This window comes from Streptomyces sp. NRRL F-5135 (genome assembly GCF_000719775.1).
In the GTDB taxonomy this organism is placed as follows: Bacteria; Actinomycetota; Actinomycetes; order Streptomycetales; family Streptomycetaceae; genus Streptomyces; species Streptomyces hebeiensis.
The window spans coordinates 115,344-171,649 of sequence record NZ_JOHR01000015.1; the positions used below are offsets into that span (position 1 = coordinate 115,344).

Sequence of the window (56,306 nt, forward strand, 5' to 3'; positions counted from 1 at the left end):
GGCGTTCGCCGAGCGCGGGTACCACGCCACCACCACCCGCGATATCGCGGGGCGCGCGGGGATGAGCCCGGCGGCCCTCTACATTCACTACAAGACCAAGGAGGAACTCCTCCACCGGATCAGCCGGGTGGGCCACGACAAGGCGCTGGAGATCCTCACGGCGGCGGCCGACGGCGGCGGCACGGCGGCCGACCGGCTGGCGTCCGCCGTCCGCTCCTTCGTCCGCTGGCACGCGGAGCAGCACACGACGGCGCGGGTGGTCCAGTACGAGCTGGACGCGCTCGGCCCGGAACACCGGGCGGAGATCATGGAACTGCGGCGCGGTATCGACGCGGCGGTACGGCGGATCATCGCGGACGGCGTGCGGGACGGCGAGTTCGACGTGCCCGACGTGCCGGGGACGACGCTGGCGGTGCTGTCGCTCTGCGTCGACGTGGCGCGCTGGTTCAGCGCCGCGGGGGCACGTACGCCCGACGAGGTCGGCGCGCTCTACGCCGGCCTCGTACTGCGCATGGTGTCGGCCGCCGACAGGTAGGCCGCCGACAGGCAGGTGGGGAGAGGCGGGCGCGTACGAAGTGGCGGGCGCGTACGAAGCGGCGGACGCGTCAGAAGTAGAAGCGCGAGACGGACTCCGCCACGCACACCGGCTTGTCGCCGCCCTCGCGCTCGACCGTGATCCGCGCGACCACCTGGACTCCGCCCTCGCCCCCGTCCGTGACCTCCGCCAGGACGCCGGAGGCGCGCAGCCGTGAGCCGACGGGGACGGGGGAGGGGAAACGCACCTTGTTGGTGCCGTAGTTGAGGGCCATCTTCACGTTCTCCACGCGCAGGATCTGCGGGACGAACACCGGCAGCAGCGACAGCGTCAGATAGCCGTGCGCGATGGTCGTGCCGAACGGGCCGGCCGCCGCGGCCTCCGGATCCACGTGGATCCATTGGTGATCACCGGTGGCCTCGGCGAAGAGGTCGATCCGCTTCTGGTCGACCTCCAGCCAGTCACTGTGTCCGAGCCGTGCGCCGGCCCCCGCGCACAGCTCCTCGGCGGAGGTGAAGACTTTCGGCTCGGCCATGTTCCCGGTCCCTGCCCTTCCCAGCCCGTGACGCCCCGGATCCCGCTGTCTCTCGCTGTCTCTCGTGTCGATCGGCGCGCTGAGCGGCACTCGCCACCCGCGACTCGGTATCCGCCGCTCGCTGAGCGCTTGCTCAGCATGCGGGGCGCTCGTGCCGCTGTCAACGAGAGCGGCGTGCGCGTTCGTGGGAGGCGGACAGTAGGCTCAGAGGGGTGCCACAGATTCCCGAAAAGGTCCATGAGCTCACCGTCGGCCAGCTCTCCGCGCGTAGCGGCGCCGCCGTGTCCGCCCTGCACTTCTACGAGGCGAAGGGCTTGATCAGCAGCCGCAGGACGAGTGGCAACCAGCGCCGCTACAGCCGTGACGCGCTGCGCCGCGTGGCGTTCGTACGGGCCGCGCAGCGCGTCGGCATACCGCTCGCCACGATCCGGGACGCGCTGGCCGAGCTGCCCGAGGAGCGTACGCCCAACCGCGACGACTGGGCCCGGCTCTCCCGCGCCTGGCGATCCGAGCTGGACGAGCGCATCCGGCAGCTCGGTCGTCTCCGGGACCACCTCACCGACTGCATCGGCTGTGGCTGCCTCTCCTTGGACACCTGTGTCCTGTCCAACCCGGACGACGTCTTCGGTGAGCGTATGACGGGCTCGCGCCTGTTCCCGGAACGGCCGGCGCGCGAACGTACGTCGGACCGCTGACACCGCGGGGGCGCACCGTCGCCGGCGTCGGCCCCCGCAGATCTCATGCCACCGACGCCAGTTCCCTCGACCGGACCCGCTTCGCCCGATTCAGCGCCTCGGACGTGAGAATGGGTTGCGGCACCACGATGCCGCAGCCCGTGCAGACCGGTCCTGACCACGGCTCGCACGACAGGTCCGGCCGCCAGACGATCCCCGGTGCCGCGCACACCGGGCAGGTCGCGCCGGGACCCTTCTCCAGACCCGCGATCAGCCGGCGCAGTACCACGGCGAGTGACGCCGACGGATGGACCGCCGGGTCGGCGCACCGGGCGACACCGTTCCCGCCCCAGGTCCGGCGGTGCCAGTCGTCGAAACTCCCGGGCCGCCGCAGCCCGTCGTGCTTCTCACGCCTGCGCCGCTCGGCGAACTCCCCTTCGTACGCGAGCCAGACGGCCCGCGCCTCCTCCAACTCCTCCAGCGCGGCGACCAGTCGCGCGGGCTCGGGGGCCCTGTCCTCGGGCTCGATGCCGTGCCGCGCGCACAGATGGTCCCAGGTCGCCCGATGCCCGTAGGGGGCGAATCGCTCCAGGCACTTGCGCAGTGAATACCGTCGCAAGGCCAGATCGCACCGCGGGTCACGCACCTGTCTCGCAAGACTCCGGAATCCGGCCATCGCATGCCACCTCCGTCGATACTTCGGCGTTGAGGAATGGACGTACGTCTGCCCCATTCGGATCCATCAAAAAGCAGATTGCTTCCGAGAGGCGGGCATTTGGGGCATAGCGACCAGAATTCGAAGGCGATTCTCAGGAAGGCGTCCGGTGTTCGCCATTCGTAGTTCACGATTCGGAAAAGCTGACCGATGTTCATCTTACTGACGAGTCATACCGGCGGTAACCTCCGGCGCACCGTCCTCCCCGAGGAGACCCATGGGAGCCCCCATGCGCCGACGTATCGCAAGACTCATCGGAACCAGAAAACCCTCCCGCACCGGCGTTCGCGCCGGCACCGGCGTCCGCACCGGGCGCCGTACCCGCGCCGCCACCACCACTGCCACCACCACCGTGGCCGCTGCCGCGGTGTTCGCGCTGGGCGCCGCCCTGCTGGCCGCCCCACCGCCGGCCGCCGCCGATCCGGCCGCCCGCGCCGGGACGACGAGCGCCACCGCCGTTTCCGCCGCCGACCCCGTCACCGACCACTGCCAGGGCCAGTGCTCGGACATCCTGCCGCCCGGCCAGAACGGCAACGCCACTCTCGCCGACATCCTCGGCAATCGCGGATTCGGCACCTTCCCCGCCCACGCCTCCGACCAGCTGTCCCGCTACGACGCACTCGTGGCGGGCCAGGACGGACTCACCGACGCCAAACTCACCGACTTCTTCAACGACTCCTCCTTCGGCGTCCCCGCCGGCCAGGTCGAGTCCGCCGTCTCCCCGCGCGCCGATGTCACGATCACCCGCGACAAGAAGACCGGCGTCCCGCACATCAAAGGCACCACCCGCTACGGAACCGAATTCGGCGCCGGCTACGCGGCCGCGCAGGACCGGCTGTGGATGATGGACCTCTTCCGTCACATAGGCCGCGGTCAGCTCACCTCCTTCGCCGGCGGCGCCCTCGCCAACCAGGGCCTGGAGCAGCAGTTCTGGCCCGCCGCCCCGTACACCGAGGCCGAGTACGAGGCGCAGGTGGAGCGGATCAGGACGGCCAACGGCGAGCGGGGCGAGCTGGCGATGGCCGACGCGCAGGCGTACGTCGACGGCATCAACGCCTACCGCCAGAAGTCCAAGGACGCCCGCAACTTCCCCGGCGAGTACGTCCTGACCGGCAAGATCGACGCGATCACCAACGTCGGGGAGATCCAGCCCTTCAAGATCACCGACCTGATCGCCATCGCGTCCGTCGTCGGCGGCCAGTTCGGCGGCGGGGGCGGCGGCGAGGTCAAGGCCGCGCTCTCGCTGCTCGCCGCGCAGAAGAAGTTCGGCGTGGTCGCGGGTACCGAGGTCTGGGAGTCGTTCCGCCAGCGCGACGACCCCGAGGCCGTCCTGACCCTGCACGACGGCAGCAGGTTCCCGTACGCGCGGAAGCCCGACAACCCGCGCGGCACGGCCCTGCCCGACGAGGGCTCGGTACGGACCGAGCAACTCGTGTACGACCGGACCGGCTCGGCGGTCACCCACGCCAAGGCCCCGGTCGACGCCCCCGAGCGCCTGGAACCCGCCCAGGGGATCTTCGACGACGGAGTCCTCCCGGCCGGTTCCCTCAACCCGAAGAAGGGCATGTCCAACGCCCTGCTCGTCTCCGGCCGGTACACCGTCAGTGGCCACCCCATCGCCGTCTTCGGGCCGCAAACCGGCTATTTCGCGCCACAGCTGCTGATGCTCCAGGAGCTCCAGGGCCCCGGAATCAGCGCGCGGGGGGCCTCCTTCGCGGGCGTCGGGATGTACGTACAGATGGGCCGGGGCCAGGACTACGCGTGGAGCGCCACATCGTCGCAACAGGACATCACCGACTCCTACGCGGTCGAACTGTGCGAACCCGACGGCTCGGCGCCGACATCGGCCTCCACGCACTACCGCTACCGCTCCGTGTGCACACCGATGGAGAAGCTGGAGCGCACCAACTCCTGGAAGCCCACCGTCGCCGACTCCACCGCCGCCGGCTCCTACCGGCTCCAGGTCTGGCGCACGGCGTACGGCATGGTCACGCACCGCGCGACCATCGGCGGCAAGCCCGTCGCGTACACCTCGCTGCGGTCCACCTACGGGCACGAGGCCGACTCGATCATCGGCTTCCAGATGCTCAACGACCCGTCGTACGTGACGGACGCGGCCTCCTTCCAGCAGGCGGCGCACCGCATCGGCTACTGCTTCAACTGGTTCTACGCGGACTCGCGCACCACCGCCTACTTCAACAGCGGCATGAACCCCGTACGCGCCGCCGGCGTCGACGCCTCGCTGCCGGTCGCGGCGGAACGGGCGTACGAGTGGCAGGGCTTCGACCCGGCCACCTACAAGGCCGCGTACACGCCCTTCGCCGAACACCCGCGGTCCGTCGGGCAGGACTACTACATCTCCTGGAACAACAAGCTGGCCAAGGACTACGACGCGGCCGGCTTCGGCTTCGGCGCCGTCCACCGCGGCAACCTGCTCGACGACCGGGTCAAGAAGCTCGTCGCGGCCGGCGGCGTCACCCGTGCCTCCCTCACCCGCGCGATGGCCGACGCGGCGCTCGCCGACCTGCGCGGGGAACAGGTGCTGCCCGAACTGCTGCGCGTGATCCGCTCGGCGCCCGTCACCGATCCCGCGCTGAACACCACCGTCCAGCAACTGGAGGCGTGGCGCTCCGCCCGCGCCCTGCGCAAGGAGACGGCCCAGGGCTCGCACACGTACGGTCACGCCACCGCCATCCGCGTCATGGACGCCTGGTGGCCACGGCTGGTGGAGCGGCTGTACGCACCGGTCCTGGGTGACGACCTGTACGAGGGTCTCGTCGCCTCGCTCCAGGTCGACGAGTCACCGGCGGCGACCCAGGGCCCGACCGGCGGTCACAGCGGCTCCGCGTTCCAGTACGGCTGGTGGGGATATGTCGACAAGGACCTCCGTCAGGTACTGGGCGACCCGGTCCAGTCCCCGACGGCCCGGACGTACTGCGGCGCGGGCGAGGGCCTGGACGCCTGCCGGGACACCCTGCTCGCCACGCTCAAGGCGGCGTCCGTGAAGCCCGCGAGCGAGGTCTACCCCGGGGACGACAACTGCTCGGCGGGGGACCAGTGGTGCACGGACTCGGTCATTCAGCGGCCGATGGGCGGGCTCACGCATCCCAAGATCAGCTGGCAGAACAGGCCGACGTACCAGCAGGTGGTGGAGTTCCCGAGCCACCGGTAGCCGAACGCGGTCGTACGGGCGGTGAGCCTGGGGGTCCGCCGCCCGTACGGCCGTGTCAGGCAGGCCCCGACGTCCGCGGCACTTGACTTGGAGCGCGCTTCAAGCTGAAGACTTCCGTTCGCCCGCACCGACCGCGGGCCTACGGGAGGAGCCCCATGAAGTACCGCACGATCGGCAGCACGGACGGCAGCCGCCGCGAGGTGAGCGTGCTCGCGCTGGGCGCGATGCTCTTCGGATCCCGGACGGACGAGGAGACGTCCTTCGCCGTCCTTGACCGCTACGTCGAGGCCGGCGGGAACTTCATCGACACGTCCGACAACTACGCCTTCTGGGTGGACGGAGGGCAGGGCGGCCAGAGCGAGGAACTGCTCGGCCGGTGGCGGCGCAGCCGCGGGGTCGGCGACGAGATCGTCATCGCCACCAAGCTCGGGGCGCGGCCCCTCGCTCCCGGCACGAGCTACACCGACAACCCGGAGGGCCTGTCGGCCAAGGTGATCCGCGAATCGGCCGAACGCAGCCGGGAACGGCTCGGCGTGGCCAAGCTGGACCTGCTGTACGCCCACATCGACGACCCCACCGTCCCCCAGAGCGAGACGGTCGAGGGCTTCGCCGCCCTGGTGGCCGAGGGCACCGTCGGCCTGCTCGGCGTGAGCAACCAGTCCGTGTGGCGGGTCGACCGGGCCCGCGCCCTGGCGTCGGCGTCCGGCCTGCCCGGCTACGAGGTGCTCCAGTACCAGCACAGCTACCTGCGGCCGCGCACCGACATCCCCAGCGACCTCTTCCCGGACGGCAGCCTCGGCGGGACGGACGCCCAGCTGATCAGCTACCTGAAGGCGGAACCCGGCCTGACCCTGGTCGCCTACTCACCGCTCCTGACCGGCGCCTACACCCGCGCGGACAAGCCGCTGCCGCCCGACTACGACCACCCGGGCACCCCGGCCCGCCTCGCCGCGCTGCGAGACGTCGCACGGGAGACCGGGGCCACCGCCAACCAGGTGGTCCTGGCCTGGCAACTGGGCGGCCCACTGCCGATCATTCCGCTGGCGGGCGCGTCGTCGGTGGCCCAACTGGAGGAGAACCTCGCGGCCGTGGATCTGGAACTGACCCCGGAGCAGAGGGCTCGGCTGGACGCGGCGCACTGAGTTTCGCGGGTGCGGGGGCGGCCTTCGCGGGCGGCGGCGGGGGCCCGGAGGACCGGCCCCCGCCGCCGGCCCGAATAACGCCCCCGCAGGCGCGCGATTGCCTCGACCGGAAGCCAGGCCCGGACAGTGCTACGCCCGGCGTGCCGCCCCGTCCGGCCAGATCACTTCCACGGGCAGGCCGGCCCCGCGTGCCTCGATCACCACGTCCGCCGTGCCCCCGCCCTTCCCGGAGGGCGGCTCACCGTTCCAGACCGCGACGAGCCGGTCCGCGCGCTCCAACAGGACGGCGTTCGCGGACTCGTACGCCTGCCGGTCGGCAGTATCGTGCGGCATGACGAGAACATCGGCGGCGGACTCCATCAAGCGGTCGAAGACTGGAGCGTGGTCAGGCTTCACCTTCGTCTCGCGGTAGTCCCGTGAAGGGATCACCACGACGAGCTTGCCGCCGAGCGCCACCACTTCCTCCGCGAACAAGCTGTCCGAGCCGGCGGCGATGCACGACACTCCGGTCAGGTCAGCCGCGTACGGCTCGAGCAACTCGCGCAAGGCGGCCCGTACGAGCGGCACGCTCTCCTCGGTCAGATCCATGTGCCCGGTCACGGCCAGCGTCGTCACGCCCGTGCTCCTCAGCTCGACAGCAAGTCGCGGATACTGTCTCGCGCCGCAGTGCGAGTTCGATGGTCACGACTGGATGGTGAGCCGGAGGGCGTCCGGGGCCGGGGCCGCCACCTACAGCCTGTCGTCGCGTACAGCTTCCTCGGCTGCCCTCAAGGCCCGCTCCCACGGGAACGCGCGTGGGGCACCTTGCTTCGGTGGGTGCGACTCGTATCCGTCTTCACCGTCGAGATACCGCACCCCTTGAGCGCGGAGATCCGCGATGCTCCGGGCCACCGCCGGCTGCGTGGCCTGCGCCTGGTTGAAGTACGGCATGGCCAGCACGGGTACGCCCATATTCACGGCTTCCGACACCAGGCCGAGAGCGAGCGTGTCCGCGATACCCGCGCCCCATTTGTTCAGACTCGTGCTGCTCAGCGGCGCCACCAGCATCGCGTCGGCCTTCGGCAGCGCGTCGCTCTGCCACGGCAGTTTGTACTGCGACCGCACCGGATGCCCGGTCAACTCCTCCAACTCGGTCATGCGCGGCTCCCACCACCGAGCCGCCGACGGCGTGAGGATCAGGCACACGTCCCAGCCGACGGCCTGCGCGGCCCGTACGCCGTCGTCCACGTACTGAGTGGGACCCGCCGCGCAACCGATCAAGTAGAGAACCCTCGTCATGCCCGGAGTCCACACCGCGCGGCCAGAGCACGCAACTCCCCGCTCGGCACCGCTGTTGCTCCCACGACATCCGCCACCAGGTCCACCGTGGGCTTCCTCCGCCGGACCTCCTCCGGAGCCGGCTCGTCAGCCCGCACCAGCGAGAAGCGGGTGCAGCACCCGGCCTACCATGCGTCCATGATTCGCACCGTGGTCTTCGACATCGGCGAGACACTCGTCCGCGACGATCGATACTGGGCCTCGTGGGCCGACTGGCTGGGGGTTCCTCACCATACGGTCGCCGCACTCGTCGGTGCTGTCGTCGCCGAGGGCCGGGACAACGCCGACGCGTTGCGCATGGTCCGCCCCGGCATCGACGTGGCAGCCGAGTACGAGGCTCGCGAGGCGGCCGGCCGTGGTGAGCACGTGGACGAGGCCGACCTCTACCCGGACGTGAGGCCCGCCCTGGCCCGCCTCCAGGGTCTTGGTGTGCGCGTTGTCATCGCGGGCAACCAGACCGTCAAGATCGGTGGAATGCTGCGCGGGCTCAGTCTGCCCGCGGACTTCGTGGCGACCTCCGGGGAGTGGGGAGTGGCCAAGCCGTCGCCGGAGTTCTTCACACGCGTCCTCGACGCGTCATGCGCCCCGGCGTACGAGACGGTGTACGTCGGCGACCACCCGGCCAACGACATCACCCCGGCTGCCGCCGCCGGTCTCCTCACCGCACACCTCCGCCGGGGCCCCTGGGGATATCTGTGGGCCGACCGGCCCGAGGCCGCAGCGGCCGACTGGCGCATCGACAGCCTCCTCGACCTCGTGAGCGTCGTGGAGGCCGATCGCTCAACCGAGTGAGAACCCCACCGGATCGACCGTGGCAGCGGTCTGTCGCCCGTACGGTGCGAGCGAGCATCCGGCACCCGGGAGACAGCCGATCAGTGCGGCTCATTCGCATCTCGCATCTGGTCGTCACGCTCGACCGCGGACTTCGTGCAGTAGTGGGGTGATGTCGCGCAGGTCGGGCAGCACCATGTCGGCACCGGCTCCGCGCAGCTCATCTTCGCTGCTCCTGCCGGTCGCAACGGCCACGACCCGGACTCCGCAGGCCCGGCCACCGGCTACGTCCGCAGGTGTGTCACCGATGAGGATGGCGTCGTCCCCGGCACAGTCAGCCCTTTGGAGGCAAAGGCGTACCAGGTCACCCCGTTCGTCGGCGTCTTCGCCGTACGCGCCCATGTCCCAGACGATGTGTTGGTCCAGGCCGAAGAGGCTCAACTTGATTTGCGCGACGGGCCGGATGTTGCCAGAGACGACGGTCTGTGTCACGTCCCACGAGGCGAGCGCTTCAAGAGCCGCTGTGGCGCCGGGGAGCGCCTGCCCTCTCTTGCGTAGGTCAGCCGAGCGTTTCAGATGCTCTTCTGCCAGGGCCTCGGCGAACTGCTCGAAGTCTGCGCGGTTGGTGGTGAGTGCGTGGAGCTTCGCGGTCTCTCTGAAAATGACCGGCTCGGTGACGCCGTCCACCTTCGCCTGCACGCGCATCGTCAGGCCCGTCGTCCGCTTGAACGCGGCTGCGGACAGCTCACGTCCGACCCCATGCGTCGAGATCAGTGTGTGGTCGATATCCCACAGCACCAACCGCACCATCTTGCCTCCGCTTCCCAGCTCCGAAGTACAACGTCCCACACGGCCAGGGCCGGAACGGTACCCCCAGGCTCAGAATTCCGACCTACCCTGACGTCATCCAGTCGGGAAGAGGTGTCATGGACGCAAGCCTTGGCGTCGGTAAGCGGGTTAAGCGTTACCGAGAAGCCGCCGGGCGCAGTCAGACGGTCGTAGCCGGACTCTGCGGTATCACCGAACGCTACTTGGCCATGATCGAGTCCGGTCAGAAGACACCTTCGCCCAAGGTCTTGTCGCTCTTGGCCGCCGAGCTTGGCGTTCCCGTCGCCTCGCTGCTCGGTGACTCTCCCGGGGCCGAACCGGCAGCGGCCGGCCGGGCAGCACCGGACGTGGTCCGCACGCTCACGGGGTACAGACGCCCGAGTCTCAACGAACCAGCCGTGTCCCCCGTCGACCTCCGGGAGCGGGTGGAGCAGGCATGGAGCTGTTGGCAGACGAGCAAGGACCGGTTCAGCCGGGCCGAGGAAACCCTTCCGGCGCTGATCGGTGATGTCGAGCACGCTTTAGCTGCTCGGCGTCGCGGTTCCGAAGCGGCCGCACGTCGGGACGTTCTGCGCATCGCTGCCGACCTGTACGGACTCCTGCGTTCCTACTGTCGTCGTGTCGGCCGTCTGGATCTCTCCCTCATGGCCGCCGACCGGTCAATTCGTGTGGCCGAGGAGGCCGACGACCCGGTTCGTCTGGCCGGCGCGCAGTGGAATCTCGGGCATGTGTTGTTGTCCGACACCCGCGACGGCGCGGCCGAAGAAGCCAAAGATGTTGCCCTACGCGCAGTTGACCGGATTCGAGGCGAGACGAACACGTTCGGTCTGACCGCCGTGAGAGGAGCCTTGGAACTCGTAGCCGTTGTCGCTGACGCCCGGCAGCGCAACTGGTGGAAGGCCAGGGAACGGCTCAAGACAGCCGCCTCCCTCGGCAAAGAGGCCGGAGAAGGCAATGTCCAGCGGACGGTTTTCGGCCCGACGAACGTGAACCTCCACGCCATGAGCGTCGAGATGCTGGCCGGCGAGGCCGCAGAGGCGCTTCGCATGGCGGATCAGTTGGACACCAGGGTGCTCCCTTCCCGCGAACGGCAGTTCACGTTCGGGCTGGAGGTGGCACGGTGCCACGCGCTTCGTCGCAAGGACGCCGCCGTGTACGTCCATCTCCTGGCCCTGGACGAACTGGCTCCCGAGGACTTGGCCCGCAGTTCACAGGGCCTGGCACTCGTGACGGATCTCGTTCAGCGAGTGCGTCCCACATACCGCCGACAGGTTTCGGAACTGGCCGATCGGCTGGGTGTCGTCTGAGGCATTCGGCCCCCGAACTGAGAGTTCGGGTGAACTCTCAGTTCGGGGCAGGAGCCGCTCATCTTCGTACGGTCGCAGGACTGTCAGCGATCGCTACGGAGACAAGTGCATGAAGACGTCAATCGGTGGCGTGGCCATAAAGCCATCGCCACGTTCGCCTCGCGCTGCGGCGGTGCTCGGGATGGAGCCAGAGCGGTGACCGTCGCGGGCAGCGCACGATCCACGGCTCATCTGGCCGACCCCATTTCGCGCTGGTTGGCCGACGTCTTGAGCGAGCCTGACACCGCGTGGGAGGACTGGGATCAGGGACGGCCGGCCATCCTGCGCACCGGTGTGCGCTTCGACGCCGTCCGCATGCATCCTGACCTCGTCCACGCCGCCGTCGGCCACACCTCTCCCGAAGCGGTGGCCGCTGTGCTGGCCGTTGCGTTGACCGGGCCGGTGATCTGCCACCCTGGCGTCTGGTATTACGCCCTCGTACCAGCGCAGACATCAGAGACCTGACGGTACCCGCACGCCACGGTACGAGGCCGCGGCTCCTGGCTCGGTGTTCCCCGCGTGGACCGTACGGAACCCCGCGCCACCCCGTACTGGGCCGTGCCGCCCGCGCGGGTCGGCCGCCTCTGCCTGCCGGATGCGGTGGCTGTGCTGCTGCAAGCCGGGCAAGCACGTCTTGAGGATCCCGGAGCGGAGCAGGCGGCGGCCTACCGTCACCTGCTGGAACATGCGTCCAGCTGCCTCCCCTGCCGGGACGGCGTCGCCTGCGCGTTCGGTAAGCGTCTGCGGCGAGCGGAGCGGGCGGCACGACGATGCCCCTCAGTCCCTGGCAAGAGCTCGTCTGCCGTGGCTGTCTCGGGCGTCTGATGCTCACGCACCACACGACGCACGCCGGCCCGGCCCGCCCGTACCTGGCCACCGGCCATCCCTGCTGATGGAAGCCTCGATGTTCTGCGACCACTGCGGGCAGCCGATCCTGCCGGGCCAGCGGTACACCACCCACCATGTCGAAACCGGCACCGGCACCGGTGCCGCTCCGTCCGTCCGCCGGCACGCGGCCCAGTGCCGTCCGCCTTCCATATCGCTGCCGCGACGGTCGCCGTCACGCGCCACCGACGTCGGCGCCGCGTAGACGGCTGTGACTCCCGCCCCCGGCCGGGCTCCCGGCCAGGAACAGCCGACCGGGGCGGGTGGGCCACCAGGGCCCAGCTCTGCACCACCCGGCATCCGGACGGACCGGGCGCCGGCTCACAGGTACAGGAGATCACCATGCGACACCTGCTCGGCCTGGTCAACGGCGGAGAGGACGACGGCGGAGAAGACGACGGCCAGGGCGGTAACCCGTCCGGCGGCTGCGGTGACGGTGACGGCTGCGGCCGTCAGTAACGGCGCGATACCTCGTTGAACCGTGCGGCCCCGCTCGCGTCGGGGCCGCACGGCCGATCGCAAGGAGAACCAATGGCACCTCGCCACCACCACGCGTACGTGTGGACGGGCCACGGTGACGTACTCGTGAAGCCCGGAGACGCACCCCGGCGCCCGACGAACGACGAGTTCCGCACCGCGCAGGTGATGCCTCTCGAAAGCGCGGACTGGCTGCTCAAGACCGCCTCCCGGATCGAAGCCACGTTCGCCGAGCCCAAGGAGGCGGCGGACTGGTACACGGAGACGGTCGCCGAGCACGCCCCCACATTCGCCGGCACCTATGGGGCACCTCCAGGGGCAGAAGAGATCGTCCGGCGGCTGAGGGACGGTGAAGACGTCGTGGGCGGCTGGTGGGTCGTCGGCGGCCGGTTCCTCTCGGTGAACCTGATCGCCTACCCCCACCGCATCCGAACGCAATACGCCTGCCCGGCCCCCTGATCTCCCGCATGCCTCGCACACGGCAGCGACGCGCGGGTCACGATTCCGCGCCCCGGGCCGGCCGTCGGCCACAGCACACTCCTACGGCTGGGCCTGTATGCCCGCGTCTCCTCGCCCGACCAGGAGACCGATCTGGAACGGCAGGTCGCCAGGTTGTCCTGGTGGGCGGCGCGGGCCGGCCACCGGGTGGTGCGCGTGGAGGCGGAGGTCGCATCCGGTCCGAACGGCGCGGAGGCGCTGGGGCGGTTGCTCGCGCTGCTGGGGTAGGGCGTGTTGCGAAAGTCCCGCCTGACCGCGAATTCGGATGCTCAGCCCTGCAGCGCGGTCCCGTGGACTCCGTACGTGTCCATCAGCGTGAGCTCCTCCTCCGTGAGCGGCGGGAAGTCCAGCGCCCGCACGTTGTGATCCAGCTGCCACGTCGAGCTCGCTCCGATCAGCGCGCTGGTGACCTGCGGCAGCCGCAGGACCCACTGCAGGGCGAGCTGGGCCAGTGACTGCCCACGTTCGCGGGCCAGTGCGTCGAGCGCCGTCGTCCGCTCCCGGTAGGTGTCGTCCATGACGTTCGGTGACAGGAATACGCTGTTCCGCGCCCGCGCACTCTCGGGGACGGTGCCGGTGAGATATTTGTCGGTGAGCAGTCCTTGGGCCAAGGGGCTGTAGACGACGAGCCCGAAGCCGTCCTGAGCGGCCAGTTCGATCAGCCCGTCGCGTTCCGGGCGCCGGTCGAAGAGGGAATAGCGCGGCTGATGGACCAGTAGTGGCACCCCCGCCTCGCGCAGCAGTACGGCGGCTTCGTGGGCTCGCTCGACGGGGTAGTTGGAGATGCCCGCATACAGCGCCTTCCCCGAGGTGACGGCGCTTGCCAGCGCGCCGACCGTCTCCTCCAGAGGCGTGGTGTGGTCGGGACTGTGGCTGTAGAAGATGTCGACGTAGTCGGTGCCGAGGTCGCGCAGACTGTGCTCGAGCGAGGTCAGTAGTGACTTGCGGGAGGCGCCGCGCTGGTAGGGGCTGGAACCGATCGGGTTGCCGGCCTTGGTCGAGAGGATCAACTCGTCCCGGTAGGGGGCGAGGTCCCTGCGCAGCACCTGCCCGAAGAACCTCTCGGCGGCGCGGTGCGGCGGGCCGTAGCGGTTGGCGTTGTCGAAGTGCGTGATCCCCAGATCGAAGGCGTGCAGCACGATGTCGCGCTGTGTCCCATAGGGGTGGTCGGTGCCGAACTTCTGCCACAGGCCGAACGAGAAGGCGGGCAGGTCGAGCCCGGAGGTCCCGGCGCGGCGGTAGGGCAGATGGTCGTAACGGTCGACCGCCGGCCGGTGAGGGCTTTCAGGGGTGGCGTCGGAGGGCATGCGGAGCTTCCCGTCGTGGTCGTGGTCCATTGCCGGTCAATTTCTTCAGGGTGTAATAAAAGATATGCAGAACAAAGCCTCTCGCGAGGTATCTTCATGGAAAAGATCAGCGAAGAGGAGAAGTGATGTGCCCGGCCCCCGTCAGGAAAGTCACCATCTCGGCGAGCGAACTCGATGCCGCGCTCCGCGAAAACACGTCGGTCGTCGTCCTCGAGGTGGGAAGAACAGCGGGGGAGGGCCCTGATCCCCGGCATTCCTACGCGGTTGGGCATATCCCCGGCGCTCATTACGTGCCGTTCGAATCGGACCTCGTCGGGCGGCCCACCAAAACCACCGGGCACGGTCCGCTCCCTCGCGCCGGCGACCTGCAGGAGCGGCTGCGCGCCTGGGGCGTGGACGGCGGCAGCACCGTCGTCGTCCACACCCGGCAGAATCCCGCCGTGGCCGCCCGGGCCTGGTGGATCCTGCGCTGGGCCGGGGTGGCGGACGTGCTCTGTCTGGACGGCGGCCTCGCCGCCTGGCAGGCCCTCGGCGGACCGCTCGACACCGGCATTCCGCCGAAGGCTGCGGGTGCGGCCGTCGTGCGGCCCGGTTCGCTCCCGGTCCTGACCGCCGAGGACGCCGGACGGCTCGCGGCCACGGGACACCTCATCGACGCGCGCGCCCCGCAGGCGTACGCCGGCGATCCACGGCGCACGGGCACCGGCCATATTCCCGGCGCGTACAGCATCCCCGGTGCGGACAACTTCGCCGGGGGCGAGCTGCGCACCGCCACGGAGCTGAAGACCCTGTACGCCGCCCACCTGGACGGACGCGTGGTCGGCGCGTACTGCGGCGGTGGGGTGTCGGCGACGACGACCGTGCTGGCACTCGCCTCCCTGGGGGTCGAGGCGGCCCTGTACCCCGGCTCGTGGTCCGCCTGGATCACCGATCCCGCGCGGCCGACCACGACCGGGACCGAGCCCGGCGCGCAGCCGTCCGCGGCGCCGTGACACCGGGGGCCGGGGTGCGGCGCCCCGGCCCCCCCCGGCACCCTCGGAGCGTCCGGCACCTCACCCGCGGTCGACCACACCGGGGCCGCCCGAGAGGTCGCCGGTGAACAGGCCGCGCAGCTCGGCCTCCTCGTCGGCAGTCGGGACCCACCGGGAGGCCTGGACGTTCTCGTCGAGCTGCGCGGGCACGGTCACCCCCGCGATCACGCTGGTGACCGTCGGCTGGGCGAGCAGCCAGCCCAGGGCCGCCGCGCTCGGGGTGATGTCCCGGTCGCGCGCGAACCGCTCGAACTTCGCCAGTGCCGCCCAGGGCGCCGAACGCAGCAGATAGCGTTTCAGATTGGTGATCTTCGCATTCTCCGGAGCCCGCCCCGCCGAATACTTTCCGGTCAGCAATCCGTTCTGCAGAGGAAAGTAGGGAATGAAACCCAGGTCATGGTGTCCCAGTGCCGGAATCAGTTCCTCCTCCGGTTTGCGCCACAGCAGACTGTATTCGTCGGTCGTCGACACGAACCGTGAAAGTCCCTGAGCGCGGGCGGTGTGTTCCGCGTCGACGATCTGCCAGGCCTTGAAATTGGATGCGCCGACGTACCGCACCTTTCCTGATTGTATGAGCGTGTCGAGTGCCGACAGGGTTTCGCCGATCGGCGTGAAGGGGTCCGGGAAGTGGATCTGGTACAGGTCGATGTAGTCCGTGCGCAGCCGGCGCAGCGACTCCTCCACCGCGGCGACGATGTACTTGCGGGAGCCGGGCCGGCTGTAGGCGGCGCCGCGCTCCCGGTTCAGGTTCAGTCCGAACTTGGTGCCGATGACAACCCGTTCGCGGCGACCTCCGAGTGCCGCGGCGAACAGTTCCTCGCTCTGGCCGGGCCGGTCGCCGTAGCCCTCGGCGAGGTCGAAGTACGTGACGCCGAGGTCGATGGCGCGGTCGACGATCGCGGTGACCGCCTCCTGGCCGGTCGCGCGCATGCCCGACCGGCCGAACGTGCTGGCGCCGATGCCGATCTCGGACAGGACGAGGCCCGACGAGCCGAGCCGGCGGTGTCCGTCGGGGAGTGGTGTGGCAGGGGGCACGGGTTTTCCTCGTTACTCGGTAGGTTCAGTAGGTGTCGTCGGTGTCCAGCAGGCCCTGGAGCGTCGAGGCCTCGTACTCGGTACGGAAGATGCCGCGGCGCTGCAGTTCCGGGACGACGAGGTCGACGAAGAGGTCGGCCGGTCCGCGGTGGTACGGGGGGAACAGCTGGACGCCGTCGAGCACCTCCTCCTCCAGGTTTTCCTCCAGCCAGTCGGCGATGGTGTTCGCGTCACCCACGACGGCCGGCTGCTGCGCGTGCCGGGCGCGCTGGACGTAGTGGTACAGCTCGCGCAGGGTGGCGTCCTCGCCGATCTGGTCGCCGAGTATCCGCCGCAGCAGTTCCCGGTCGTTCTTGGTGTCGCGCGCACGGTCGGTGAGCAACGGCGAGAGCGCGTCGTCGGCGAGCGCGTCGACGTCGACGACGTCCAGGACACGCTCGCTGTCACGGACCCGCGACAGGTCGATGCCGAAGGCCCGGGTGAACGCCGCGGGCAGGGCCTCCGTCAGCTGCAGCGCGTTGATCTCGTTGAACTTCGCGCGCGCCTCCCGCGCGGTGCCGCCCAGGTAGAAGGTGATCCCGGGGATGACCTTGAACTTCTCCGGGTCACGCCCGTTGGCCGCGACGCGTTCCTTGAGCCCGCGGTATTCCTCCTTGCCGCGGCTGATGCCGAAGTACGGGGAGAACCGCACCTGCGCGAAGTCGGCGCCGTAGCGCAGCGACTCCTCGGACAGGCCCACCTGGACGATCGGGACGTGGGACTGCACAGGAGGCGGGACGTTCAGCGGTCCGCGCACGTCGAAGTGCTCCCCGTGATGGTCGAGCTGGTGCCAGGAGCCCGGCCGCACCAGCGTGCCGCCCGGCCTGTCGTCGAGCAGGAAGCCGGGCTCCCAGCTGTCGTACAGCAGCCGGTTGACCACTTCGGTGAACTCCCGGGCCCTCGCGTACTTCGTCTCCTCGGTCGGCACCGGGTTCTTGCCGTAGTTGCCGACCGGGTCGCCGTCGCGGTCGATGCCGAAGACCACGTTCAGCGCGGTGCGCCCCTGGTTGAAGTTGTCCAGGGTCGCCAGCTGCCGGGCGACGCCGTAGGGGTGCTCGAAGGAGGAGTTGACCGACATCACGAACCCGAGGTTCTTCGTGACCGCCGCGGCATGACCGGCGTACACGAAGTTGTCCCAACGGAAGATGCGGTTGAGACGGTCGGGCTCGCTGCCCAGCGCGCTGCCGGCGAAGACGTAGTCCAGCTTGCCGCGCTCGGCGGTCCGGGCGATGTCGAGGATGACACTGGGGTCGCGCAGGCCGGCGTTGGTCGCCTCCGGAAGCCGCCAGGCGTCCAGGTCCCAGCCGGTGCCGTACGCGGCCAGGCCCAGGCGGAGTTTGCGTCGGGTGCTCATGCGGATCGTTCCTCCGGGTGGGTCGAGGCGAAGCTGTTGGGGGGCGTGGCCAGGCCGAAGTGGCCCCGGAAGGTGTCCGTCGTGTACTCGGCGCGGTACACGCCGCGCTCCTGGAGGAGGGGGACCACCTCGTTCGCGAAGCGCTCCAGCGGCTCCCACAGGAAGGGCACGCTCACGTTGAACCCCTCGGCGGCGCCGCGGTCGAACCAGTCGACCAGGGTGTCGGCGACGTGCTCGGCCGTACCGGTCACCAAGGGGAAGTTCCCCGCGATCGAAGCGGCCAGCAGGTCCTTGACCCGCACACCGCCGTTGTCCACGGTGCGGTCGGTGCGCTGCGCCAGCGCCTTCAGCAGGGAGCGGCCGTAGTCGTTGAACCGTTCGGCGGTGTCCGGCTTCACCGTGCCGTCGATGCCCAGCGGCCGTAGTTCGGCACCGACCCGCTCCGACAGCGAGCGGACGCTGCGCACGCCCTTGGGCAGCGGGGACCGGGAGGCGCTGATCCGGGCCCAGCCCGGCCCCGACCAGTACGCCTCGTCCTGGTCGCCCTCGACGATGTCCTCGTCGAACGGCAGCAGGTCGTTCAGCTCTTCGTACAGCTTGACGGCCTCCGCCCGGGTGTCGGCGACGAGGGGCGTGATGCCCGGCAGGAAGAAGATCGGGTCCACCCGTCCGCGCAGGCGTTCGGCGCGCCGGCGCACGTCGGTGTTGAACGCGATCGAGTCCTCCGGCGTCGCGGGACCAGTGAAGTTGACGTCGGCCCATTTCGCGCTGAGCTCACGGGAGAGCTCGGAGGCACCCGCGTACAGCAGCGGCACATGGCCCTGCGGCGGCCGCTCCAGCGGCAGCGTGCCCGCGACCTGGAAGTGCCTGCCCCGCCAGTCGAGCCGATGGACTTTGGTGTCGTCGATGTAGCGCCCGGCCTTCTTGTCCTGCAGATAGGCGCCGTCCTCGATGCTGTCCCACAGCCGCCGCACGACGTGGATGAACTCGTCGGCGCGCTCGTAGCGGGCGGCGCCGCCCAGGTCGGGCAGGCTGAAGTTCCGGGCGGCCAGGTCGGAGGCGCCCAGCACCACGTTCCAGGCCAGCCGTCCGCCGCTGAGGTGGTCGAGGGACGACGTCAGCCTCGCCAGGATGTACGGCTCGTAGAAGGTCGGGTGCGCCGTCACGACGAGCCCGATCCTCGAGGAGTTGAGGGCGAGCTGGGAGGCCAGGGTGAAGGGCTCCAGGCGTCCGGTGTTGTGCGTGGTGATCCACTGTTCGCCCACGATGTCGCCCGGGAGGGTGTCCCCGAGGAAGAAGAAGTCGAACTTCGCGTCCTCGACGATCCGCAGCGCCCTGGTCGCGTACTCCAGCTCGAATGCCTGCGCCGTGGGCGCGTGCGAGTGGCGCCAGCCGCCCCAGTGCGTGCCGTTGAGCCAGTGCATGTAGCCCAGGTGGAGCTGTCGCTCGGGCATCATGTGTTCCTTTCTGTCGCGGACCGGCCGGGCCCCACGAGGACGGCCGGACCGGGCCCGGCGGCACCGGGGATCGACGTCAGCAGTTCCTTGACGTAGTCGGTCCGGGGCTCGGTGAGGACGTCCAGGGCGGCGCCGCGCTCGACGATGTGCCCGTGGTTGAGGACGACGATCTCGTCGGACACCTCGGCGATGACACCGAGGTCGTGCGAGATGAAGACGTAGGTCAGCCCCAGTTCGCGCTGGAGCGAGTCGAGCAGACCGAGGATCTGGCGCTGCACGGTCACGTCGAGGGCGGAGACCGGTTCGTCCAGGACGACGACGTCCGGCCGCGGTGCGAGCGCGCGGGCGATGGCCACTCGCTGCCGCTGGCCGCCCGAGAGCTCGGCGGTGTACCGGTCGGCGAGCGCGGCGGGCAGGCCGGTCACCTCCAGCAGTTCCGTGATCCTGCCCGCCCGCTCCCGCGCCGATCCGTAACGGTGGCCCCGGAGCGGTTCGTCGAGGATCGCGCGGACCGTCGAGCGCGGGTTGAGCGAGGCGAAGGGGTCCTGGTAGACCATCTGCACCTTGCGGTAGAGGCCGGCCTGCCCGGCGCCCCGGCGGTGGTGGACGACCGGTTCGCCGTCGATCTCGACCGAGCCGGTGTCCGCCGGGGTCAGCCCGGCGAGTACACGTACGAGGGTGGTCTTGCCCGAGCCCGATTCGCCGACGATCCCCAGCGTGGTCCCTCTGCGCACCTGGAACGAGGCGTCGGCCACCGCGGTGACCGGGTCGGAACCGTGGCGGGAGGCGAAGGTCTTGCCGACCCGTCTGGCCTCGACGACCACCGGGGAGTCCGCGGGCACGGTCCGGGAGTACTCCAGCCGCGCGGTCGCCGCCTGCCGGCCGGAGAAACCGAGCGAGGACGACCGCAGCAGGTCCTCCGTGTACGGGTCGCCCGGTTCGGCGACGACCTCGGCGGTCCGGCCGCCGCGGACGATCCGCCCGTCCTTCACCACGGCGATGTCGTCGGCCCGCTCCGCGGCGACCCCCAGGTCGTGAGTGATGAGGAGGATCGCGAGGTCCTCGCTCTCCACCAGGCCCGACAGGAGGTCGAGGATGGTCCTCTGGACCGTGACGTCGAGCGCGGTGGTCGGCTCGTCGGCGATCAGGAGCCGGGGCCGGGTGCTCATCGCGGCGGCGATCAGCACTCGCTGGCACATTCCTCCGGACAGCTCGTGCGGATAACGGCCGTACAGCCGGCCGGGATCGCGCAGTCCGACCTTCGCGAACAGGTCGAGGACCCGTTCGCGCCGCTCCGCGCGGGACCCCACGCCGTGCGCGCGCAACGGTTCGGCGGCCTGGACGCCCACGGGCAGCAGGGGGTTGAGGCCCAGGAGCGCGTCCTGGGGGATGTAGCCGATCTCCTTGCCGCGCACCCTCCGGTACTGCCGCTCGGACAGGCCCGTGAGTGTACGGCCGCCGAGGACGACCTCGCCCGCGGTGATGCGGCCGTTCTCGGGGAGGGTCCCGGTGACGACCCGGCCGAGGGTGGACTTGCCGGAACCGGACTCGCCGACGACGGCCAGGATCGAGCCCGCCGCGACGTCCAGGCCCACGCCGTCGAGCACGGGCACCGCGGCGCGGCCGGGCACGGCGAACTCGGCGCTCACATCGCGCAGTCGCAGCAACGGCTTGCCCTGCCGCCCGGGTGACGGCACGTACTCAGGCGACGACATGGGTCCTCCCTCGGTTGAACGACCTGCCGACGCGGTACACCGCGAGCACGGTCACCACGATGACTAGGCCGGGCAGCAGACTCAGCCACCACTGGACGCCGATGAACGTGCGTCCCTCGGCCACCAGGAGGCCCCACTCGGGTGTCGGCGGTGGCGCGCCCAGGCCCAGGAAGCTGAGCGCGGCGACGGTCAGGATCGCCGTGCCGATGTCCATGGTCGCCGCGGCCAGCACCGACCTGGACGCGTTGGGCACGACGTGCTTGAACAGGCGGCGGACGTACCCGTGGCCCGCGAAGACCGAGGCCTCGACGTACTTGGCGTTGCTCACCTTCAGTACCTCGGACCGCATCAGACGGGCGAAGCCGGCCGTGCTGTTGATGCCGATGGCGACGGCGATGTTGAGCGTCCCGCGGCCCAGCGCGGAGATGATCGCGAGGGACACGATGAGGCTCGGCACCGCCAGCATGATGTCGACGACCCGCATCAGGACGCTGTCGGCCCTGCCGCGCAGGGCGCCCGCGACGAGACCGACCAGCGAGCCACTCACCAGACCGATGGCCACCGCGATGATCGCCGCCTGGAGGGACAGCCGGGTGCCCCACGCCGTGCGGGTGAACTGGTCACGGCCGAAGTCGTCGGTGCCGAACAGATGGTCCGGGCTCGGCGCGAGCAGCATCTGTGACGCGTCCTGCCGCAGCGGGTCGCCGGTGGCGAACAGGCCCGGGTGGACCGCGGCGAGGAGGATCACGACGATCCACAGGTACGCCACGAGGAGTCCGGGCGAGCGCAGCAGTCCGGCCGCCCGCCCGCCTCGAGCCCGCAGCCGCGGTTTCCCGGCCGGTGGCGCGGACGCCCCCGTTTCCTTCGCTTCGAGAATCGTCATGTCATCCGTCCCAGGAGATCCGCTTGTCGAGCAACGGGTGGACGGCGTCGACGACGAGGTTCACGACGACGAAGATCACCGCGCTGATCGTGACCGCGACCAGGACGACCGGCATGTCACGGCCGTCCACGGCGTCGACCACCAGGCGTCCCACCCCGAGCCGGGAGAACACCGTCTCCGTCAGGACCGTCCCGCCGACCATCACGCCGACGGTGGTGCCCAGCGATGTGATGACCGGCAGCGCGGCGTTCTTCAGTGCGTGCCGGACCAGGACGTCAAACCGGCTGAGCCCCCAGTTGCGGGCCGTCTCGACGTACGGCGAGGTGAGGGCACCGCGCAGGTTAGCCGTCAGGAGCTGGGAGATGCTGCCGCCGCCGGCGACCGCGAGGGCCGCCGAGGCGATGAGCAGCCCACCGAATCCCGGGTCGCCGACCGCCTTGATCCAGTGCAGCTGGAAGGCGAAGACCTGCAGCAGGACGAGCCCCACCAGGAAGGGCGGCAGTGACACCGCGACCGGCGGCAGCGAGATGAGGAGTTCGCGTGCCCATTTCCAGTTGGTCAGCTCGATGACCACCGACAGCGTCACGCCCAGCACGACCGCGAGGAGCAGTCCGAGGAACGCCAGTTTGAGTGTCTCGGGGAAGGACTCGAAGTACACCTCCACCGCCGGCCGGCGCTGGTAGACGCTCTGCCCGAAGTCACCCCGCAGGGCTCCCGTCAGCGCGTCCCAGTACTGCACCCACACGGGGCGGTCCAGACCGAGCAACTCGCGCTGCTCGGCCAGGAGCTGCTTCACGTCGGCGCCGTCGGCACCGGCGGTGAGACCGCCCGCCGCGTCACCGGGCACGACGTACAGCAGGAAGAACGCCCCGGTGAAAGCACCCCAGACCACGATCACGCCGTACAGGAGCCGAAGACCGTATCGTGCCATCGGTCTACTTCTCCGCCAGCCAGGCGTTGATCAGGTACTGGTCGAGCCCGACCGGCGTGATGTCGTGCAGCCGCGGCGAGTGGGCCCAGATGTCCACGTCGTTGGACACCGGCACCTCGTAGGCCTGCTCGACGAGGATGCGGGACGCCTGGTCGACCAGTTCCTGACGCTTGTCCTTGTCGATCGTCTGGTTCTGCTCCTGGAGGAGCTTGTCGAGTTCCTTGCCCGTCTTGTCGCCGTCCGCGACGAAGCTCCGGTCGGAGCCGTCCGTCGTGCCGTAGTTGGCACGCAGTACGTCGGGGTCGGGCGAGGAGGCGTACCAGTAGGCGACGTCGTACTCGCCGCTGAGCAGCGCCTCGTTCGCCTCGGCGGCCAGCGGCGGGTCGAGGACGAGTTCGATGCCGAGCTTCTTCCACTGGTCCTGCAGGACCTGCATGCCCGCGTCGTCCCGCGGGGCACGCAGCGACAGCCGCTCGCCGTCGGCGTTGCGGCGGATGCCGTCGGAGCCGGTCCTGGTCCAGCCGGCCTGCTCCAGGAGCGACTTCGCCTTCTTCGCGTCGTACTCCAGGAACCTGCTCTGGTCGGAGTAGTGCGGGTTGTCCTTGCTCAGCGGACCGGTCGCGGGCTGGTCCACGCCGCCCGAGGCGATCTTGACGAACTGCTCCCGGTCCACGCCGATCTGGAGCGCCTGACGGACCCGCACGTCCTTCAGGAACCTGGAGGAGGTGTTCAGCGGCAGTTCGAGCCCGGTCGCGGGATTGAGCGTCTTGGAGATCGTCAGGCCGGCGCCCTCCAACTGGGCGACGTACTTGGCGTTCACCCAGTAGATGAACTGGAGCTCGTCCCCGCCGATGACCGCGCCGTTGCGGACCGAGTCCTCGGGGATGATCTTGTAGACGACCTGGTCGAGGTAGGCCGGCCCGTTGTGCTCGAAGTACTTCGGCGCCCAGTCGTAGTCCTTGCGCTTCTTCAGCACGATGCGCTGGTTCGGTGTGTACTCCTCCAGGTAGAAGGGGCCCGATCCGTCCAGCCACTTCTGCCGCTTCTCGACCGGGAGTTCGGCTGTCTTCTCCGAGACGATGCCGACGTACGCACGGGACAGGGATGTCAGGAAGGCGGCGTTGGGCTCCGCGAACTCGACCGTGACCTTGTTTTCCGAGGGCGTCGTGATCCTGCTGATGCCCTGCACGATGGTCTTGGCGCTGGAGTGGATGCCGGGACGGTTCAGGCTCTCCAGGTTGGCCTTGACCACCTTCGCGGTGAGTTTGGTGCCGTCGTGGAAGGTCACGTCGTCACGCAGCTCGAACGCGTACCTCCGCGCGTCGTCGCTGACCGTCCAGCTCGTGGCGAGCCACGGTTCGACCTTCTTGGTCTCGGGGTTGTAGAAAACGAGGGAGTCGGCCAGGGAACGGGCCACCGTGCGCCAGACCTGGTTGACCACCGCGGCGTCGACACCGCCGGGGTCGGCACTGAGGCCGATGTTGAGCGTGCCTCCGTAGCGGTCCTTCTTGGCCACGTTGGCGGCCGTCTCGCTCTGCCCACCGCTCCCCGAGCAGGCGGCGGTGGCGAGAAGCGCCAACGCGGCGCCCGCTGTGGCGAGCCGGCGCCACGGACGTGAACTGAACACGACTTGTTGTTCCTCTCGATCGGCTCAGGGCGAGCGGTAGCGGCCGCGCGGTCGTCAATGCCCGGTCGGCGCTACGTAGTTGCACTTGCCTCAGACGAAGGCGTAGCAGTGATACATAAAACTTCTTGCTTCGAAAATCCGTGTCCCACATCGCGTGAGATGGGGGTGACTCCGCACCACCACCTCTTGGCCTGCGCGTCTTTGCTGTACAGGCCGCCATCAGGCGCCGCTCGAACGAGGGAGTGGGGATGCGGCGTGGTAACAGCTGGATACCGCTACCTCGTAGCCGATATGTTTACACGGGTGCGCGGGAAGTATCGTGACGACGGTGTTGCAGTCTCCTGAACGGGGAAACCGGCGTGGTGTTCGACAAGAAGTACAGCGACGAGGTCCGGCAGCGCGCGGTCGAACGCGTACGGCAGAGACGCCTCGCGGAGCCGGAGAACCGCTCGATCGTCCGGGAGGTCGCCGAGGAGTTCGAGGTCGGGCCGCAGTCCCTGCGCAAGTGGCTCACCCGCTACGACGACGGCAGTTACGACTACGACTCGACGTCCGCGTCCGCGTCCATGTCCACGTCCACGTCCACCGACGGTCACGGAGGGGGCCGGGAACCCCGCGCCGCTCCGGCCGGCAGCCAGGAACGCGGGGCGGGCCGGCGCGAACTGCTCGCCAGGATCTCGGAGCTTGAACATCACGTCGCCGTCCTGCGGGAGGACAACCGCTCCCTGACCCGTGTCGTCGCGCTGCTGGCCGACCAGTTGCGGGTGGCCACCACGAACGGTGTCCAGATCCCGGACTCCGCGGTCCGCCCCACACCGCGCGCCTAGAATTCCTCCGGTGAGTGACAGAACGACCGTGGTCAGCAACCTGCACGGGCGGACCACCGAGGTCCGCGGCCGTTACGCCATCGCGGGACCCGGCTTCGAGATCGTGTCGGACGGGTCGGTGCGCAGCGGCGGTCCGGGCGAGGAGGCGGGCTCGCTCGACCTGCTCGTCGCCTCCCTGGTCTCCTGTGCGCTCAACGCGTTCCGGCACGACTTCGTCCAAGGCGGACAGCCGGAGCGGCAGGTCGAGATCTTCGCCCGTATCGAGCGCAGGATCGAGGGGGACTACCTCGGCACGCTCATCATGGAGTGCTTCATCGACGGCGTCGACCACGTGACGGCCGACGAACTCGTCGCCGAGTACAAGAAGCGGTGCCGCATCTACAACGCCCTCAAGGAGAGCCTTCCGGTGGTGTTCGTCCCGCACGCGTCGGGATCCCCGGAATGACGGCGGCCCGGTCCTCCCCTCTCGTGGACGCCCGGACGGCGTACGCGCGAAGGGCGCACTCGGTTTTCATCGAGGTCGCGCCGTGGCGGGTGATGGCACCGGGGCCGGATCCGATTCAGGGAAGTGTCCCGGGTGCGATCCGGACATCGGTCAGGTCCGACTTCGCCGGCCGTCCGACGGCCACCAGTGGTCACCTTCCGCTGCCGGAGCCCGGCGCCGTGCACGCCGCCCTGCTGGCCCACGGCGTCGGGCCCGCCGACGACCTCGTTCTCTACACCCGCCGCATCGAGGAGCTGTCGTCCGCCGCCCGCGCGTGGTTCGTCCTCACCTGGGCGGGCTTCCGTTCGGTGCGCGTCCTGGACGGCGGCCTGCCGGCCTGGACGCGTGCGGGCGGTCCCACGGGCCGTGCCGGGAGGACGCGGCCGGCCGCCCCGCTTCAGGGCTGCTCGGTGCGCTCGCCCACGTCCTCGCCCCCGCCCCTGCCCCTGCCCGCGGACGGTGGCCGACGCGTACTGGACGCCGCGGACGTGCTGGAGATCGCGGACTACGGCACGCTCCTCGACTCGCGCCCCAGGGGCGTGTACGACGGAGCGCCGGACGATCCGCGCACTGGTCACGTCCCGCACGCCGTCCACGCTCACGCGGTCGAACTCCTGGCACCGGACGGGCTGCTCAGGTCGCCGACCGAGATGCGGAAGTGGTTCCTGCACCGCCGGGCGATCGGCAGCCATGAGGTCGGTGCCTATTGCGGCGGTGGGGTGTCCAGCGCGCTGCTGGTGTTGGCCGGAGCCCTGCTCGGGCAGCAGGTGGGCCTGTTCGTGGATTCCTGGTCGGCCTGGGCGCGCGACGAGTCCCTGCCTGTCGAGCGCGGCGCGGCGCTGACCCGATCGGCGGCTGTCGACACCGACTGCGCGTGAGGGCGTTCCCCGTACGGTCGCTCCGCGCGCACCGTGGGAGGGACACCGACGGGTCGGGCGGGTCGGCGGGGCCGCGTCGGTCACCCCGGGCTGTGCGGCGGCGCGGTGCCCGGCCGCCCGACGGTCTCACGTTGTGGCAGGCGCGTTCGCGGAGCGCTCGACGCCCGCGACCCGTCGCCGCCTCACATCAATTCGCGTTCCCGCGTCTCCGGCAGCGCCAGCACGCACAGCAGCGAGACCACCGCCATCGCGCTCACGTACCAGCCGACCGACGCCGAACCGAAGCCGGACTGGAGGCGCGTGGCCACCAGGGGGGAGACCGCGCCGCCCAGGACGCCGCCCAGGTTGTAGGCGAGGGAGGCGCCCGAGTAGCGGACCCGGGTGGAGAACAGCTCGGGCAGGTACGCGCCCATCGGGCCGTACACCACGCCCATGCAGAACAGTGCCCCGCCCAGCGCCAGCGCCATCAGCACCGGCTGCTCCGTGTCCAGGAGCGGGAACAGCACCAGCCCCCACACCACGGCGAGCCCCGTACCCACCAGCACCAGCCGGCGCCTGCCGCCCGCGTCCGAACGGGTCGCGGCCAGCCAGGTGCCGGCGGCGAGGAAGAGGCAGGCGACCAGCGACAGGGCCAGCATGGTGGCGCGAGGGACGCCGAGCGAGGTGGTGGCGTACGACAGGCAGTAGGTCGTCGCCGTGTAGAAGAGGCCGTACGCGACGATCATCCCGCCCGAGCCCAGCAGCAGTTCGCGCGGGTGCCGCCGGAGGACGTCGAGGGCCGGGACCTTGCTGGCCTCCTGCCGAGCCATGACCCGCGCGAAGACCGGCGTCTCGCTGATCTTCAACCGTACGAACAGCCCGACGGCCACCAGCAGGAAGGACAGCAGGAACGGCACCCGCCAGCCCCAGCCGCGGAACGCGTCGTCGTCGAGCGCGGTGGACAGCAGCCAGAAGATGCCGGTGGCCGCGAAGAACCCGACGGACGGGCCGAGTTGGGGGAAGGCGGCGTACAGCCCCCGGCGCCCGCGCGGCGCGTGCTCCACGGCCAGGAGCGCCGCGCCGCCCCACTCGCCACCGAGGCCGATGCCCTGGAGGAAGCGCAACAGCACCAGCAGCAACGGGGCCCAGACGCCCCAGGTGCCGTACCCGGGCAGCAGCCCGACGAGCGCGGTGGACAGCCCCATCAGCAGCAGTGAGGCGACGAGGACCGACTTGCGGCCCACGCGGTCGCCGAAGTGGCCGAAGACGACCGACCCGATGGGGCGGGCGGCGAAGGCGACCGCGTAGGTGGAGAAGGAGGCGAGGGTGGCGTTGAGGGGCGTGAGGTTGGGGAAGAACGCCTCGTTCAGGACGAGCGCCGCCGCCGTGCCGTAGATGTAGAAGTCGTAGAACTCGATGGCGGTGCCGATGAAGCTGGCCACGGCCACCCGGCGCAGGCTCTCCGGACTGTCGTCGCCGGAGGGCGCGCCGGCTTCGGAGGAGGCCGCGTTCTTCGGTGCCGCAGGGGGCGTCTCGTCGATCACGACGAGCCACTCTCACGGTCCGTGCGACGTACAGTCAATAGTCGGTACGGGTACTCCCGGATACTGAGACACGACAGGCTGTCACCAGTGGGCTCCCGGGCGACTGCCGTCCCTCACACCAACTCGCGTTCCCGCGTTTCCGGCAGCGCGAGGACACAAATCAGCGAGAGCACCGCCAGAGCGCTGAGGTACCAGCCGATCGACACGGAGCCCAGACCGGCCTGGAGGCGCGGGATGACCAGGGGAGAGAGCCCGCCGCCCAGGACGCCGCCCAGGTTGTACGAGAGGGCGGCGCCGGAGTAGCGCACACGGGCGGGGAACAGTTCGGGGAGGAACGCCCCCATCGGCCCGGACGCCACGCCCACGCAGAAGAGCGCGCCGCCCAGCGCCAGCGCGATGAGCACGGGCCGCTGGGTGTCGAGCAGCGGGAACAGCAACAGGCCCCATACGGTGGCCAGTCCACATCCGGCGAGGATCAGCCTGCGCCGGCCCGCCCTGTCGGAGCGGGTGGCGGCGATCCAGATTCCCGCCGCGAGGAAGAGACAGGCGACCAGGGACAGGGCGAGCATCGTGTCGCGCTCCACGCCGAGCGTTGTCGTCGTGTACGACAGGCCGTAGGTCATCGAGGTGTAGAAGAGTCCGTACACGACGGCCATCGCCCCGGCGCCGAGCAGCAGTTCACGTGTGTGGCGCCGGAGGAGCTCCGTGACGGGCGCCCTGCTCGCCTCCCGCTGCGCGACGGCCCGCGCGAAGACGGGCGTCTCGCTGATCTTGAGCCGTACGACCAGTCCGACGGCGACCAGCAGGAAGGACAGCAGGAACGGCACCCGCCAGCCCCAGCTCGTGAAGGCCGCGTCGTCGAGTGTGGCGGACAGCAGCCAGAAGACGCCGGTGGCGGTGGCGAAACCGACGGGCGGCCCGAGTTGGGGGAACGCGGCGTACAGCCCCCGGCGCCCGCGCGGCGCGTGTTCCACGGCGAGCAGCACCGCGCCGCCCCACTCGCCGCCGATGCCGAGGCCCTGGAGAAGACGGAGCGACACGAGCAGGACGGGCGCCCAGTTGCCGAGGGTCGCGTACCCGGGCAACAGCCCGACCATGGCCGTGGACAGCCCCATGAGCAGGAGCGAGGCGACGAGGACGGACTTGCGGCCGACGCGGTCGCCGAAATGGCCGAAGAGGATTGAGCCGATCGGGCGGGCCAGAAAGGCGACGGCGTGCGTGGAGAAGGCCGCGAGTGTGGCGTTGAGAGGGGAGAGGTTGGGGAAGAAGACCTCGCCGAACACGAGCGCGGCGGCCATGCCGTAGAGGAAGAAGTCGTAGAGCTCGATGGCGTTGCCGATGAAGCTGGCGAGGGCCACTCGCCGTGGGTTCACGGCAGCCGCGGACGGCCCGGAGGTCTCGGGGACGCCCGGGCGCTCCTGGACCGAGGGGCTGACAGGGCCGCGCGGGTGCGGCGGAGTGTGCGGGGGTGCGGAACTCTTGGGGCCGGGGGAGCCGGGCTCCGCGGAGGAGAGGGTGTCGTCGATCACGACAGGCACTTTCACGACTGCCGGACGGGGCGGTCAACGCCGGTCGCTGATGGCGCAGGGTTATGGGCGCGCTACCGATCGTTATCGGCCGCGCGGTGTCGCATGGCCGGCCGGGGGACACGGGGCGGGCCGGCCCGATGTGCCGTCGGGTGTACTGTCACCCGGACTCGTTGGCATCACTGCCATGCCGGTAGCTCAGGTACCGGCGTCGGACCGAACGGAAGGCGGCCAGGTCGGCGCGCCAGGCGCCGATCACCTCGTCTGTGTCCGCGCCCGCGTCGATCATCGTGCGGACCGTCGCCGAACCCGTCAGCCTGTCGATCCCGTTGTCCGGGCGCCAGGCGAAGCCGTTCCACACCCGCTTCGCAGTGATCAGCAGCGCGATTCCGGTGCGTACGGGGTCGAACGACGCGCGGTCGTGGACGTGCAGTTGGACGCCGCCGATCGTCCTCCCCTGGAACTTCGAGAACGTCGGGGCGAAATACGCCTCGCGGAAGCGCACTCCCGGCAGTCGCTGCGCGGTGGCCGCCTCCGCCCAGGACGCGGTGATGCCCTCCGCGCCGAGCAGTTCGAAGGGGCGGGTCGTGCCGCGGCCCTCGGACAGGTTCGTGCCCTCGAAGAGGCAGGTGCCCGAGTACACCAGCGCGGTGTCCGGCGTGGGCATGTTGGGGCTCGGCGGCACCCACGGCAGGCCCGTCGCGTCGAAGAAGTCGCCGCGACGCCAGCCCGACATCGGGACCACCTCCAGCGCCACCGGGTTCGCCCTCAGGAACTCGCCGTTGAACAGGAGTGCCAGTTCCGCGACCGTCATGCCGTGTGCCTGGGCGATCGGCTTCCGGCCCACGAAGCTGGCGAACGCGGGGTCCAGGACCGGTCCGTGGGCCTGTCGGCCGGTGACCGGGTTGGGCCGGTCCAGCACCACCAGTCGCTTGCCCGCGAGCGCCGCCGCCTCCATGCAGTCGTACAGCGTCCAGATGTACGTGTAGAAGCGGGCCCCGACGTCCTGGATGTCGAAGACGATCGTGTCGACGCCGGAGGCGGTGAAGATGTCCGCGAGCGGCTTGCCGCTCTTCAGGTACGTGTCGTACACGGGCAGCCCGGTGGCCGGGTCGTCGTAGCGGCCCTCCGAGCCGCCCGCCTGGGCCGTGCCGCGGAAGCCGTGCTCGGGGCCGAAGACGGCGGTGAGGTTCACCCGGTCGTCGGCGTGCATGACGTCCACGATGTGGCGTGCGTCCGAGGTGATGCCGGTCGGGTTGGTGACGACTCCAACCGTACGTCCGGCGAGCAGGTCGTAACCGTCGGCGGCCAGCCGGTCGAAGCCGGTGCGGACGCGAGGGCGGCTCGCGTGGTGCGCGTCGTCCGTCCCCGCGCCTTCCGCCGCTGCGGCGCTCGCCGCGGCGCCCGGGGCCAGCGCTCCCGCCGCGCCGACCGCGCCGCCGACGGCCAGCAGATGCCTTCTGGACAGACCCATCCCGCTACCTCCGCACCTCGGCCGACCCGCTCGCCCCGCCCGACTGTCATGCTCACGCACGTTAGCGCGGGACGGTGTCCTGCGGAACGAGGCGAGCCCGCGCGGCCCGCTGTCCTCCGCCGCTCACCTCGCAGGCCGGACGCCGGACGGCCTCTTCCCCGCCAACATACCGACTGGTTAGTCTGTGGAGTCGTCAAAGCCAACCGGATGCCCGGAAAGGCAGGTCCGATGAGTACGGTGCGGGACGCGGCCGTTGTGGTCACCGGCGCGGGAGGCGGCATCGGTGCCGCGCTCGCCCGCAGATTCGCCGCCGAGGGCGCCCGGGTGGTGGTCAACGACCTCGACGCCGAGAAGGCCGGGTCCGTGGCCGCCGAGATCGGCGCCGTGGCCGTACCCGGCGACGCCTCCCTGATCGTGGCCGACGCCCGTGACGCGCTCGGCGGTACGGTCGACATCTACTGCGCCAACGCGGGGATCGGCGCGGCCGGTGACGCGCTGAGCGAGGACGACGTCTGGTCGGCGGCCTGGGACGTCAACGTCATGGCGCATGTCCGGGCGACCCGGTTCCTGCTGCCCGACTGGCTGGAGCGCGGCAGTGGCCGGTTCGTCTCCACCGTGTCCGCCGCGGGACTGCTCACCATGATCGGCGCGGCCCCGTACAGCGTGACCAAGCACGGCGCCCTCGCCTACGCGGAATGGCTCTCGCTGACCTACCGTCACCGCGGTCTCAAAGTGCACGCGATCTGTCCGCAGGGCGTCCGCACGGACATGCTCACCGCCGCCGGGACCGCCGGCGAACTGGTCCTCGTCCCCACGGCCATCGAGCCGGAGGCCGTCGCGGACGCGCTCTTCGCCGCCATGGCGGAGGACCGCTTCCTCGTGCTGCCGCACCCCGAGGTGGCCGGCTTCTACCAGTCCCGCGCGGGCGACCCCGACCACTGGCTGGGGGTCATGAACCACATCCAGCGCAAGTGGGAAGGAACCGCCGGGTGACCGGGCCGACAGGGTTCGGCGGCGCACCCGTACCCGGCCCTGTGCCGACTGTCAGCGGTCGCCTGCGCACTCGGGGGTGTCGACCACGAGAGGGCCGATGGCATTTCGGGCCGTGCACGCGAGTTGGGGAGTTGTCTTCGCGCACCTGCCGAATCTCGACTACGGACAGGCGCGGGAGGCGGTGGTTCGAACGAGTGACTGTGCACGCGACTACGGATGCCGATTCACGACGACTGTGGGAGTCGCCGCCTGACCGAGTCTCCGATGTCAGCTTGTTCTGACGTTAGTTGAGGGTTTGCGGCGGAAGCGGATCGACCCGTGGCCTGCGCTCGATACCGCCCCGGTGTAGTGCCGAACTCCCTCTCGAAGGCGTGGGAGAGTGCGTACGGGCTGCCGTAGCCGACTCGGCCGGCGATGGTGGCCAGTGTTTCCTTGGTGTCGCGGAGCAGGGTGGCGGCGAGGATCACGCGCCACCAGGTGAGGTACGCCATCGGAGGGCGGCCGACCAGGGTGGTGAACCGGCGCGCCAGGGTGGGGCGGGAGACGCCCGCCTCTGCGGCCAGGCGGTCGTTGCTCCACTGCGCGGCCGGTTTCGAGTGCATCGCCCGCAGGGCGGCGGCCGTCACCGGGTCGCCCAGTGCGCCGGGCCAGGCTCCGCTGGTGGTCTCGGTCATCCACGAGCGGATCATGTAGACGAGGAGGAGGTCGAGCAGGTTCGGGAGCGCCACGCAGGAGCCGGGCCGCACCTCGTCCAGCTCACCGGCGAGCAAGTCGATCGCGGCGCGGAGTTCGAGGTGGCTGCCTACTCGGCTGGGAAGGTGGACGACCTCGGGCAGCTCTGCCATCAGCGGGTGCATGCGGCTGCAGTCGAGCCAGTACTTGCCGCAGAGCATCTCCGTCCCGTCGCGGTCGGGCCGGGCTCGCGGTCCTGTCTCCGCAAGCCATTGCTCGAACGGCACTGCCTTCTGCGCCGCGACCGCCGCATCGACGGGAGAATCGGCGATCACATGACCGGTGCCATGAGGCAGCAGCACCGCGTCACCCACGCCGAGGGATACCGGGGCGCCGCCGTCGGTCAGTAGCCAGCAGTTGCCCTTCAGAACGACGTGGAAGCCCGCGCCGTCGTACGGGTCCAGCCGCGCGCACCAGCTCCCGCTCGTCCGCACCCGGTGGAACCACGGGTGCCCGAGGTGCACGGCAGAGATCGCGTCACTCACCACATCCATCCACACAGAATATCTCCCGCATGAAGTGTGAGACGGATTCGTATTTTATTGAGCTGGATGCGCATTGAGAGGCTCGTTCGATCTTTCTTAAGGTCGATCACATGACGAACGAGAACGAGCGTGTGCAGAGCATGGTGCTGGGGGATGTCGAGGTCATCCGGGTCGTTGAGTGGCACGAACCATTCCTGCCCACCTCCGGCATGTTCCCGGGAGCTGGTGCCGATGTGTGGAAGGACAACGAGGACTGGCTGGCACCGGACCACTGGGAGCCGGACAGCGACTTGGCGGTGCTTGCTCTGCAGAGCTGGGTGCTGCGCAGCGGTGGGCGGACCGTCCTGGTCGACACCGGAGCGGGCAACGGGCGCGAACGACCGGGCATGGGGCCGTTCCACCACTCTCGGAGTGATTTCCTCGGCCTCCTGGCGAGGGCCGGTGTTCGCCCGCAGGATGTAGATGTCGTCGTCAACACTCACCTCCACGTCGATCACGTCGGCTGGAACACCGTCGACGCGGACGGGCAGTGGGTACCGACGTTCCCCAACGCCCAATACCTCATTCCGGCCGCCGACGACTTCCATTACGGTCCGGACAACGCGTACGGGAACGGCGCGCAGGAGGCCGACCGTCTGATCTACGAAGACAGCATCACGCCCATCCATCAGGCCGGGCAGGCCGTGCTGTGGGACGGCATCCACCACATCGACGAACACCTCGCCCTGGAGTCCGCACCCGGCCACACTCCCGGCTCGTCCGTGCTGCGACTCGCATCCGGGAGCGACCGGGCGGTCTTCGTCGGAGATCTGCTGCACAGCCCGGTGCAGATTCTCGATCCCTGCCGCAACAGCAACGCCTGCCTGGCCCCGGAGCAAGCGGTGGCCAGTCGCCGTCGGATTCTCGGGCGTGCAGCTGATGAACGGGAGCTGCTCGTCCCCGCACACTTCGGTGGTGCCGGCGCCCTGGAAGTCCGACGGAACAGTGATGGATTCGCCCTCGGCCCATGGGCAACAGCCGGCCCGAAGAAGAGTGCATCCGCCTCTGAGTGAGCCTTGGCCCCGCCCCGCTCACCGCCCGCGAGCGCGAGGCCCTCAACGCCTCGGCGGACGGCGCGACCGTCGCCACCTGGCTCAGCCTGTGGGAGTCCACGGGCCGAGCCGGGTGGATCCGGCATCCCGCACGGAACCACCCGCCCCCCGGCCTGGAGGCCGTCCCTCATGACGCACGCGTCGACCGACCGGCCCGCAGCCAGAGCGAGCGGAGCCCTCGTCCCGGTGCTCGCCCTCATGGGCATCGTGGTCTCGGTGATGCAGACCCTGCTCGTCCCGGTGATCAAAGAACTGCCGCAACTGCTAGGCACCGAGCCGGGCAACGTGACCTGGGTCATCACCTCGACCCTGCTCTCCGGCGCCGTCGCCACGCCGATCATGGGCCGCCTCGGCGACCTCCACGGCAAGCGCCGCATGCTGATCCTCAGCCTCGCGGTGATGGTCGTCGGCGCGCTCGTCAGCGCCCTCACCAGCGACCTGCTCACGATGATCGCAGGCCGAACCCTCCAGGGCTTCGCGATGAGCGCGATACCCCTCGGCATCGGCCTGACGCGCGACATACTCCCCCGCGAGAAGCTCGGCTCGGCGATGGCCCTGATGAGCTCCTCCATGGGCGTCGGCGGCAGCCTCGCCCTGCCCGCCGCGGCCCTGGTCGCCCAGCACACCGACTGGCACGCCCTCTTCTACGGCGCCGCCGGCCTCGGCGTCCTGTGCATCGCCCTCACCCTCCTCGTCGTTCCCGAGTCCCCGACCCGCGCGCACGGCACCTTCGACGTCCTCGGCGCGATCGGGCTGTCCGCCGGTCTCGTCCTCTTCCTGCTGCCGGTCACCAAGGGCAGCGACTGGGGCTGGACCTCCGGCACCACCCTCGGACTGTTGGCCGCGGCGGCGGTCGTGCTCGTCCTGTGGGGCGTGTTGGAACTGCGTCTCAAGGCACCGCTGGTGGACCTGCACACCACGACCCGCCCCGCGGTGCTCCTTACCAACCTCGCCTCGATCATGGTCGGCGCCTCGTTTCTAGTCGTCTCGCTGGTCCTTCCCCAGCTGCTCCAGCTGCCGAAGGCCACGGGCTACGGCCTCGGCCGGTCAATGGTGGTCGCGGGCCTGTGCATGGCGCCGCTCGGCCTGACCATGATGCTCACCGCTCCCGTCTACGCCCGGCTGTCCGCGAAACACGGCCCCAAGGTCACCCTGATCCTCGGCATGGTGATTATCGCGATCGGCTACGGCGCTGGCCTCGGCCTGATGAGCGCCCCCTGGCAGAGCCTCGTCATCACGGCGATCCTGGGCGTGGGCATCGGCCTCGCCTACTCCTCCCTCCCTGCCCTGATCGTCGGCGCGGTCCCCGCCTCGGAGACGGGCTCGGCCAACGGTCTCAACACGCTGATGCGCTCGATCGGCTCCTCGGTCTCCAGCGCCGTCATCGGCATGGTCCTCGCCAACACCGCGCACCATGTGAACGGCGTCACCGTCCCGACCATGCACGGCTTCCGCGTTTCCTTCCTGATCGCGACGGGCGCGATGGCGATCGGCCTGTTCACAGCCCTCTTCCTGCCCCGGGCCCGCCCGCCCGGCTGGCCACAGCACCGCGCCGGCGGCGAGGAGGATGCCGAACTGGAGCCAGCCGAAAAGGTCCCCTCCGGGGCTTCCGCGGCCGGGTCCTGGACGCCGCCGACACCCCGGTCGCCCGCGCCAAGGTCACCCTGATCGACCGCTGCGGCCGCCAGGCCGGCGCCACCCTCGGAGACTCTCACCGTCCGGCTGCGGACGGTGGCGGCGGCCCCGGCGTTCTTTTCGGTTCCTGACCGGGCTGGCTCCAGCAGCGGGAAGAGACCGGGCGCCTGGCCACCTACACCCCCACTCTGGTCACAGGTCCAGGTCGAGGTGGCTGTTCATGTCCAGCTCGAACCGGCCGTACGGATTCACGTGCGTCCAGAACAGCGGCGACAGCGCCCGCCGGTCCGCGTCGGTCAGCTTGTCCGCCCACTTCGGATCAGCTGAGACCTCCTGCATCAGCAGCGTGTTGACGTGCACCAGCGCGGACTGGAGCAGGTGCAGCGCGAGCATGCTGACCTCCTGGGATTCCTTGTCCGCACCGGTCAGGTCGCCGTCCTTGCCATAGAAGAGGTCTTTGTTCGCGGAGTTCCAGTTCTCCACCACCTGCAACCCCTCGTGGATCTCCTGGCGCATCTCGACGTCGGCGAGGTAGCCGCAGACGAACGAGGTACGTACCGCCCGGCCCAGCTCCTCGATCGCCCGGTGCGTCGGGTGCTTGGGGCCGCCACGGGTGAAGCGGCGCAAGACCTGCTCGGCCTCGGCGGTGCCGAGGCGTAGGGCTGTGGTGTACTTCACGATCTGGTCGTACTGCTGGGCGATCTGCTGGGCGATCAGGTCCCAGTCGATCGTCTTGGTGGAGAGGACCGGGCCCAGGTTCGGCCACTTGTCGTCCTGACCGGCCGCCGGCCGGTACAGCTTCGCGGAGCGCAGCTCGGCGGCCAGCCACTCGGCCAGCCGCTCCTGGTCCTCCTCGGTATTCGCCCGGAACCCGTACGCCTCCCGGATCTCCTTGCGGTGCCGCTTGATCCGGTCGCCCTGCCAGTCGTAGTCCGCCCACACCCCGGCGAGAACCTTCACCTGCTGAGCCACGTACTCCACCGCCTCCGCGGGCATCTCCTTGGCAGACTCCGGGAACCGGGCCTCCACCTCGAAAGACTTGAGCAAGAGCGCGAAGCCCAACGGGTCGCTCCCGACTTGTTCCGAACCTTCTTCATGTCGTCTTCGAGCAGCGTCCAGACCTCGATCAGATCTTCCGGCTCCCAGTCCTGCCGCACCCGTGCTCCATCGCCCAACCAGTTGGATCACCACAGCGTGGCGAGGCGAAACCGGAGCGAAGATCAGAAGAACGCAACTGTTGCCGGATGGTTACTCAGCGCTGCACGCCACCTGGCCGTAGCTATACGAGAACAGGGCCTACCCACCTGACGTGCGGATCCTGACCGAGCTGCCCGGAATCGCGAGTGGGAAGATGCTGAGGCGGGAACTGCGCTCACCCTTTCAGGCGTCTGGTGGACCGCATGGACGAAACGGCCGGTACGGCCGGTGCAACCGGTATGGCCGGTACCGGGCGGTACCGGTGATGTGGGCGATACGGAACGAGAGGCGGGTGGCGGCAATGGCCAGAACGACAGGCGGGGGCGGCACGCCCGTCCCCCAGCGGCTGCTCGCCGCCGCCACCCGGCTGTTCGCCGAGCACGGCTACGACCGCACCTCGGTCCAGGACATCGTCGAGGCGGCGGGTGTCACCAAGGGCGCGCTCTACCATTACTTCGGCTCCAAGGAGGACCTTCTCCAGGAGGTCTACGCGCGGGTGCTCCGCCTCCAGCAGGAACGTCTCGACGCCTTCGCGGACGCGGACGCGCCGGTCGAGCGACGGCTGCGGGACGCCGCCGCGGACGTGGTCGTCACGACGATCGACAACCTGGACGACGCCGCGATCTTCTTCCGTTCGATGCACCACCTGAGCCCGGAGAAGAACAAGCAGGTGCGGGCGGAGAGGCGGCGCTACCACGAGCGGTTCCGTGCGCTGATCGAGGAGGGCCAGCGCAGCGGGGTGTTCTCCACGGCCACGCCGTCGGACCTGGTGGTGGACTACCACTTCGGCTCGGTCCACCACCTGTCGACCTGGTACCGGCCGGACGGCCCGCTCACCCCGCAGCAGGTGGCCGACCACCTCGCGGACCTGCTGCTGCGAGCCCTGCGCCCGTAAGCGCGCGGAACGGGCGGCGGAGGCGCGTGCGGGCAGTGGAGGCGCGGGCTGGTGGCGCACGGTCGTGGGCGCCGACGTCCCCAGGGCCTGCGCGCCGTACAGGCCCTGGGGACGGCTCATGTGGGGAATCGGCTCAGCGAATCGTCCGGTGAACGGCTCGGCGTAGGGCGTCCACGTACCGCCCGGCGCGTGGCTCAGCAGGTGCCGCGCCAGACCGCCCTGGTCACGGTGATGCTGTCGACGTCCGCCTTGTACATGCCGGGTCCCGGGCGCGGGGTGAAGCAGTCCGTCCACGTTCCGCCGTCGTACCTCCAGGTGAGCTGGACATGGCCGGCGCCCGTGCGCTTGTCGCCGTTGTTCACGATCGAGCGCACCCCGGACACGGCGCCCGACCAGTCTCCCCGGGCCATGAGCAGGAGCCGGCCGGTCTGCCTCTCGCCGGAGTACGCGCAGACGTAGCCCTTCGCGCAGCCGGGCGGCGCGGGCTCCGGTGCGGGCGCCGCGGCGGCGACGGGTGCCGTGGCGACGACGCCGGCGAAAGCGGCCGACACGGCGAGAGGGACGGTGGGGCGTGTGCGCATGGGAGGTCCCCTTGGAAGTGCGCGGTCAGGAGTGCACTCCTGAAGCTAGCGAGGGAACCGCCCGGGTTATGGCCCGATGGGTGATTCTCACCGTAAAGGATGAAATAAGTGGCGAACCGATGCCATCGTGCATGTCCCGGCCGCCGCTCGTGCACGTCACCGGTGCTCGCTGGCACTCACCGGTACGCGCTGGTACTCGGGTACTCACTGGTACTTCTTCAGCTCCCGCCGCGCCAGCGAGCGCTGGTGGACCTCGTCCGGCCCGTCCGCCAGGCGCAGGGTCCGGGCCGCCGCCCACAGTTCGGCCAGCGGGAAGTCCTGGCTCACACCGCCCGCGCCGTGCGACTGCACGGCCCGGTCGATGATGTCGACCACCGCGCGAGGCGTGGCGATCTTGATGGCCTGGATCTCCGTGTGCGCCCCGCGGTTGCCGACCGTGTCCATCAGCCAGGCCGTCTTCAGCACCAGCAGCCGCAGCTGTTCCACCGTCACCCGGGCGTCGGCGATCCAGTTCCGTACGACGCCCTGCTCGGCGATCGGCTTCCCGAACGCCGTACGGGACACGGCCCGCCGGCACGTCAGCTCGATCGCCCGCTCCGCCATGCCGATGAGCCGCATGCAGTGGTGGATACGGCCGGGCCCCAGCCGCGCCTGGGCGATGGCGAAGCCGCCGCCCTCCTCGCCGACCAGGTTCGACGCCGGCACCCGTACCCCGTCGAAGACGATCTCCGCGTGTCCGCCGTGGTAGTGGTCCTCGTACCCGTACACCCGCATCGCGCGCCGCACCTCGACCCCGGGCGTGTCGCGGGGGACCAGGACCATGGACTGCTGGCGGCGGACGTCCGTGCCGTCCGGGTCGGTCTTTCCCATCACGATGAAGACCGCGCAGTCCGGGTTCATGGCCCCGGAGATGTACCACTTGCGGCCGTCGATGACGTAATCGTCGCCGTCCCGCCGGATCACCGTCCGGATGTTCGTCGCGTCCGACGACGCCACATCGGGCTCGGTCATCGCGAACGCCGACCGGATCTCCCCGGCCAGCAGCGGATCCAGCCACCGTTCGCGCTGCTCGTCGGAGCCGAACTGGGCGAGCACCTCCATGTTCCCGGTGTCCGGCGCCGCGCAGTTGAGTGCCGTGGGGGCCAGCTGCGGGGAGCGGCCGGTGATCTCGGCGAGCGGCGCGTACTGGAGGTTGGTCAGCCCGGCGCCGTACTCGTCGTCGGGCAGGAAGAGGTTCCACAGGCCCTGTCGGCGCGCCTCCGCCTTCAGCTCGTGGACGATGTCCGGGGTGGCCCAGGGGTCGGCCAGATGAGAGCGCTGTTCGTGCGCGACCGCCTCGGCCGGGTGGACGTACTCGTCCATGAAGGCGAGCAGCCGGGTCCTCAGTTCCTCGGTGCGGGCGTCGAATGCGAAGTCCATGGGTCCGCTCAGCCTTCCTGACGGGTCCGGAGCGTGGCGAGGCCGTTCTCGATGAAGACGGGGACGAGGGCGCCGATCCGGTCGAAACCGGGCCCGACGGTCTGTCCGGCGGTGTGGCGGAAGTGGATGCCCTCCAGGATCACGGCGAGTTTGAACCACGCGAACGCCGTGTACCAGGAGACCGCCGAGGTGTCCCGGCCCGAGCCCGCCGCGTACCGCTCGATCAGTTCGGCCGGCCGCGGATGCCCGGCCGCGCCCGCCGTGGTGCTGATGGGGGAGTCCGCGAGTTCCAGGGGCACGCTGTACATGGCGAGCAGTCCCAGGTCGGTCAGCGGATCGCCGAGCGTGGACATCTCCCAGTCCAGGACCGCCCTGATCCGGTCGTCGGCGCCGAGCAGGACGTTGTCGAGCCGGTAGTCGCCGTGGACCACGGTGGGCGCGGGGGAGGCGGGCAGCGTCCGGCCGAGGGCCGCGTGCAGTTCGTCGATGCCCGCCAGGTCGCGGGTGCGGGAGGCGTCGAGCTGCGTGCCCCAGCGGCGCAGCTGCCGGTCGAGGAAGCCGTCGGGGCGGCCGAAGTCGCCGAGCCCGACCGCCGCCGGGTCGACGGCGTGCAGTTCGACCAGCGTGTCGACCAGCCCGAGGACGGCGGCGCGGGTGCGCTCGGGACCGATGGGGGCGAGCTGTTCGGCCGTGCGGTACGGGGTGCCCGGTACCCGCTCCATGACGTAGAAGGGCGCGCCGAGCACGGACTCGTCCTCGCACAGCAGCAGCGGTTCGGGCACCGGGACGGCCGTCGGGTGCAGGGCCTTGATCACCCGGTACTCGCGCCTCATGTCATGGGCGGTGGCCAGGACATGGCCGAGCGGCGGCCTGCGGACCACCCAGCTGCCGGTGCCGTCCGTCACCGTGTACGTCAGGTTGGACCGGCCGCCCTCCACGAGCCGTGCGTCGAGCGGCCCGCCGACCAGCCCGGGGAGCGCGCGGTCGAGATGGCCGCGCAGCCGGTCGGGGTCCAGGCCCGGTGGGGTGACGTGGCTCGTGGGCATACCTCATACCTCCGTGAGGGCCGTCGGGCGTGACCGGGCGTACGATCCGCCTGGTCGCGGATCCGTCCGTCCGCGCCGGTCGCGGGTTCGGCGTCGCGTCCGGCACCGACGCCGGGGCCGGGTGCCGGGTGCCGGGGTTCGGCACCGTCCTTTCCGTCCGGCCCATGATGCCGACCGGTCGGTATGGCGTCCAGAGCGGAGCCACTCGGTGTTGGTGTTGGTGTTGGCCGGGGCGGCGACGGAGCTGGGGGCGGGGCCGGGCCGCATTCGGTGCCGGACTCGGGGCGGCGGGGCCGGGCCCCGTACGCTCCGGATCAGAACATGACGGTCACCGCGACCGCCGCCAGCACAACGGCGCACGCCGTCGCGGTGGCCGCCGTCCGTACGGAGAGCCGTTCCGGCCGTGGCGTGCCCAGCGCCAGCAGCCTGCGGTGTGCCACGCCCAGGAAGGCCAGCCAGATCAGGGCGCTCAGCGCGGCGGCGGTCAGTCCGGTCGCCGTACCCCCGTCGTGGATCGCCTGCCGGACCGCGAGTACGGTCGCCACCGTGCACGCGAGGGTCGTGCGCCGCCAGGCCAGCCGCGTACGCTCCGGCTGGAGGCCCGGATCGCGGCGCGGAGCCGGTTCCGACCCGGGCCCCGGCCCCGCCGACGCCGCCCGTGCCTTCGGACGGCCGTCGCTGTCGTCGCCGTGGCCGCCGCCCGCCGGGTCCATCAGCCCGCCCGCCCCAGCACCACGATCACCAGCATCACCACGGCGACCAGCCCCACCGCCAGACCGAGCAGCGTCGGGAACCGGGTCACCGGCAGGTCCTCCCCGCGCCGCATGGCCCGCTCGCAGCGCACCCAGTGGTTGACCGCGCGCAGCGCGCACAGCGCACCGGCGGCCAGCAGGGCCACCGCGAGCCCCACCCGTACGCCCCACCGCAGGCCGGGCAGGAACTGGTCGACGGCGAAGCCCCCGCCGACCAGTGCCAGCGCCGTACGGATCCAGGCCAGGAACGTCCGCTCGTTGGCCAGCGAGAAGCGGTAGTCCGGTGTCTCGCCCTCCTCGCCGACGCGCTGGGGCGCGAACCACAGCCGCAGGCCGTGCGGCCACCGGTCCCGGTCCCCGTCCCGGCCGCCGTCCGCACCGGAGCCTCCGCGCGAGCCGCTCACGCGCGGAACGCCTTCAGCCGCTCGTACGCCTCCAGCCCGTCCGGCACCCACTCCCAGATGTCCAGCCGCCGCACCAGCTCCTCCTCGGTCAGGAAGCCGTGCCAGGCGACCTCCTCCACCTGGGGACGCACCGGCAGCGTGCACCGGACCTCGTACACCCGCGACCACCAGCCGCCCTTGCCGTCCTCGGGCTCGTACAGGAACGAGAACAGCGGTGCGGGCGCCGGCAGCCCCGACACGCCCAGTTCCTCCTCCGCCTCCCGCAGTGCCGCCGCGTCATAGCTTTCGCCGGTACCGAGGACACCGCCCACGAACATGTCGTACCGGGACGGGAAGACCAGCTTCGTGGCCGTCCTGCGGTGGACGAAGATCCGGTTCTCCGCGTCCCGGGCGAGCACGAAGGCGCAGCGGTGCCGCAGGCCCTTGGCGTAGACCTCACCGCGCGGCGCCTGCCCGACGACGCGGTCGTTCTCGTCGACGATGTCCAGGATCTCGTCTGCCGGTGCGTTCATATCGTCCATCCAACCAGGCCGCCGGGGTGCCGGAGCGCCGCCCCGGGCGCCTGCCGGTTGACTCGTTACTCACGCGTACGGAAGATCTCATGCGTACGGGGAGCGCACGGAGGTACGGGTGTCACGTCCCTGCGCGGTGTGCGCCCGTCATACGTGGCGTACGTCCGTACATGCGAAGTTCGGCCGGAAGATCCCCCGTTCCCGAAGGATGGCAGCCCATGGCGTACGACGCTGACGTGATCGTGATCGGGGCGGGCCTCGCCGGCCTGGTGGCCACGGCGGAACTGGTCGACGCGGGCCGGTCCGTGATCCTCCTCGACCAGGAGCCCGAGCAGTCGATCGGCGGCCAGGCGCACTGGTCCTTCGGCGGCCTGTTCCTCGTGGACTCCCCCGAGCAGCGCCGGCTGCGGATCAAGGACAGCCATGAGCTGGCCCTCCAGGACTGGCTCGGAACGGCGGGTTTCGACCGCCCCGAGGACCACTGGCCGCGCCGGTGGGCCGAGGCGTACGTGGATTTCGCGGCCGGTGAGAAGCGCTCCTGGCTGCGACGGCGCGGCGTGCGGTTCTTCCCCGTGGTGGGCTGGGCGGAGCGCGGCGGGTACGACGCGCGGGGGCACGGCAACTCCGTGCCGCGCTTCCACATCACCTGGGGCACGGGACCGGGCGTCGTGGCGCCCTTCGAGCGCCGGGTGCGCGAAGGCGTCGCGCGGGGACTCGTGAGCTTCAAGTTCCGGCACCGGGTGACGGGCCTGGGATCCTCGGCGGGGGCGGTCGACACGGTGACCGGAGAGGTTTTGGAGCCGAGTGACGCCGAGCGCGGCACGTCCAGCAGCCGCGAGGTCGCCGGCGCGTTCGAACTGCGGGCGCAGGCCGTGATCATCACGTCCGGCGGTATCGGCGGCAACCACGAACTGGTGCGCTCCCAGTGGCCCGAGCGGCTCGGCACGCCGCCCCGCTCGATGCTCTCCGGAGTGCCCGCGCACGTCGACGGGCTGATGCTCGGGATCGCGGAGGCGGCGGGCGCCCACCACATCAACCGCGACCGGATGTGGCACTACACCGAGGGCATCGACAACTGGAACCCCATCTGGCCCGCCCACGGCATCCGTATCCTGCCGGGCCCGTCCTCGCTCTGGCTGGACGCGCGCGGCCGACGGCTGCCCGTGCCGCTCTTCCCCGGCTTCGACACGCTCGGCACGCTCGAACACATCATGCGCTCCGGCCACGAGTACACCTGGTTCGTCCTGAACGAGCGTGTCATCGGCAAGGAGTTCGCGCTCTCCGGGTCCGAGCAGAACCCCGACCTGACGGGCCGTTCGGTCCGTGACGTACTCGGCCGGGCGCGCGCCGGTGTGCCGGGGCCGGTACGCGCGTTCATGGAGAACGGCGCGGACTTCGTCGTGGAGAAGGACCTCGGCTCGCTGGTGCGGGGCATGAACGCGCTCACCGACGAGCCGCTGATCGACGAGGCCGAACTGCGCCGGGAGATCGTCGCCCGCGACCGGGAGATCGCCAACCCCTTCACCAAGGACCTCCAGATCACCGCCATCCGCGGGGCGCGTGGCTACCTGGGCGACAGGATCGTCCGTACGGCCGCGCCGCACCGCGTCCTGGACCCCGCGGCGGGCCCGCTGATCGCCGTACGGCTGCACATCCTCACGCGCAAGTCGCTCGGCGGCCTGGAGACCGACCTGTCCTCCCGCGTCCTCACCGCGTCGGGCACGCCGCTGTCCGGCGTGTACGCGGCGGGCGAGGCGGCCGGCTTCGGGGGCGGCGGGGTGCACGGCTACCGCTCCCTGGAGGGGACGTTCCTGGGCGGCTGCGTCTTCTCGGGCCGTACGGCGGGCAGGGCGGCGGCGCGGGCGGTGGGCTGACGCGGCCGAAGCGGCCGAAGCGGCTGAACCGGCTGAACCCGCCGAACTCGCCGAACCGGCCGAACCCGCTGAAGCCGGCGGCCCGCTGACCCGGTCGGTCGGCCGACAGCGGGCCGCGCGTCCCCGACACGCGTCCCCGACGGGAGCCCGCCTGTTACCGGCGGGGGCTGGTACCGATGCGGCGTGGGTGGTCGAATCGGTGCGTGACTCTTCAACCACACCAACCGGAGCCGACCGCGGGCCCGCCGCGCGCGTCCGGACCGGCGGACGGGCTGCCGGACGAGCCGCCGGACGCGCCGCCGGACCAGCCGGCGGAGTCGCCGGACGATTCGGCGGGCGCGCCCGTCGGGCGGCGTCTCGTGCTCTCCATGCTCGGCCTCGGCGCCGCCGGCCTGGTCGCGGCGCCCGCCCTTCAACGCGGCCTGGAATCCTTCCTGGGCGCGGCCGCCGACCGGGATCCGACCGGGCTCACCGGACTGCTGCCCAACGGCGGCGGTTTCCGGTACTACTCGGTGGCCGCCTCCGTTCCCCGCAAGGGCCCGGACGACTACCGGCTGACCGTGGACGGCCTGGTCGACCGGCCCGGCTCGTACACCCTCGCGGACCTCCGGCGCATGCCGCGGACGCGGATCGTGCGCGATGTGCAGTGCGTCACCGGATGGCGAGTGCCGCACACGGCGTTCACCGGCGTGACGCTCTCGCGGCTGCTGAGCGCCGCCGGGGTGCGGCCCGGGGCCGCGGCGGTCCGCTTCACCTGCTTCGACGGGGAGTACAGCGAGAGCCTCACGCTCGAACAGGCCCGCCGTGGGGATGCGATGGTCGCCCTGGACATGAACGACGAGCCGATTGGGCACGCGCACGGCGGCCCGGCCCGGCTGTATGTGGCGCCGATGTACTTCTACAAGTCGGCGAAATGGCTCTCCGGGATCACCGTCACCTCCGAGGTCCGGCCCGGCTACTGGGAGGAGCGCGGCTATGACATCGACGCCTGGGTCGGCCGGTCCAACGGCCGGGACGACGCCCCCACCGTCTGAACCGGAGGCGGCCGATGGCGGTGGCTTCCCCGCCATCGGCCGCGGCACCGCCCACGCGGACACCCCGCACGCGGACACCGCCCACGCGGGCAGCCGCCACCCCGAGTACGGACGCCCGGACCTGATACCCCGCTTCAGCCGCGCCGAGCGCCAGGTGCACCGGGCCACCGCCGCCCTGATGCTGGTGTGCCTGGCCACCGCCGCCTGTCTGTATCTGCCGCCGCTCGCCGAGATCGTGGGCCGCCGCGCCCTCGTCGTCGCCGTCCACGAGTGGTCCGGGGTCCTCCTGCCGGTGCCCTTTCTCCTCGGTCTCGGCTCCCGCGCCCTGCGCGCCGACCTGGGCCGGCTGAACCGCTTCGCGCCGTACGACAAGGAGTGGCTGCGCGCGGCCCGGCGGCGCGACGCGCGGCCCGGCGCCCGTCCGGCGGGCAAGTTCAACGCGGGGCAGAAGCTCTACGCGGCCTGGATCGCCGGCGCCGTGCTCGTGATGCTGGGCACCGGACTGCTGATGTGGTTCTCGGGGGTCGGCCCGGTCGTCTGGCGTACGAGCGCCACCTTCGTCCACGACTGGCTGGCACTCGCCGTCGGCGTGGTGGTCGTCGGACATGTCGCGAAGGCGTACGGGGACCCCGGCGCGCGGCGCGGCATGCGCACCGGTTCGGTGGAACGCGCGTGGGCGGAGCGGGAGCACCCCCGGTGGAAGCCGGAGTGAACCCGCCCCGCCCACGCGGGGACCCGGCCGAGCGGGTGCCCGGCCGGGTCGTCCGTCACCACACCTCCGTCACAACACCAGTGACAGGAGCAGTACGCACCCGATGCCGACCACCGAGATGATGGTCTCCATCACCGACCAGGTCTTGATCGTCTGGCCGACGTTCATGCCGAAGTACTCCTTCACCAGCCAGAACCCGGCGTCGTTCACATGGCTGAAGAAGACCGAACCCGCGCCGATCGCCAGCACCATCAGCGCCGCGTGCGTCGTGGACATGTCCGCCGCCAGCGGCGCCACCAGACCGGCCGCGGAGATCGTCGCCACCGTCGCGGAGCCGGTGGCCAGCCGGATCGCGACGGCGATCAGCCAGCCCAGCAGCAGCGCCGGAATCGACCAGTCCTTGGAGAAGTCCAGGATCATCTGGCCCACGCCGGAGTCCACCAGCGTCTGCTTGAAGCCACCGCCCGCGCCGACGATCAGCAGCACGCCCGCGATCGGCGCCAGCGACTTCTCGACGGTGGAGGAGAGCCGGTCCTTGGTGAACCCGGCCGCCCGGCCCAGCGTGAACAGGCCCACGAGCACGGAGGTCAGCAGCGCGATCAGCGGTGAGCCGATGACGTCGGCCGCCCGCTGCACGCTGTTCTCGGGGTCGTCCACGACGATGTCCACGAGCGCCTTGGCCAGCATCATGACGACCGGCAGCAGCACGGTCGTGACGGTGGCGCCGAAGCTCGGACGCTTCGACAGGTCCTCGGAGGCACGCTGCGGGATCATCTTGTCCGGGGCCGGGATGTCCACCCAGCGGGCCGCGTACCGGGAGAAGAGGGGACCGGCGACGATCACGGTGGGAATGGCCACGACCACCCCGAGCGCCAGGGTGACGCCCAGGTCGGCGCCCAGCGCGTCGATCGCGACCAGCGGGCCGGGGTGCGGCGGGATCAGACCGTGCATCACGGAGAGTCCGGCCAGCGCCGGGATGCCGATCCGCATCAGGGAGTAGTTGCCGCGCTTGGCGACCAGCAGCACGACCGGGATCAGCAGCACGATCCCGACCTCGAAGAAGAGCGGCAGCCCGATGACCGAGGCGATGAGGACCATCGCCCAGGGCATGGCACGTCCGCCCGCCTTCGCCAGGATGGTGTCCACGATCTGGTCGGCGCCGCCGGAGTCCGCGAGCAGCTTGCCGAGTATCGCGCCCAGGGCGATCAGCACGCCCACGCCCGCGACGGTGGAGCCCAGCCCGGTGGTGAAGCTGGCTATCACCTTGTCCAGCGGGGCGCCCGCGAAGGCGCCGAGCGCCAGCGAGCCGATGGTCAGCGCCAGGAAGGCGTGCAGTTTGAACGTGGTGATGAGGAGGACGATGACGGCGATACCGGCGAGGACCGCTATCCCCAGCTGCGCGTTGCCCGCAGAGGTGATCGGTTCCGCTGCGTCCGCGGCCAGCGTCTCGACACTGAGACTGCTCACGGGGCTTCCTTCAGTTCTCGAACCGGCGCAGCGCGGCGACGGCCCGTTCGGTTATTTCTTCGGGGGTTCCGGACACGTCGACGGCGACACCGGCCTCGTCCTCGCCCAGGTCCTGGAGCGTCGCGAACTGCGAGTCCAGCAGCGCGGTCGGCATGTAGTGGCCCTTGCGCGCGGCCATCCGCCGCTCGATGAGCTCCCGGTCGCCGGTGAGGTGGAGGAAGAGCGCGTCAGGGGCGGCGGCCCGCAGCCGGTCCCGGTAGGCACGCTTGAGCGCGGAGCAGCTGACCACCCCGCCCCGCCCGGCCCGGCCGTGCGCCCATTCCCCGATCGAGTCCAGCCACGGCCACCGGTCGGCGTCCTCCAGGGGGACACCGGAGGCCATCTTGGCGACGTTCTCCGGCGAGTGGAACTCGTCGCCCTCGGCGTAGGGAACGCCCAGCGTGCCGGCGAGCAGGGGACCGACCGTCGTCTTGCCGGTGCCTGCCACGCCCATCACGACGACGACGTGGGGGGTGCTCATGGGTGGTGCCTCGCTGTCTGCTGTCTTCGTCGACATGGATCCGTCGCGTAACTGAAACTCATTAGGTACGACATATTCAAGAGGTTGTGATGTAAACGTCGTACTTTTTCTCGCCGAGTCGCGCGCCGTAGGCTTACGCCATGACGACAGAAGGCCAGGGCCTGCATACCCGGGTGCTGGACGCCCTCGGCCTCGCGATCACGGCGGGCGAGTACCCCGAGGGCGGTGTCGTACGTACCGACGAGGTGGCCCGGCGCTTCGACGTCTCACGCACCGTCGTGCGCGAGGTGGTCCGCGTCCTGGAGTCGATGCACCTGGTGGTCTCGCGCCGCCGGGTCGGCGTGACCGTACGCCCCACCGAGGAGTGGAACGTCTACGATCCGCGCGTCATCCGCTGGCGCCTGGCCGGCGCCGACCGGCCCCGCCAACTGCGTTCGCTGACCGTCCTGCGGTCCGCGATCGAACCCGTCGCGGCCGGGCTCGCGGCCCGGCTCGCCACCCCCGAGCAGTGCGCCGCCCTCACGGAACAGGCCCTCGGGATGGTCGCCACCTCGCGGGGCGGCCGGCTGGAGGAGTACTTGGTCCACGACATCGCCTTCCACCGCGTCGTGCTGAACGCGTCGGGCAACGAGATGTTCGCGCGCCTCGGCGACGTGGTCGCGGAGATACTCGCCGGACGGACCCATCACCAGGTCATGTTCGACGACCCGGACCCGGCCGCCGTGACCCTGCACGTCCAGGTGGCCGAGGCGGTCCGGGAGGGCGACGCGGCCCGGGCGGAGGAGCTGACGCGGGAGATCGCGGTCGGGGCGCTCCAGGAACTGGACGTGCTGGCGCCCTGAGCGCGCGGCGCCGGTGGCCTCGCGTCCCGCGCGGCCACCCGCCCCGGCGGGGTGCGAACGTACTGAACATACTGACCCTGAATCCAGTGTGATCCGAGTGTGAGGAAAGGCAGGTCCTGGCATGGCACAGCAGGTGCAAGGGGTCATCGCCCCCGGCAGGAACGAGCCGGTACGGGTGGAGACGATCGTCGTACCCGACCCCGGCCCCGGCGAGGCCGTGGTGACGGTCCAGGCGTGCGGTGTCTGCCACACCGACCTGCACTACAAGCAGGGCGGCATCAACGACGAGTTCCCCTTCCTCCTCGGCCACGAGGCCGCCGGCGTGGTGGAGTCGGTGGGCGACGGCGTCACGGAGGTCGCCCCCGGTGACTTCGTCATCCTCAACTGGCGTGCGGTGTGCGGGAACTGCCGGGCCTGTCTGCGGGGCCGTCCCCAGTACTGCTTCGACACCCACAACGCCCGGCAGAGGATGACCCTGACGGACGGCACGGAACTCTCCCCGGCCCTCGGCATCGGTGCCTTCGCCGAGAAGACCCTCGTCGCCGCCGGACAGTGCACCAAGGTCGACCCCGCCGTCGCGCCCGCCGTCGCGGGCCTCCTCGGCTGCGGTGTGATGGCGGGCATCGGCGCCGCGATCAACACCGGCCAGGTGGGCCGCGGCGACTCCGTCGCGGTCATCGGCTGCGGCGGTGTCGGCGACGCGGCCGTCGTCGGCGCGCGTCTCGCGGGCGCGGCACGGATCATCGCCGTCGACATCGACGACCGGAAGCTGGAGACGGCGAAGTCGATGGGCGCTACCCACACCGTCAACTCCCGCTCCACCGACCCCGTCGAGGCGATCCGTGAACTGACCGGCGGCTTCGGGGCGGACGTCGTCATCGAGGCGGTCGGCAGGCCCGAGACCTACCGGCAGGCGTTCTACGCCCGGGACCTGGCCGGCACGGTGGTCCTGGTCGGTGTGCCCACGCCCGAGATGAAGCTCGAACTGCCCCTGCTGGACGTCTTCGGCCGCGGCGGCGCCCTGAAGTCCTCGTGGTACGGCGACTGCCTGCCGTCCCGCGACTTCCCCATGCTGGTCGACCTGCACCAGCAGGGCCGTATCGACCTCGCCGCCTTCGTCACCGAGACCATCGGCCTCGGCGACGTGGAGGCGGCGTTCGACCGGATGCACCAGGGCGACGTCCTGCGCTCGGTGGTGGTGTTCTGATGGCCGCCCGCATCGACCACCTCGTCACCTCCGGCACGTTCTCGCTCGACGGCGGCACCTGGGACGTCGACAACAACGTCTGGATCGTCGGCGACGACACCGAGGCGGTCGTCATCGACGCCGCCCACGACGCCGACGCCATCCTCGCCGCGCTGGGCGGCCGGGCGCTGCGCGCGGTGATCTGCACCCACGCCCACGACGACCACATCGACGCCGCCCCGGCCCTCGCCGCCGCGACCGGCGCTCCCGTCCTGCTGCACCCCGACGACCTGCCGCTGTGGAAGCTGACCCACCCGAACCGGCTCCCCGACGGCGAACTGGCCGACAACGCCGTGTTCACCGTCGCCGGCACGTCCCTGACCGTTCTGCACACCCCCGGACACGCGCCGGGCGCGGTCTGCCTCTACGCGCCGGGTCTGGCCACCGTCTTCACCGGTGACACGCTCTTCCAGGGCGGCCCGGGGGCCACCGGCCGGTCCTTCTCCCACTTCCCGACGATCATCGACTCGATCCGGGACCGGCTGCTCGGCCTGCCGCCGGAGACCGTCGTACGGACGGGCCACGGCGACCCGACGACCATCGGCGCGGAGGCGCCGCACCTGGAGGAGTGGATTCAGCGGGGCCACTGAGAGCTGGGCCACTGAGCGAGCCGCAGCCCGCTCTCGAAACGGTACGGCCCCCCGGTCAGCGGATCGGTGAACTCCAGCAGGCGGGCCAGCAGTTGCAGGGGGTGCGCGTAGGCATCCGAACTGCCGGGTCCGTCCGGCAGGACGACCGGATACAGGGGATCGCCGAGGATCGGCAGTCCCAGCGCGTTCATGTGGACCCGTAGTTGGTGGGTGCGGCCGGTGGCCGGCAGCAGCCGGTACCGGCCGTATCCGCCGCGGTGCGCCAGCAGCTCGATCCGGCTCTCGCTGTTCGGCTCGCCCGGCACCTCCCGGGCGGCCGGCACGCCCGGCTCCTTCTCGATCCGACTGCGCACCGTCACCGGCAGCTCCACCGACGGGTCGTGGCGCGCCACCGCCTCGTACTCCTTGCGCACCCGCCGGTCGCGGAAGAGCGTCTGGTACGCGCCACGGTCCTCCCGCCGTACGACGAACAGCGTGAGCCCGGCCGTCAGCCGGTCGAGCCGGTGCGCCGGCTGCAAGGCGGGCTCGTCCAGCTCCCGCCGCAGCCGTGCCAGCGCCGTCTCGGTGACATGGCGCCCCCGCGGTGTGGTGGCCAGGAAGTGCGGCTTGTCCGCCACGACGATCCGCTCGTCGCGGTGGACGATCCCGATCTCGAACGGCACCCGTTCCTCGGCGGCGAAGTCGCGGTGGAACCACACGTACCGGCCGACGGCGTACGGCTCCCCGCCGGACAGCGGCCCGTCCGTCCCGACGAACCGCCCCTCCCGCAGCATCTCCTCGACGCGGCCCGTCCCGACCGCCCCGCCGAACCGGCTGACGAGATGGTCCCGTACGGTCGCCCACCGCCCCTCGGCGTCGCGGGGCAGCCGCAGGCGCACCGGGTCGATCCCGTCCCGCTGGGGGAGGGGAGACGGCGGCGGGGGGCGGTGTCTGCGGGCCACGGTTTCCTGCGCTCCTGCGCTCCTGCGCTCCTGCGTTCTTGCGCTTCTGTCTTCTTGCGTTCCCGCGGGCTTCTTGCGTTCCCGCGCGCGTTGCCGCGCTTTCGCGGTGCGCCGGCCGGTGTGCCGGTGTCCGTGATCCTACGACGACCGCCCCGCGGCGAGGCGGCGAGCCCGGTCGGCAATTGCGTCCGGCATTCGCCGCCGGCACGGGGCGGATCAGGACCGGGGTGGCGTGACTCCCTCCGCGCGAAGAGTTCCTCGCCGCGACTTTCGCAGGTGGGAGGCGCGGTGGGGAAGGCCGGAGAGGCGGATTCACAGGATTCGGCCGCGCGCGTTGAACGGCTGGGGCAGTATTCACGTATTCAACGACGTCCGGCTTCCGGAATGGAGTCACCGGGTATCGCGATGCCTGGAGGAGGGCGCGGTAAGGAAGGCATAGCCGGAGTGCACGAGGAACCGATCACTATCACGGTCGCGTATCACGTCGCGCCGGGGCGAGAAAGCGACTTTCGTACATGGGCCATGGCAGGACTGGCGGCGATGTCCCGTGTCCGGGGTTATCTGGGGGGCGGTGTTCTCTCTCCTGGGGAGCCCGGCTCGGAATGGCATGTCGTACACCGGTTCGCCGGCGAGAATTCGGCACGGGACTGGGAGGAGTCGGCCGCCGGCCGGCAGTGGTCGGCGCACGGAGAGCGGGTGGCCCGGGAGACCGGATGCCGTAGAACACGAGGTCTGCGGGCCTGGTTCAACGGGCCGGAGGCACCGCCGTCACCGCCGCCCCCGACACCGCCGCCCAAATGGAAATTGTGGTTCGTGAATATGGGCGCGGTCTTTCCGCCGGTGCTCGTCTTCAATTTGACGGTGATTCCGTATCTCGGCGGACTCAACGCGCTCGTCCGGACGCTGGTCCTCTGTCTGTCCGTGACGGCGATTGTCACCTGGGTGCTCATGCCGCGCCTCCAGCGTTTCCTCAAGAAATGGCTGTACCCGCCGCTCCAGGCGCTGCGCGGGCGGCACCGGCGACGGGCCGCGTAGAGCAGCTCAAAGCCCCGTGGAACCGGTTCCCGGTTCAAGGCGCAGAAAGACGAAAAGGAGGTGGGCCCGGTGAAAACCCTGCTCATCGACAACTACGACTCGTACACGTACAACCTGTTCCAGTTGATCGCCGAGGTCAATGGCGAGGAGCCGGTTGTCGTGCTCAACGACGCGCCGGACGGCGCGGAGCTGGACCTGGGAGCATTCGACAACATCGTCGTCTCACCGGGGCCCGGTCATCCCGGAAAGCCCCGGGACTTCGGCATCGGCACGACGCTGCTGGCCCGCGCCCGTATCCCCGTCCTCGGCGTCTGCCTCGGGCACCAGGGCATCGCGATCGGTGAGCAGGCCCTCCTGGCCCCGGCGCCCCGGCCCCGGCACGGCCACGTGTCGACGATCCGGCACAACGGCCGGGGGCTGTTCCGGGGGCTGCCGCAGAACTTCGCCGCGGTCCGCTACCACTCGCTGTCCGTACGGGAGCCGCTGCCGCTGACCCTCGAGGCCACCGCGTGGGCCGAGGACGGTGTGCTGATGGGGCTGCGGCACCGGACGCGCCCGCTGTGGGGCGTGCAGTTCCACCCGGAGTCGGTCCTCACCGAGTTCGGCCACCGCATGCTCGCGAACTTCCGGGACCTGACGGAGGAGCTCTCCCACCAGGACCGCACACCGTCGGGAACACCGGAGCCCACCCGCGCGCCGGCCGCGGCCGGCACCCCGGCGTCGGCGGCGACGCCGGCACCGGTCGGGCCGCGGACTCCGCCCAAGGTGACCGTCACCGCCAAGGTCCCGGTCCGCTTCCCCGCCTCGGCCCCCGCGCCGGTCAAGGCCGTCCCCGCCTCGGCCCCCGCGGTGGTCAAGGGCGTCCCCGCCTCCGCCCCGGCGTCGGTCAAGGTCCGTGTCCGGACCCCGGCCCCGGTGCCCACCCTGTCGCCGGCCCCGGTGCCGGTCTCGGCGTCGCTCTCCGGGCCCTCGTCGATTCCGTCGTCGGTCGCGGTGACGGTCCCGGCTCCGGCGTCGGTCGCGGTCCCGGTCCGGGCCGCCGCCGCCCCGTCGTCGGTCGCGGTCCCGGCTTCGGCCTCCGCCCCGGTCCACGTGTCCGTACCGGCCCGTCCCCCCGCCCCGGTCCGCCGCCGCGAGGTGAAACGCCGGGTCTTCCCGAACTCCCGTAGCTCGGCGGAGAGCCTGGTCGCCTCGCCCCCCGGGCCGCCGGCCGCCGGCTACCGGCTGCACACCAGGAAGATCGGCACCGCCGTGGACGCCGAAGCGGCCTTCACCGAACTGTGCGCCGACGCGCCCCGCGCCTTCTGGCTGGACAGCGCCCAGGTCGAGGCGGGACGGTCCCGATTCTCCTTCTTCGGCGACGGCAGGGGCCCGCTGGCCGAGTTCGTACGGTACGAGGTCGGCTCCGGCGCCTGCCAGGTGGAGGGGCCCGGGCGGCCACCGGTCCGCGTGCCCGGCAATGTCTTCGACTATCTGAAGGGTCAGTTGGCGCTGCGCGCCGTGGACGCCCCCGAGCTGCCCTTCGACTTCGCCGGCGGCTACGTCGGCTACTTCGGCTTCGAGCTGAAGGCCGACTGCGGGTCCCCGAACCGCCACCGCGCCGAAACCCCCGACGCCTGCTGGCTCTTCGCCGACCGGCTGGTGGCCGTGGACCACCAGGAAGGCACCACCTACACCGTCTGCCTGGCCGAGGACACCCCGGCCGGACTGCGGTCCGCCACCGGCTGGCTCGACGCGACGACGGCCCGCCTGAGCCGGGTGCGGGCGTCCGCGGAGCCCGCCGCACCGCCCTCGGCCGTGGCCGACCTCACCGCCGCGGAACCGTGGCTGGCCCGCGACCGCAAGGGATACCTCGCCGACATCGAGGCGTGCAAGCGCGAGCTGAACGCCGGTGTGAGCTACGAGATCTGCCTCACCGACGCCGCCCGGCTCCCCGCGCCGGAGGACCCGTACGGCTTCTACCGGTCGCTGCGCCGCCACAACCCGGCCCCGTACGCGGCCTACCTCAAGTTCGGCGAGGTCGACGTCGCCTGCTCGTCCCCCGAACGGTTCCTGCGGATCACTCCGGACGGCACGGTCGAGGCCAGGCCCATCAAGGGGACCGCGCCACGGGGCGCCAGGCCCGAGGAGGACGACCTGCTGCGGGACTCGCTGGCGGCCGACGACAAGACCCGGGCCGAGAACCTGATGATCGTCGATCTGCTCCGCAACGATCTAGGCCGGGTCTGCGCCACGGGGACGGTACGGGTGCCCCGGCTCATGGCGACCGAGACCTACGCGACCGTCCACCAACTGGTCTCCACCATCGAGGGCCGGCTGAGGGAGGACAAGGACGCGGTCGACTGCGTACGCGCCTGCTTCCCGGGCGGTTCGATGACGGGGGCGCCCAAACTGCGCACCCTGGAGATCATCGACTCGCTGGAGACCGAGGCCCGCGGCGTCTACTCCGGTGCCATCGGCTACTTCGGCTGCAAGGGCGGCGCGGATCTCAACATCGTCATCCGTACGGCCGTCTTCAGCGGCGGCCGGATGCGGCTGGGGGCGGGCGGAGCCATCGTGCTCGGCTCCGACCCGGCCGCCGAGTACGACGAGATGCTGCTGAAGACCGCGGCCCCGATGCGCGCGTACCGGGAGACCATGGCGGCCGAGTCCGCCGGCCGGTCGGCCCGCCTGGTGGAGGAGCCGACCCTATGACACCCCGGTCCACCCTGACCCACCCGGTCCAACCGGTCCACCCGGTCGAGTCCGCCACCGCGACCACCCGTACGGCCCCGGAATCCGCCGAGCGTTCCGTACCCGTACCCGAACCGGCCCCCGGGCCCGCTCCCGTACGAACGGAACATCGCGCGCCCGTGCGGGTCGGACTCCCCGTGCCCGCTCCCGTACCGGCCGAGGCCCTCGTACCCGGGCCCGTACCGGCCGAACCGCCCCTGCCCCTCCCCGCACCGGCCGAACCGCCCCTTCCCCGCACGGCCGCCGAGCGTCCCGCACCCCGGCGCGGGCACGCCGCCACCGCGGCGCACCGCCCGGGCAACCTGGCCGCCGACCTCGCCGGACTGGCCGAGCGGCACGGCTGGACCGCGCGCGCCGCCTTCTACCAGGACCACCAGGTGTGGACGCACGGCGAGGTGCACGACCTCGCCGCGCGCGCCGCGACCGTCCTGGCCGACCACGGGGTGCGGCCCGGCGACCGGGTGCTGCTCGCTCTCCCCGACTCCCCGGCGTGGGTGGTGGCCTTCCTGGCCATCGCCCGGCTCGGAGCGGTCGCGGTGCTCGTCAACCCCGAGCTGCCGGCGGCCGACCACGCCTTCATGGCG

General features: G+C 70.8%; 52 protein-coding genes and 1 pseudogene (2 of these 53 cut by a window edge). 26 read left to right on the forward strand and 27 right to left on the reverse strand.

Translation table 11 applies throughout. The features are described 5' to 3' along the window. Window positions 1-535, forward strand: partial view of a TetR/AcrR family transcriptional regulator gene (locus IG02_RS0125860; RefSeq protein WP_030752849.1) — the 3' portion only. It extends 95 nt beyond the left edge of the window; the window shows 535 of its 630 coding nt (coding positions 96-630); its start codon lies off the left edge, out of view; the stop codon is at window positions 533-535. 70 nt (window positions 536-605) lie between these two features. Here IG02_RS0125860 and IG02_RS0125865 read toward each other — a convergent pair whose 3' ends face one another. After that, complete coding sequence (locus IG02_RS0125865) at window positions 606-1,070, reverse strand: MaoC family dehydratase (protein WP_030752852.1); 465 nt, start codon at window positions 1,068-1,070, stop codon at window positions 606-608. A 212-nt stretch (window positions 1,071-1,282) separates the two neighbouring features. On the opposite strand from IG02_RS0125865, the gene soxR reads away from it, so the two are divergent. Beyond that, on the forward strand, window positions 1,283-1,765 hold the full coding sequence (gene soxR, locus IG02_RS0125870) for a redox-sensitive transcriptional activator SoxR (protein WP_030752855.1): 483 nt from the start codon (window positions 1,283-1,285) through the stop codon (window positions 1,763-1,765). 43 nt (window positions 1,766-1,808) lie between these two features. Here the strand turns inward: soxR and IG02_RS0125875 are convergent, their stop codons facing one another. Further along, window positions 1,809-2,420, reverse strand: a complete 612-nt coding sequence (locus tag IG02_RS0125875; protein ID WP_030752857.1) for a hypothetical protein — start codon at window positions 2,418-2,420, stop codon at window positions 1,809-1,811. Window positions 2,421-2,688: 268 nt separating this feature from the next. Between IG02_RS0125875 and IG02_RS0125880 the strand changes: the two genes are divergently transcribed. Next, window positions 2,689-5,631 (forward strand): penicillin acylase family protein, encoded by a 2,943-nt coding sequence (locus IG02_RS0125880; RefSeq protein WP_078854825.1) that lies wholly within the window; start codon window positions 2,689-2,691, stop codon window positions 5,629-5,631. A 155-nt stretch (window positions 5,632-5,786) separates the two neighbouring features. Beyond that, on the forward strand, window positions 5,787-6,773 hold the full coding sequence (locus IG02_RS0125885) for an aldo/keto reductase (RefSeq protein WP_030752862.1): 987 nt from the start codon (window positions 5,787-5,789) through the stop codon (window positions 6,771-6,773). 129 nt (window positions 6,774-6,902) lie between these two features. On the opposite strand, the gene IG02_RS0125890 is transcribed toward IG02_RS0125885, so the two are convergent. Beyond that, window positions 6,903-7,388, reverse strand: coding sequence for a hypothetical protein (locus tag IG02_RS0125890; RefSeq protein ID WP_030752865.1), 486 nt, complete (start codon window positions 7,386-7,388; stop codon window positions 6,903-6,905). A 114-nt stretch (window positions 7,389-7,502) separates the two neighbouring features. After that, the gene (locus IG02_RS0125895; RefSeq protein WP_030752867.1) at window positions 7,503-8,051 is read right to left on the reverse strand and encodes a flavoprotein; all 549 of its coding nucleotides are present in this window, start codon (window positions 8,049-8,051) and stop codon (window positions 7,503-7,505) included. A gap of 177 nt (window positions 8,052-8,228) precedes the next feature. Between IG02_RS0125895 and IG02_RS0125900 the strand changes: the two genes are divergently transcribed. Further along, entirely contained in the window at window positions 8,229-8,882 is a 654-nt protein-coding gene (locus IG02_RS0125900; RefSeq protein ID WP_030752870.1) for an HAD family hydrolase, read from the forward strand. Window positions 8,883-8,996: 114 nt separating this feature from the next. Here IG02_RS0125900 and IG02_RS0125905 read toward each other — a convergent pair whose 3' ends face one another. Then, window positions 8,997-9,671 carry an HAD family hydrolase gene (locus tag IG02_RS0125905; RefSeq protein WP_030752873.1) on the reverse strand — a complete coding sequence of 225 codons (675 nt, stop codon included), beginning with the start codon at window positions 9,669-9,671 and terminating at the stop codon, window positions 8,997-8,999. 116 nt (window positions 9,672-9,787) lie between these two features. On the opposite strand from IG02_RS0125905, the gene IG02_RS0125910 reads away from it, so the two are divergent. From IG02_RS0125910 to IG02_RS36980, 4 genes are all read left to right on the forward strand, one after another. Beyond that, window positions 9,788-10,996, forward strand: a complete 1,209-nt coding sequence (locus IG02_RS0125910) for a helix-turn-helix domain-containing protein (protein ID WP_030752876.1) — start codon at window positions 9,788-9,790, stop codon at window positions 10,994-10,996. Window positions 10,997-11,191: 195 nt separating this feature from the next. Next, window positions 11,192-11,500: a hypothetical protein gene (locus tag IG02_RS0125915; protein WP_030752878.1), complete on the forward strand. Its 309-nt coding sequence runs from the start codon at window positions 11,192-11,194 to the stop codon at window positions 11,498-11,500. A gap of 951 nt (window positions 11,501-12,451) precedes the next feature. Beyond that, window positions 12,452-12,856, forward strand: a complete 405-nt coding sequence (locus IG02_RS0125930) for a hypothetical protein (protein ID WP_030752882.1) — start codon at window positions 12,452-12,454, stop codon at window positions 12,854-12,856. 93 nt (window positions 12,857-12,949) lie between these two features. After that, complete coding sequence (locus tag IG02_RS36980; protein WP_420707794.1) at window positions 12,950-13,123, forward strand: recombinase family protein; 174 nt, start codon at window positions 12,950-12,952, stop codon at window positions 13,121-13,123. Window positions 13,124-13,164: 41 nt separating this feature from the next. Here the strand turns inward: IG02_RS36980 and IG02_RS0125940 are convergent, their stop codons facing one another. Further along, entirely contained in the window at window positions 13,165-14,232 is a 1,068-nt protein-coding gene (locus IG02_RS0125940) for an aldo/keto reductase (RefSeq protein WP_234314911.1), read from the reverse strand. A 95-nt stretch (window positions 14,233-14,327) separates the two neighbouring features. On the opposite strand from IG02_RS0125940, the gene IG02_RS0125945 reads away from it, so the two are divergent. Next, the gene (locus IG02_RS0125945) at window positions 14,328-15,194 is read left to right on the forward strand and encodes a sulfurtransferase (protein ID WP_030752886.1); all 867 of its coding nucleotides are present in this window, start codon (window positions 14,328-14,330) and stop codon (window positions 15,192-15,194) included. Window positions 15,195-15,254: 60 nt separating this feature from the next. On the opposite strand, the gene IG02_RS0125950 is transcribed toward IG02_RS0125945, so the two are convergent. Genes IG02_RS0125950 through IG02_RS0125980 form a run of 7 tightly spaced genes read right to left on the reverse strand, consistent with a single transcriptional unit; the run spans window position 15,255 to window position 24,274 of the window. Then, window positions 15,255-16,268, reverse strand: a complete 1,014-nt coding sequence (locus tag IG02_RS0125950; RefSeq protein WP_030752889.1) for an aldo/keto reductase — start codon at window positions 16,266-16,268, stop codon at window positions 15,255-15,257. 25 nt (window positions 16,269-16,293) lie between these two features. Further along, entirely contained in the window at window positions 16,294-17,661 is a 1,368-nt protein-coding gene (locus IG02_RS0125955; protein WP_030752893.1) for an NtaA/DmoA family FMN-dependent monooxygenase, read from the reverse strand. Then, a complete protein-coding gene (locus IG02_RS0125960) occupies window positions 17,658-19,115 on the reverse strand; it encodes an NtaA/DmoA family FMN-dependent monooxygenase (protein ID WP_051765742.1) in 1,458 nt (485 codons plus the stop codon). Before IG02_RS0125960 ends, IG02_RS0125955 begins: the two co-directional genes overlap by 4 nt. Further along, entirely contained in the window at window positions 19,115-20,833 is a 1,719-nt protein-coding gene (locus tag IG02_RS0125965; protein ID WP_063756858.1) for a dipeptide ABC transporter ATP-binding protein, read from the reverse strand. The genes IG02_RS0125960 and IG02_RS0125965 overlap by 1 nt, the downstream gene beginning before the upstream one ends. After that, a complete protein-coding gene (locus tag IG02_RS0125970) occupies window positions 20,820-21,716 on the reverse strand; it encodes an ABC transporter permease (protein ID WP_037804243.1) in 897 nt (298 codons plus the stop codon). Before IG02_RS0125970 ends, IG02_RS0125965 begins: the two co-directional genes overlap by 14 nt. A gap of 1 nt (window position 21,717) precedes the next feature. Beyond that, a complete protein-coding gene (locus tag IG02_RS0125975; protein ID WP_030752903.1) occupies window positions 21,718-22,647 on the reverse strand; it encodes an ABC transporter permease in 930 nt (309 codons plus the stop codon). Between the two features lie 4 nt (window positions 22,648-22,651). Next, window positions 22,652-24,274 (reverse strand): ABC transporter substrate-binding protein, encoded by a 1,623-nt coding sequence (locus IG02_RS0125980; RefSeq protein WP_030752905.1) that lies wholly within the window; start codon window positions 24,272-24,274, stop codon window positions 22,652-22,654. A gap of 359 nt (window positions 24,275-24,633) precedes the next feature. Here IG02_RS0125980 and IG02_RS0125985 point away from each other — a divergent pair, with 359 nt between their 5' ends. Genes IG02_RS0125985 through IG02_RS37995 form a run of 3 tightly spaced genes read left to right on the forward strand, consistent with a single transcriptional unit; the run spans window position 24,634 to window position 26,463 of the window. Then, window positions 24,634-25,101, forward strand: coding sequence for a transposase (locus IG02_RS0125985; protein ID WP_030752909.1), 468 nt, complete (start codon window positions 24,634-24,636; stop codon window positions 25,099-25,101). Between the two features lie 10 nt (window positions 25,102-25,111). Continuing rightward, entirely contained in the window at window positions 25,112-25,546 is a 435-nt protein-coding gene (locus IG02_RS0125990) for an OsmC family protein (protein ID WP_158712384.1), read from the forward strand. After that, on the forward strand, window positions 25,543-26,463 hold the full coding sequence (locus tag IG02_RS37995) for a sulfurtransferase (RefSeq protein ID WP_078854827.1): 921 nt from the start codon (window positions 25,543-25,545) through the stop codon (window positions 26,461-26,463). The genes IG02_RS0125990 and IG02_RS37995 overlap by 4 nt, the downstream gene beginning before the upstream one ends. A gap of 182 nt (window positions 26,464-26,645) precedes the next feature. Here the strand turns inward: IG02_RS37995 and IG02_RS0126000 are convergent, their stop codons facing one another. From IG02_RS0126000 to IG02_RS0126010, 3 genes are all read right to left on the reverse strand, one after another. After that, complete coding sequence (locus IG02_RS0126000; RefSeq protein WP_030752917.1) at window positions 26,646-27,986, reverse strand: MFS transporter; 1,341 nt, start codon at window positions 27,984-27,986, stop codon at window positions 26,646-26,648. 113 nt (window positions 27,987-28,099) lie between these two features. After that, complete coding sequence (locus IG02_RS0126005; protein WP_051765759.1) at window positions 28,100-29,359, reverse strand: MFS transporter; 1,260 nt, start codon at window positions 29,357-29,359, stop codon at window positions 28,100-28,102. Between the two features lie 313 nt (window positions 29,360-29,672). Then, complete coding sequence (locus IG02_RS0126010) at window positions 29,673-30,986, reverse strand: exo-beta-N-acetylmuramidase NamZ domain-containing protein (protein ID WP_030752924.1); 1,314 nt, start codon at window positions 30,984-30,986, stop codon at window positions 29,673-29,675. A 228-nt stretch (window positions 30,987-31,214) separates the two neighbouring features. On the opposite strand from IG02_RS0126010, the gene IG02_RS0126015 reads away from it, so the two are divergent. Continuing rightward, entirely contained in the window at window positions 31,215-31,979 is a 765-nt protein-coding gene (locus IG02_RS0126015) for an SDR family oxidoreductase (protein ID WP_030752927.1), read from the forward strand. Between the two features lie 224 nt (window positions 31,980-32,203). On the opposite strand, the gene IG02_RS0126020 is transcribed toward IG02_RS0126015, so the two are convergent. After that, complete coding sequence (locus IG02_RS0126020; protein ID WP_051765743.1) at window positions 32,204-33,205, reverse strand: AraC family transcriptional regulator; 1,002 nt, start codon at window positions 33,203-33,205, stop codon at window positions 32,204-32,206. A gap of 101 nt (window positions 33,206-33,306) precedes the next feature. On the opposite strand from IG02_RS0126020, the gene IG02_RS0126025 reads away from it, so the two are divergent. Beyond that, a complete protein-coding gene (locus IG02_RS0126025) occupies window positions 33,307-34,248 on the forward strand; it encodes an MBL fold metallo-hydrolase (protein ID WP_030752932.1) in 942 nt (313 codons plus the stop codon). 168 nt (window positions 34,249-34,416) lie between these two features. Continuing rightward, window positions 34,417-35,996: pseudogene (locus IG02_RS36990) on the forward strand (MFS transporter); the annotation flags it as partial. A gap of 118 nt (window positions 35,997-36,114) precedes the next feature. Here IG02_RS36990 and IG02_RS39845 read toward each other — a convergent pair. After that, entirely contained in the window at window positions 36,115-36,984 is an 870-nt protein-coding gene (locus tag IG02_RS39845; protein ID WP_078854828.1) for a Tn3 family transposase, read from the reverse strand. A 436-nt stretch (window positions 36,985-37,420) separates the two neighbouring features. Here IG02_RS39845 and IG02_RS0126040 point away from each other — a divergent pair, with 436 nt between their 5' ends. Next, window positions 37,421-38,014, forward strand: a complete 594-nt coding sequence (locus IG02_RS0126040; RefSeq protein WP_030752938.1) for a TetR/AcrR family transcriptional regulator — start codon at window positions 37,421-37,423, stop codon at window positions 38,012-38,014. Window positions 38,015-38,208: 194 nt separating this feature from the next. Here the strand turns inward: IG02_RS0126040 and IG02_RS0126045 are convergent, their stop codons facing one another. From IG02_RS0126045 to IG02_RS0126070, 6 genes are all read right to left on the reverse strand, one after another. Further along, window positions 38,209-38,595 carry a peptidase inhibitor family I36 protein gene (locus IG02_RS0126045; protein WP_030752941.1) on the reverse strand — a complete coding sequence of 129 codons (387 nt, stop codon included), beginning with the start codon at window positions 38,593-38,595 and terminating at the stop codon, window positions 38,209-38,211. A 204-nt stretch (window positions 38,596-38,799) separates the two neighbouring features. Then, a complete protein-coding gene (locus IG02_RS0126050) occupies window positions 38,800-40,014 on the reverse strand; it encodes an acyl-CoA dehydrogenase family protein (RefSeq protein ID WP_030752944.1) in 1,215 nt (404 codons plus the stop codon). A gap of 8 nt (window positions 40,015-40,022) precedes the next feature. Continuing rightward, the gene (locus IG02_RS0126055; protein ID WP_030752946.1) at window positions 40,023-41,060 is read right to left on the reverse strand and encodes a phosphotransferase family protein; all 1,038 of its coding nucleotides are present in this window, start codon (window positions 41,058-41,060) and stop codon (window positions 40,023-40,025) included. A gap of 314 nt (window positions 41,061-41,374) precedes the next feature. Then, entirely contained in the window at window positions 41,375-41,773 is a 399-nt protein-coding gene (locus tag IG02_RS0126060) for a DUF202 domain-containing protein (protein WP_078854829.1), read from the reverse strand. Beyond that, a complete protein-coding gene (locus tag IG02_RS0126065) occupies window positions 41,773-42,144 on the reverse strand; it encodes a YidH family protein (RefSeq protein WP_030752952.1) in 372 nt (123 codons plus the stop codon). Before IG02_RS0126065 ends, IG02_RS0126060 begins: the two co-directional genes overlap by 1 nt. Window positions 42,145-42,212: 68 nt before the next feature. Then, window positions 42,213-42,737, reverse strand: a complete 525-nt coding sequence (locus IG02_RS0126070; RefSeq protein WP_030752955.1) for an NUDIX domain-containing protein — start codon at window positions 42,735-42,737, stop codon at window positions 42,213-42,215. 209 nt (window positions 42,738-42,946) lie between these two features. Between IG02_RS0126070 and IG02_RS0126075 the strand changes: the two genes are divergently transcribed. The 3 genes from IG02_RS0126075 to IG02_RS0126085 all read left to right on the forward strand — a co-directional run bounded on the left by IG02_RS0126075 (window position 42,947) and on the right by IG02_RS0126085 (window position 46,348). Next, entirely contained in the window at window positions 42,947-44,602 is a 1,656-nt protein-coding gene (locus tag IG02_RS0126075; RefSeq protein WP_030752958.1) for an FAD-binding dehydrogenase, read from the forward strand. A gap of 368 nt (window positions 44,603-44,970) precedes the next feature. Continuing rightward, a complete protein-coding gene (locus IG02_RS0126080; protein WP_234314914.1) occupies window positions 44,971-45,636 on the forward strand; it encodes a molybdopterin-dependent oxidoreductase in 666 nt (221 codons plus the stop codon). Between the two features lie 178 nt (window positions 45,637-45,814). Next, window positions 45,815-46,348 (forward strand): cytochrome b/b6 domain-containing protein, encoded by a 534-nt coding sequence (locus tag IG02_RS0126085; protein ID WP_234314915.1) that lies wholly within the window; start codon window positions 45,815-45,817, stop codon window positions 46,346-46,348. A gap of 69 nt (window positions 46,349-46,417) precedes the next feature. On the opposite strand, the gene IG02_RS0126090 is transcribed toward IG02_RS0126085, so the two are convergent. Further along, window positions 46,418-47,815: a GntP family permease gene (locus IG02_RS0126090; protein ID WP_030752968.1), complete on the reverse strand. Its 1,398-nt coding sequence runs from the start codon at window positions 47,813-47,815 to the stop codon at window positions 46,418-46,420. A 10-nt stretch (window positions 47,816-47,825) separates the two neighbouring features. Next, a complete protein-coding gene (locus IG02_RS0126095) occupies window positions 47,826-48,335 on the reverse strand; it encodes a gluconokinase (RefSeq protein ID WP_030752970.1) in 510 nt (169 codons plus the stop codon). A gap of 140 nt (window positions 48,336-48,475) precedes the next feature. Between IG02_RS0126095 and IG02_RS0126100 the strand changes: the two genes are divergently transcribed. The 3 genes from IG02_RS0126100 to IG02_RS0126110 all read left to right on the forward strand — a co-directional run bounded on the left by IG02_RS0126100 (window position 48,476) and on the right by IG02_RS0126110 (window position 51,013). After that, window positions 48,476-49,177, forward strand: a complete 702-nt coding sequence (locus IG02_RS0126100) for a FadR/GntR family transcriptional regulator (RefSeq protein WP_030752973.1) — start codon at window positions 48,476-48,478, stop codon at window positions 49,175-49,177. A 121-nt stretch (window positions 49,178-49,298) separates the two neighbouring features. After that, window positions 49,299-50,384 (forward strand): S-(hydroxymethyl)mycothiol dehydrogenase, encoded by a 1,086-nt coding sequence (locus tag IG02_RS0126105; RefSeq protein ID WP_030752976.1) that lies wholly within the window; start codon window positions 49,299-49,301, stop codon window positions 50,382-50,384. Continuing rightward, on the forward strand, window positions 50,384-51,013 hold the full coding sequence (locus IG02_RS0126110) for an MBL fold metallo-hydrolase (RefSeq protein ID WP_030752979.1): 630 nt from the start codon (window positions 50,384-50,386) through the stop codon (window positions 51,011-51,013). Before IG02_RS0126105 ends, IG02_RS0126110 begins: the two co-directional genes overlap by 1 nt. Here IG02_RS0126110 and IG02_RS0126115 read toward each other — a convergent pair. Further along, window positions 50,998-51,954: a pseudouridine synthase gene (locus IG02_RS0126115; RefSeq protein WP_030752981.1), complete on the reverse strand. Its 957-nt coding sequence runs from the start codon at window positions 51,952-51,954 to the stop codon at window positions 50,998-51,000. The two genes, IG02_RS0126110 and IG02_RS0126115, sit on opposite strands and share 16 nt — an antisense overlap. A gap of 861 nt (window positions 51,955-52,815) precedes the next feature. Between IG02_RS0126115 and IG02_RS43690 the strand changes: the two genes are divergently transcribed. The 3 genes from IG02_RS43690 to IG02_RS37000 all read left to right on the forward strand — a co-directional run. Next, window positions 52,816-52,989 (forward strand): hypothetical protein, encoded by a 174-nt coding sequence (locus tag IG02_RS43690; protein ID WP_324604751.1) that lies wholly within the window; start codon window positions 52,816-52,818, stop codon window positions 52,987-52,989. Between the two features lie 69 nt (window positions 52,990-53,058). After that, window positions 53,059-55,683 carry an aminodeoxychorismate synthase component I gene (gene pabB / locus IG02_RS43105; RefSeq protein WP_051765745.1) on the forward strand — a complete coding sequence of 875 codons (2,625 nt, stop codon included), beginning with the start codon at window positions 53,059-53,061 and terminating at the stop codon, window positions 55,681-55,683. Continuing rightward, window positions 55,680-56,306, forward strand: partial view of an AMP-binding protein gene (locus IG02_RS37000; protein WP_107055702.1) — the beginning only. It continues 1,344 nt past the right edge of the window; only the first 627 of its 1,971 coding nucleotides appear in the window; it begins with the start codon at window positions 55,680-55,682; its stop codon lies beyond the right edge, outside the window. The genes pabB and IG02_RS37000 overlap by 4 nt, the downstream gene beginning before the upstream one ends.

What these genes read in the sequence shown, in the direction of transcription:
- IG02_RS0125865 (WP_030752852.1), bottom strand. Translation starts at nt 1,070, where the DNA reads ATGGCCGAGCCGAAAGTCTTCACCTCCGCCGAGGAGCTGTGCGCGGGG.
- IG02_RS0126010 (WP_030752924.1), bottom strand. Translation starts at nt 30,986, where the DNA reads ATGGGTCTGTCCAGAAGGCATCTGCTGGCCGTCGGCGGCGCGGTCGGC.
- IG02_RS0125885 (WP_030752862.1), top strand. Translation starts at nt 5,787, where the DNA reads ATGAAGTACCGCACGATCGGCAGCACGGACGGCAGCCGCCGCGAGGTG.
- IG02_RS0126085 (WP_234314915.1), top strand. Translation starts at nt 45,815, where the DNA reads ATGCTGGTGTGCCTGGCCACCGCCGCCTGTCTGTATCTGCCGCCGCTC.
- IG02_RS0125900 (WP_030752870.1), top strand. Translation starts at nt 8,229, where the DNA reads ATGATTCGCACCGTGGTCTTCGACATCGGCGAGACACTCGTCCGCGAC.
- IG02_RS0126100 (WP_030752973.1), top strand. Translation starts at nt 48,476, where the DNA reads ATGACGACAGAAGGCCAGGGCCTGCATACCCGGGTGCTGGACGCCCTC.
- IG02_RS0125970 (WP_037804243.1), bottom strand. Translation starts at nt 21,716, where the DNA reads ATGACGATTCTCGAAGCGAAGGAAACGGGGGCGTCCGCGCCACCGGCC.
- IG02_RS0126025 (WP_030752932.1), top strand. Translation starts at nt 33,307, where the DNA reads ATGACGAACGAGAACGAGCGTGTGCAGAGCATGGTGCTGGGGGATGTC.
- IG02_RS0126110 (WP_030752979.1), top strand. Translation starts at nt 50,384, where the DNA reads ATGGCCGCCCGCATCGACCACCTCGTCACCTCCGGCACGTTCTCGCTC.
- IG02_RS0126095 (WP_030752970.1), bottom strand. Translation starts at nt 48,335, where the DNA reads ATGAGCACCCCCCACGTCGTCGTCGTGATGGGCGTGGCAGGCACCGGC.
- IG02_RS0126080 (WP_234314914.1), top strand. Translation starts at nt 44,971, where the DNA reads ATGCTCGGCCTCGGCGCCGCCGGCCTGGTCGCGGCGCCCGCCCTTCAA.
- IG02_RS0125895 (WP_030752867.1), bottom strand. Translation starts at nt 8,051, where the DNA reads ATGACGAGGGTTCTCTACTTGATCGGTTGCGCGGCGGGTCCCACTCAG.
- IG02_RS0125940 (WP_234314911.1), bottom strand. Translation starts at nt 14,232, where the DNA reads ATGGACCACGACCACGACGGGAAGCTCCGCATGCCCTCCGACGCCACC.
- IG02_RS0125955 (WP_030752893.1), bottom strand. Translation starts at nt 17,661, where the DNA reads ATGAGCACCCGACGCAAACTCCGCCTGGGCCTGGCCGCGTACGGCACC.
- IG02_RS0125945 (WP_030752886.1), top strand. Translation starts at nt 14,328, where the DNA reads ATGTGCCCGGCCCCCGTCAGGAAAGTCACCATCTCGGCGAGCGAACTC.
- IG02_RS0125875 (WP_030752857.1), bottom strand. Translation starts at nt 2,420, where the DNA reads ATGGCCGGATTCCGGAGTCTTGCGAGACAGGTGCGTGACCCGCGGTGC.
- IG02_RS0126045 (WP_030752941.1), bottom strand. Translation starts at nt 38,595, where the DNA reads ATGCGCACACGCCCCACCGTCCCTCTCGCCGTGTCGGCCGCTTTCGCC.
- IG02_RS0125960 (WP_051765742.1), bottom strand. Translation starts at nt 19,115, where the DNA reads ATGCCCGAGCGACAGCTCCACCTGGGCTACATGCACTGGCTCAACGGC.
- IG02_RS0126050 (WP_030752944.1), bottom strand. Translation starts at nt 40,014, where the DNA reads ATGGACTTCGCATTCGACGCCCGCACCGAGGAACTGAGGACCCGGCTG.
- IG02_RS0126105 (WP_030752976.1), top strand. Translation starts at nt 49,299, where the DNA reads ATGGCACAGCAGGTGCAAGGGGTCATCGCCCCCGGCAGGAACGAGCCG.
- IG02_RS0125965 (WP_063756858.1), bottom strand. Translation starts at nt 20,833, where the DNA reads ATGTCGTCGCCTGAGTACGTGCCGTCACCCGGGCGGCAGGGCAAGCCG.
- IG02_RS0125905 (WP_030752873.1), bottom strand. Translation starts at nt 9,671, where the DNA reads ATGGTGCGGTTGGTGCTGTGGGATATCGACCACACACTGATCTCGACG.
- IG02_RS0125930 (WP_030752882.1), top strand. Translation starts at nt 12,452, where the DNA reads ATGGCACCTCGCCACCACCACGCGTACGTGTGGACGGGCCACGGTGAC.
- IG02_RS0126040 (WP_030752938.1), top strand. Translation starts at nt 37,421, where the DNA reads ATGGCCAGAACGACAGGCGGGGGCGGCACGCCCGTCCCCCAGCGGCTG.
- IG02_RS0126020 (WP_051765743.1), bottom strand. Translation starts at nt 33,205, where the DNA reads ATGGATGTGGTGAGTGACGCGATCTCTGCCGTGCACCTCGGGCACCCG.
- IG02_RS0125880 (WP_078854825.1), top strand. Translation starts at nt 2,689, where the DNA reads ATGCGCCGACGTATCGCAAGACTCATCGGAACCAGAAAACCCTCCCGC.
- IG02_RS0126055 (WP_030752946.1), bottom strand. Translation starts at nt 41,060, where the DNA reads ATGCCCACGAGCCACGTCACCCCACCGGGCCTGGACCCCGACCGGCTG.
- IG02_RS0126070 (WP_030752955.1), bottom strand. Translation starts at nt 42,737, where the DNA reads ATGGACGATATGAACGCACCGGCAGACGAGATCCTGGACATCGTCGAC.
- IG02_RS0125910 (WP_030752876.1), top strand. Translation starts at nt 9,788, where the DNA reads ATGGACGCAAGCCTTGGCGTCGGTAAGCGGGTTAAGCGTTACCGAGAA.
- IG02_RS0126060 (WP_078854829.1), bottom strand. Translation starts at nt 41,773, where the DNA reads ATGGACCCGGCGGGCGGCGGCCACGGCGACGACAGCGACGGCCGTCCG.
- IG02_RS0125975 (WP_030752903.1), bottom strand. Translation starts at nt 22,647, where the DNA reads ATGGCACGATACGGTCTTCGGCTCCTGTACGGCGTGATCGTGGTCTGG.
- IG02_RS0126075 (WP_030752958.1), top strand. Translation starts at nt 42,947, where the DNA reads ATGGCGTACGACGCTGACGTGATCGTGATCGGGGCGGGCCTCGCCGGC.
- IG02_RS37995 (WP_078854827.1), top strand. Translation starts at nt 25,543, where the DNA reads ATGACGGCGGCCCGGTCCTCCCCTCTCGTGGACGCCCGGACGGCGTAC.
- IG02_RS0126015 (WP_030752927.1), top strand. Translation starts at nt 31,215, where the DNA reads ATGAGTACGGTGCGGGACGCGGCCGTTGTGGTCACCGGCGCGGGAGGC.